The 57,671-nt window shown below is 42.3% G+C and carries 48 protein-coding genes and 3 pseudogenes (1 of these 51 only partly in view); 29 read left to right on the top strand and 22 right to left on the bottom strand.

The features are described from left to right. Nucleotides 1-79 carry the end of a hypothetical protein gene (locus C3F22_RS18540; RefSeq protein ID WP_228203527.1) on the top strand. Its footprint begins 491 nt before the window's first position, so 79 of the gene's 570 nt are visible here — the last part of the coding sequence; its start codon lies beyond the left edge, outside the window; the stop codon is at nt 77-79. Nucleotides 80-92: 13 nt separating this feature from the next. On the opposite strand, the pseudogene C3F22_RS08785 reads toward C3F22_RS18540, so the two are convergent. Then, a pseudogene (locus tag C3F22_RS08785) lies at nt 93-1,121 on the bottom strand (transposase). Nucleotides 1,122-1,634: 513 nt separating this feature from the next. On the opposite strand from C3F22_RS08785, the gene cgtA reads away from it, so the two are divergent. Continuing rightward, nucleotides 1,635-2,840 carry an Obg family GTPase CgtA gene (gene cgtA, locus C3F22_RS08780; RefSeq protein WP_104426334.1) on the top strand — a complete coding sequence of 402 codons (1,206 nt, stop codon included), beginning with the start codon at nt 1,635-1,637 and terminating at the stop codon, nt 2,838-2,840. 27 nt (nt 2,841-2,867) lie between these two features. Beyond that, nucleotides 2,868-4,001, top strand: coding sequence for a glutamate 5-kinase (proB, locus tag C3F22_RS08775; RefSeq protein ID WP_005234922.1), 1,134 nt, complete (start codon nt 2,868-2,870; stop codon nt 3,999-4,001). A gap of 56 nt (nt 4,002-4,057) precedes the next feature. Here the strand turns inward: proB and C3F22_RS08770 are convergent, their stop codons facing one another. After that, nucleotides 4,058-4,654, bottom strand: a complete 597-nt coding sequence (locus tag C3F22_RS08770; protein WP_104426333.1) for a phosphatase PAP2 family protein — start codon at nt 4,652-4,654, stop codon at nt 4,058-4,060. A 166-nt stretch (nt 4,655-4,820) separates the two neighbouring features. Next, entirely contained in the window at nt 4,821-5,525 is a 705-nt protein-coding gene (locus tag C3F22_RS08765) for an SIMPL domain-containing protein (protein ID WP_104426332.1), read from the bottom strand. Between the two features lie 475 nt (nt 5,526-6,000). Here C3F22_RS08765 and C3F22_RS08760 point away from each other — a divergent pair, with 475 nt between their 5' ends. Both C3F22_RS08760 and C3F22_RS08755 read left to right on the top strand, forming a co-directional pair. Next, a complete protein-coding gene (locus C3F22_RS08760; RefSeq protein ID WP_005234927.1) occupies nt 6,001-7,374 on the top strand; it encodes a diaminobutyrate--2-oxoglutarate transaminase in 1,374 nt (457 codons plus the stop codon). Between the two features lie 3 nt (nt 7,375-7,377). Continuing rightward, nucleotides 7,378-8,910 carry a pyridoxal phosphate-dependent decarboxylase family protein gene (locus C3F22_RS08755; protein ID WP_104426331.1) on the top strand — a complete coding sequence of 511 codons (1,533 nt, stop codon included), beginning with the start codon at nt 7,378-7,380 and terminating at the stop codon, nt 8,908-8,910. Nucleotides 8,911-8,997: 87 nt separating this feature from the next. On the opposite strand, the gene C3F22_RS08750 is transcribed toward C3F22_RS08755, so the two are convergent. Beyond that, nucleotides 8,998-10,050 carry an aromatic ring-hydroxylating oxygenase subunit alpha gene (locus C3F22_RS08750; RefSeq protein ID WP_104426330.1) on the bottom strand — a complete coding sequence of 351 codons (1,053 nt, stop codon included), beginning with the start codon at nt 10,048-10,050 and terminating at the stop codon, nt 8,998-9,000. A 302-nt stretch (nt 10,051-10,352) separates the two neighbouring features. Between C3F22_RS08750 and C3F22_RS08745 the strand changes: the two genes are divergently transcribed. Continuing rightward, a complete protein-coding gene (locus tag C3F22_RS08745) occupies nt 10,353-11,783 on the top strand; it encodes an aldehyde dehydrogenase family protein (RefSeq protein WP_104426329.1) in 1,431 nt (476 codons plus the stop codon). 53 nt (nt 11,784-11,836) lie between these two features. On the opposite strand, the gene C3F22_RS08740 is transcribed toward C3F22_RS08745, so the two are convergent. Further along, on the bottom strand, nt 11,837-12,310 hold the full coding sequence (locus tag C3F22_RS08740) for an Lrp/AsnC family transcriptional regulator (protein WP_034170074.1): 474 nt from the start codon (nt 12,308-12,310) through the stop codon (nt 11,837-11,839). A gap of 139 nt (nt 12,311-12,449) precedes the next feature. Here C3F22_RS08740 and C3F22_RS08735 point away from each other — a divergent pair, with 139 nt between their 5' ends. From C3F22_RS08735 to C3F22_RS08690, 9 genes are all read left to right on the top strand, one after another. Continuing rightward, a complete protein-coding gene (locus C3F22_RS08735) occupies nt 12,450-14,165 on the top strand; it encodes an alpha-keto acid decarboxylase family protein (protein WP_104426328.1) in 1,716 nt (571 codons plus the stop codon). A 44-nt stretch (nt 14,166-14,209) separates the two neighbouring features. Next, nucleotides 14,210-15,592, top strand: a complete 1,383-nt coding sequence (locus tag C3F22_RS08730) for an amino acid permease (RefSeq protein ID WP_104426327.1) — start codon at nt 14,210-14,212, stop codon at nt 15,590-15,592. A 194-nt stretch (nt 15,593-15,786) separates the two neighbouring features. Then, nucleotides 15,787-16,812 (top strand): substrate-binding domain-containing protein, encoded by a 1,026-nt coding sequence (locus tag C3F22_RS08725; RefSeq protein WP_104426326.1) that lies wholly within the window; start codon nt 15,787-15,789, stop codon nt 16,810-16,812. Nucleotides 16,813-16,912: 100 nt separating this feature from the next. Beyond that, complete coding sequence (gene pstC / locus C3F22_RS08720; protein ID WP_104426325.1) at nt 16,913-18,292, top strand: phosphate ABC transporter permease subunit PstC; 1,380 nt, start codon at nt 16,913-16,915, stop codon at nt 18,290-18,292. Continuing rightward, the gene (pstA, locus tag C3F22_RS08715; protein ID WP_104426324.1) at nt 18,289-19,680 is read left to right on the top strand and encodes a phosphate ABC transporter permease PstA; all 1,392 of its coding nucleotides are present in this window, start codon (nt 18,289-18,291) and stop codon (nt 19,678-19,680) included. The genes pstC and pstA overlap by 4 nt, the downstream gene beginning before the upstream one ends. A 13-nt stretch (nt 19,681-19,693) precedes the next feature. Beyond that, nucleotides 19,694-20,617 carry a phosphate ABC transporter ATP-binding protein PstB gene (pstB, locus tag C3F22_RS08710; RefSeq protein WP_104426323.1) on the top strand — a complete coding sequence of 308 codons (924 nt, stop codon included), beginning with the start codon at nt 19,694-19,696 and terminating at the stop codon, nt 20,615-20,617. 586 nt (nt 20,618-21,203) lie between these two features. Next, on the top strand, nt 21,204-22,166 hold the full coding sequence (sohB, locus tag C3F22_RS08700; RefSeq protein WP_104426322.1) for a protease SohB: 963 nt from the start codon (nt 21,204-21,206) through the stop codon (nt 22,164-22,166). A 109-nt stretch (nt 22,167-22,275) separates the two neighbouring features. Further along, a complete protein-coding gene (locus C3F22_RS08695) occupies nt 22,276-22,698 on the top strand; it encodes a hypothetical protein (RefSeq protein ID WP_104426321.1) in 423 nt (140 codons plus the stop codon). Between the two features lie 62 nt (nt 22,699-22,760). Next, nucleotides 22,761-23,000: a hypothetical protein gene (locus C3F22_RS08690; RefSeq protein WP_104426320.1), complete on the top strand. Its 240-nt coding sequence runs from the start codon at nt 22,761-22,763 to the stop codon at nt 22,998-23,000. A gap of 79 nt (nt 23,001-23,079) precedes the next feature. Here C3F22_RS08690 and C3F22_RS08685 read toward each other — a convergent pair whose 3' ends face one another. The 6 genes from C3F22_RS08685 to C3F22_RS08660 all read right to left on the bottom strand — a co-directional run bounded on the left by C3F22_RS08685 (nt 23,080) and on the right by C3F22_RS08660 (nt 29,003). After that, the gene (locus tag C3F22_RS08685) at nt 23,080-24,384 is read right to left on the bottom strand and encodes an IS4 family transposase (RefSeq protein ID WP_034705303.1); all 1,305 of its coding nucleotides are present in this window, start codon (nt 24,382-24,384) and stop codon (nt 23,080-23,082) included. Nucleotides 24,385-24,461: 77 nt separating this feature from the next. Beyond that, nucleotides 24,462-25,097 (bottom strand): DUF2238 domain-containing protein, encoded by a 636-nt coding sequence (locus C3F22_RS08680; RefSeq protein WP_104426319.1) that lies wholly within the window; start codon nt 25,095-25,097, stop codon nt 24,462-24,464. A gap of 91 nt (nt 25,098-25,188) precedes the next feature. Continuing rightward, complete coding sequence (purB, locus tag C3F22_RS08675; protein ID WP_104426318.1) at nt 25,189-26,577, bottom strand: adenylosuccinate lyase; 1,389 nt, start codon at nt 26,575-26,577, stop codon at nt 25,189-25,191. Between the two features lie 57 nt (nt 26,578-26,634). Next, nucleotides 26,635-27,366, bottom strand: a complete 732-nt coding sequence (hflD, locus tag C3F22_RS08670; protein ID WP_005234970.1) for a high frequency lysogenization protein HflD — start codon at nt 27,364-27,366, stop codon at nt 26,635-26,637. A gap of 7 nt (nt 27,367-27,373) precedes the next feature. Continuing rightward, entirely contained in the window at nt 27,374-28,513 is a 1,140-nt protein-coding gene (gene mnmA, locus C3F22_RS08665; RefSeq protein WP_104426317.1) for a tRNA 2-thiouridine(34) synthase MnmA, read from the bottom strand. Between the two features lie 4 nt (nt 28,514-28,517). Further along, complete coding sequence (locus C3F22_RS08660) at nt 28,518-29,003, bottom strand: NUDIX hydrolase (protein ID WP_005234974.1); 486 nt, start codon at nt 29,001-29,003, stop codon at nt 28,518-28,520. Between the two features lie 271 nt (nt 29,004-29,274). On the opposite strand from C3F22_RS08660, the gene C3F22_RS08655 reads away from it, so the two are divergent. Next, complete coding sequence (locus C3F22_RS08655; protein WP_104426316.1) at nt 29,275-31,209, top strand: acyltransferase family protein; 1,935 nt, start codon at nt 29,275-29,277, stop codon at nt 31,207-31,209. A 66-nt stretch (nt 31,210-31,275) separates the two neighbouring features. On the opposite strand, the pseudogene C3F22_RS08650 reads toward C3F22_RS08655, so the two are convergent. Further along, nucleotides 31,276-32,316: pseudogene (locus tag C3F22_RS08650) on the bottom strand (ATP-binding cassette domain-containing protein); the annotation flags it as partial. Between the two features lie 77 nt (nt 32,317-32,393). Between C3F22_RS08650 and C3F22_RS08640 the strand changes: the two are divergent. Next, complete coding sequence (locus C3F22_RS08640) at nt 32,394-33,140, top strand: IS5 family transposase (protein WP_104426314.1); 747 nt, start codon at nt 32,394-32,396, stop codon at nt 33,138-33,140. A gap of 42 nt (nt 33,141-33,182) precedes the next feature. Here C3F22_RS08640 and C3F22_RS08635 read toward each other — a convergent pair. After that, nucleotides 33,183-33,719 (bottom strand): annotated as a pseudogene (locus C3F22_RS08635) (ATP-binding cassette domain-containing protein); the annotation flags it as partial. 356 nt (nt 33,720-34,075) lie between these two features. Here C3F22_RS08635 and C3F22_RS08630 point away from each other — a divergent pair. Then, on the top strand, nt 34,076-34,591 hold the full coding sequence (locus tag C3F22_RS08630) for a DUF1543 domain-containing protein (RefSeq protein ID WP_104426312.1): 516 nt from the start codon (nt 34,076-34,078) through the stop codon (nt 34,589-34,591). A 39-nt stretch (nt 34,592-34,630) separates the two neighbouring features. On the opposite strand, the gene C3F22_RS08625 is transcribed toward C3F22_RS08630, so the two are convergent. From C3F22_RS08625 to C3F22_RS08610, 4 genes are all read right to left on the bottom strand, one after another. Then, nucleotides 34,631-35,161 carry a gamma carbonic anhydrase family protein gene (locus tag C3F22_RS08625; protein WP_104426311.1) on the bottom strand — a complete coding sequence of 177 codons (531 nt, stop codon included), beginning with the start codon at nt 35,159-35,161 and terminating at the stop codon, nt 34,631-34,633. Nucleotides 35,162-35,264: 103 nt separating this feature from the next. Continuing rightward, nucleotides 35,265-36,413: a D-alanyl-D-alanine carboxypeptidase PBP5/6 gene (gene dacC / locus C3F22_RS08620; RefSeq protein ID WP_004782636.1), complete on the bottom strand. Its 1,149-nt coding sequence runs from the start codon at nt 36,411-36,413 to the stop codon at nt 35,265-35,267. Between the two features lie 128 nt (nt 36,414-36,541). After that, entirely contained in the window at nt 36,542-36,922 is a 381-nt protein-coding gene (locus C3F22_RS08615; protein WP_004782633.1) for an MCR_0457 family protein, read from the bottom strand. 159 nt (nt 36,923-37,081) lie between these two features. Then, entirely contained in the window at nt 37,082-37,453 is a 372-nt protein-coding gene (locus C3F22_RS08610) for an MCR_0457 family protein (RefSeq protein ID WP_104426310.1), read from the bottom strand. A gap of 109 nt (nt 37,454-37,562) precedes the next feature. On the opposite strand from C3F22_RS08610, the gene surE reads away from it, so the two are divergent. The 3 genes from surE to C3F22_RS08595 all read left to right on the top strand — a co-directional run bounded on the left by surE (nt 37,563) and on the right by C3F22_RS08595 (nt 40,307). Next, a complete protein-coding gene (surE, locus tag C3F22_RS08605) occupies nt 37,563-38,339 on the top strand; it encodes a 5'/3'-nucleotidase SurE (RefSeq protein ID WP_104426309.1) in 777 nt (258 codons plus the stop codon). A gap of 107 nt (nt 38,340-38,446) precedes the next feature. Further along, nucleotides 38,447-39,286: a peptidoglycan DD-metalloendopeptidase family protein gene (locus tag C3F22_RS08600; RefSeq protein WP_104426308.1), complete on the top strand. Its 840-nt coding sequence runs from the start codon at nt 38,447-38,449 to the stop codon at nt 39,284-39,286. 91 nt (nt 39,287-39,377) lie between these two features. Further along, nucleotides 39,378-40,307, top strand: a complete 930-nt coding sequence (locus C3F22_RS08595; RefSeq protein WP_104426307.1) for a LysR family transcriptional regulator — start codon at nt 39,378-39,380, stop codon at nt 40,305-40,307. Between the two features lie 57 nt (nt 40,308-40,364). Here C3F22_RS08595 and C3F22_RS08590 read toward each other — a convergent pair whose 3' ends face one another. Then, entirely contained in the window at nt 40,365-41,576 is a 1,212-nt protein-coding gene (locus tag C3F22_RS08590) for an aspartate aminotransferase family protein (protein ID WP_104426306.1), read from the bottom strand. Between the two features lie 160 nt (nt 41,577-41,736). Here C3F22_RS08590 and grxD point away from each other — a divergent pair, with 160 nt between their 5' ends. Then, nucleotides 41,737-42,078, top strand: coding sequence for a Grx4 family monothiol glutaredoxin (grxD, locus tag C3F22_RS08585; protein WP_004782624.1), 342 nt, complete (start codon nt 41,737-41,739; stop codon nt 42,076-42,078). Between the two features lie 85 nt (nt 42,079-42,163). On the opposite strand, the gene C3F22_RS08580 is transcribed toward grxD, so the two are convergent. Further along, nucleotides 42,164-44,815, bottom strand: coding sequence for a Lon protease family protein (locus tag C3F22_RS08580; RefSeq protein ID WP_104426305.1), 2,652 nt, complete (start codon nt 44,813-44,815; stop codon nt 42,164-42,166). 178 nt (nt 44,816-44,993) lie between these two features. On the opposite strand from C3F22_RS08580, the gene C3F22_RS08575 reads away from it, so the two are divergent. The 4 genes from C3F22_RS08575 to rpmE all read left to right on the top strand — a co-directional run bounded on the left by C3F22_RS08575 (nt 44,994) and on the right by rpmE (nt 49,118). Continuing rightward, entirely contained in the window at nt 44,994-47,165 is a 2,172-nt protein-coding gene (locus C3F22_RS08575; protein WP_414631434.1) for an AmpG family muropeptide MFS transporter, read from the top strand. Nucleotide 47,166: 1 nt separating this feature from the next. After that, entirely contained in the window at nt 47,167-47,568 is a 402-nt protein-coding gene (gene gloA, locus C3F22_RS08570) for a lactoylglutathione lyase (protein ID WP_004782618.1), read from the top strand. Nucleotides 47,569-47,712: 144 nt separating this feature from the next. Beyond that, complete coding sequence (locus tag C3F22_RS08565) at nt 47,713-48,690, top strand: bile acid:sodium symporter family protein (RefSeq protein ID WP_104426304.1); 978 nt, start codon at nt 47,713-47,715, stop codon at nt 48,688-48,690. Nucleotides 48,691-48,893: 203 nt separating this feature from the next. Further along, the gene (gene rpmE / locus C3F22_RS08560) at nt 48,894-49,118 is read left to right on the top strand and encodes a 50S ribosomal protein L31 (protein WP_004782616.1); all 225 of its coding nucleotides are present in this window, start codon (nt 48,894-48,896) and stop codon (nt 49,116-49,118) included. Nucleotides 49,119-49,215: 97 nt separating this feature from the next. Here the strand turns inward: rpmE and C3F22_RS08555 are convergent, their stop codons facing one another. Genes C3F22_RS08555 through epmB form a run of 3 tightly spaced genes read right to left on the bottom strand, consistent with a single transcriptional unit; the run spans nt 49,216 to nt 54,140 of the window. Then, a complete protein-coding gene (locus tag C3F22_RS08555) occupies nt 49,216-51,381 on the bottom strand; it encodes an EAL domain-containing protein (RefSeq protein WP_104426303.1) in 2,166 nt (721 codons plus the stop codon). Beyond that, entirely contained in the window at nt 51,363-53,108 is a 1,746-nt protein-coding gene (locus C3F22_RS08550; protein ID WP_104426302.1) for a GTPase, read from the bottom strand. The genes C3F22_RS08555 and C3F22_RS08550 overlap by 19 nt, the downstream gene beginning before the upstream one ends. Before the next feature lie 9 nt (nt 53,109-53,117). Continuing rightward, nucleotides 53,118-54,140 carry an EF-P beta-lysylation protein EpmB gene (gene epmB / locus C3F22_RS08545; protein WP_104426301.1) on the bottom strand — a complete coding sequence of 341 codons (1,023 nt, stop codon included), beginning with the start codon at nt 54,138-54,140 and terminating at the stop codon, nt 53,118-53,120. A 378-nt stretch (nt 54,141-54,518) separates the two neighbouring features. On the opposite strand from epmB, the gene efp reads away from it, so the two are divergent. The 3 genes from efp to C3F22_RS08530 all read left to right on the top strand — a co-directional run bounded on the left by efp (nt 54,519) and on the right by C3F22_RS08530 (nt 57,671). Continuing rightward, a complete protein-coding gene (efp, locus tag C3F22_RS08540; protein WP_004782608.1) occupies nt 54,519-55,088 on the top strand; it encodes an elongation factor P in 570 nt (189 codons plus the stop codon). Between the two features lie 170 nt (nt 55,089-55,258). After that, the gene (locus tag C3F22_RS08535; RefSeq protein ID WP_005235012.1) at nt 55,259-57,358 is read left to right on the top strand and encodes a carbon starvation CstA family protein; all 2,100 of its coding nucleotides are present in this window, start codon (nt 55,259-55,261) and stop codon (nt 57,356-57,358) included. Between the two features lie 10 nt (nt 57,359-57,368). Next, nucleotides 57,369-57,671 (top strand): YbdD/YjiX family protein, encoded by a 303-nt coding sequence (locus C3F22_RS08530; protein ID WP_104426300.1) that lies wholly within the window; start codon nt 57,369-57,371, stop codon nt 57,669-57,671.

Below are 57,671 nucleotides of genomic sequence, written 5' to 3'. Positions count from 1 at the left end.
AGGTATAAAAGGGCTCTGTGATCATATTGGAACATATGGTAACGATGATACTTACTTTAAAGCTAATTATTTAAAATAGGACTTACGCACTATTATTTATAGATTCTCTGTGGCAGCAGATGATTCTTATCGAGAATAAATTCATCAATAAAGTTCTTGATAATTGGTCTAAATAATTTCTTCTGCCAACGATATACATTTTAAAAGATCCGCTCAAACTGGTTCTTTTGTATCTCAACATAGGCCATCAAGGCTGAGAAAATATGATTCAAAATCAGCTTGGATCGTCTTACTTGAAACTTTTCAATATGACAAACCTGTTTAATTACTCGATGATATTGTTCTATTTTCCAATGACTTGAATGTAATTCATAAAAACCATCAAAGGACAATAAATCATCTTCATCTTGATGCACAATATAAAATCTCTGCTGTTCTTTTAACTGAGTCTTAAATAATTGTACAAAGCCAACATCTTTGAGCCAGACCACTTGACCCTGATGAAAATTCGGCAATAAACGGAGTTGAAACCATTGTCCTTTTTCAGGGGAAACCTTACGGTTACTGTCGACACCAAACATAAATCGAATACCATGTTTTCTTATGGTTTTTAGATTTTCAGTCGATGAATACCAACTATCACCTGTAATGAATTGAATCTTTGCACCCCAATCGAGTACTTCACTTAACATCTCCATAAAGTAATCATTCTTGGTTTTACTTTCTGACTTATCATAAATTCGAAAATTAATTGGAATATTTTTGCCATGTTGATCTGTCGCATACAAGGTAATGAGATTAATACCCTTGACGGATCGGTGGTGTTTACCTGACCAAAAATAGCTAACTAAGTCCATATGTTGACTATATGGCTTATCTAAAACAGTATCATCAATACTGACTATAAGTTTATTATTATCAATGTGTTGAATTGCTTCTTGATATAGATCGCGAGCTGTGTAGTCTTCACGCTCCAAAAAGCGATTTACACTGTCATGCGAGATATTATAAGTCTCGGCAAGTTGTGTGCAGCTAATAGAGTTTGGTTCTGTCATGAGAAAGCCCATATAAATGGGTAATGTACAAGTTGCTGTAGAAGCATGTTTAGTTCGTCTGATCACAGATACGTTATAAAGTAGTTTGAGACTTTTTTAAATCCCTCAATGCGTAAGTCCTATAAAATATGAAAATGATCTTGATATGACAGTAGGTGAAGCTAATAGACCGACCCAAGAGCTTAGAAATTAGCTCATCAACCTTGTTTTTATAAAACTTAATAAGACAGTTGATAATTTTTTTTTGGATTACAAATGAGTTATTTTTCAAAATCAACTCAATCAAAGAGTAAAACACAATCAAGAAAATTAAGCTTAAAGTAGTAAATCACTTCAACTATAAGAAAAGACCTAACTCAAATCTAAGCTAAGTACAAATATTTTGTTGATCTTTATTTTGTATAAGTTCCTCACAATAATTTCTTGATAAATCGTCAATCTGTATCAGCTTTTTGCTTGAATAATATAAAATAATCTTAAATTGGGTCTTCTTCATGGAAAGCCCAATAAATATAGTCGAGAAATGCTTTAAAATATGGCAGAATAGGCGGTTTTTAAAGTTTTTAGAGGATTGGCATTATGCGCTTTGTTGATGAAGCAGTCATTACCGTAGAGGCTGGCGACGGTGGCAATGGCGTAGCCAGTTTTCGCCGTGAAAAGTTCGTACCATTTGGTGGTCCAGATGGTGGTGATGGTGGTCGTGGCGGCAGCATTTATATTCAGGCTGACGACGACACGAGTACCCTTGTAGATTATCGTTATACCCGTAAATTTCGCGCTGAACGTGGTAAAAACGGTGCTGGCGCAAACTGTGCTGGTCGTGGTGGCGAATCAGTTATTTTAAAAGTTCCTGTGGGAACAACTATCGTCGATTCTGAATCTGGCGATATTATTGGAGATCTGGTTGAAGACGGCCAGAAAGTATTAGTGGCACATGGCGGCCAAGGTGGTTTGGGTAATACCCACTTCAAATCATCAACCAACCGTTCTCCGCGTAAATGTACGCATGGTACCAAAGGCGAATTCCGTGAAATCCGTCTTGAGCTGAAAGTGCTGGCTGATGTTGGCTTGCTCGGCATGCCAAACGCAGGTAAATCAACCTTTATCCGTGCAGTTTCTGCTGCAAAACCAAAAGTGGCGGATTATCCATTCACAACCATGGTGCCTAACTTAGGTGTAGTGGATGCGGATCGTCACCGTTCATTTGTAATGGCGGATATTCCAGGTCTGATCGAAGGTGCGGCAGAAGGTGCAGGTCTCGGGATTCGCTTCCTGAAACATTTGGCACGTACCCGTATTCTGCTTCACATTGTAGATGTTCAACCGATTGACGGTTCAGATCCAGCTTACAATGCCAAAGCGATTTTGAATGAGTTGCAAAAATTCTCCCCAACGCTTTCAAAATTACCAGTGGTATTGGTTCTAAACAAGGTCGATCAGCTTGCTGTAGAAACTCGTGACGAATGGTGTAATCACATTCTGGAAGAATTGCAGTGGGAAGGTCCTGTCTTTAAAACTTCAGGCTTAACGGCTGAAGGCACTAAAGATGTGGTGTATTACCTGATGGATCAAATCGAGCAGCAACGCGAACGCGAAGTTGAAGATCCTGAATACGCAGCAGAGATGAAAGAATTCCGTGATCAGCTTGAAGCTGAAACACGTGAACAAACGATTGCTGCGAAAGAAGCTTATCGTGAAATGCGTCGCGCTCAACGTCTGGGTGGCGATGACTTTGATGATGAAGATGATGACGACAGCGACGTAGAAGTATATTACGTACGTTAATCTTTTAAAGATAAGTCTGAGGACAAGATGATAGAAGTGGTAGATGGGCAACGTCAGCTCAAGGGTTGTAAACGAATCGTTGTTAAAATCGGATCATCTTTACTCACAGCAAACGGGCAAGGTTTAGATTTAGATGCGATCTCGCATTGGGCAGGACAAATCGCGGATCTACACAATGCCGGACACGAGATTATTCTCGTTTCTTCCGGAGCTGTGGCTGAAGGTATGGTTCGAATGAAACTTGAGAATCGACCCACCGATCTACCCAGTCTTCAGGCTTGTGCTGCCATTGGTCAAATGGGTTTAATCCAGACCTGGTCAAGTGTACTGGAAAAACACAGCATTCAAACCGCTCAGGTATTATTGACTCATGATGATCTGGCAGACCGTCGTCGCTATCTCAACTCTTGTGATGCTTTGCAACACCTGATTGACTGGCATGTGATTCCAGTCATTAATGAAAATGACACGGTTTCTACTGATGAAATCCGCTTTGGTGATAACGATACACTCGCAGCGATGGTCGCAGGTCAAGTTCATGCAGATCTGCTGATTATCTTGACTGATCAGGAAGGCATGTTTGACTCGGATCCACGTTCTAATCCGGATGCCAAACTGTTTCATACCGTGCGTGCCATGGATGAAAGCCTGTTTGATATGGCAGGCGGCGGCGGAAAATTTGGTCGTGGCGGTATGCTGACCAAAGTCCGTGCTGCTCGTCTGGCTGCCAAGTCTGGTTGTCCGACATTAATTGCCAGTGGTGATAGTGACAATGTTTTATCGCGCCTGATGGCGGGTGAAATGCTGGGTACGTTATTTATCACTGATGATGATCGTATGACTGCACATCAGCAATGGTTAGCAGCGCATCTGCAAACTGCAGGTCGTCTGGTGATTGATGATGGTGCGGTTAAAGCCATCAAAGAAAATCACCGTAGCTTGTTGCCTGTCGGTGTCAAAGCGGTAGAAGGACATTTTGACCGTGGTGATGTAGTAGAATGTGTCGATCGACAAGGTCACCGTATTGCTGTAGGACGTGTCAACTTCAGTTCGCGTTCAGCAGAAATCGTCAAAGGTCTGGCCTCAGATAAAGTGCATCAGGTCTTAGGTGAAGCGCGTTCTTTAGAGATGATTCACCGCAATCATATGGCGATTTACTAAATCTTCGGTCTATAAAAAATCCCGCTTTCGAGCGGGATTTTTTTATGTTTATAAATTTATTTAATCCAGCGCATCCGAATAAAAGGTTTAAACAGGAATTGATGAATACTGAAAATAAAGCTCATGATTTTATTCTCATATTTCCACCAGAGCGGTAAGCCGGCAAGATTGACTGCTAAAGCAATCAGGAGTGCTCCCACCATATCAATCGGAAAATGTATACCCACATAAACTCGTGACCAGGCTACCAGCCAAGCAGTCCAGAGCAGGATTCGTCCCAAATCACGTTGTGCTGAGAAATAATAGGCAAAGGCAATCCCGCTGAAAATACTCATGTGGTTGCTTGGGAATGAACCTGTAGGCGCATGTTCAATCAGAGTTCGGCCAACTTCCATGACAAAAGGGCGAGGTGTGTTTAGAACTGCAGATAATACCTCGCTAATCGACAAGGTAATTGCTGTGAAGATTACAGCTTTAATAATCCCGGTTTTTACTTCATGACTACCACGCAGCCAGGCAATAGCAAAAATCAGCAGAAATACATACACCAGGTCATGTGCTATCAGACTGGCATAGTTAATCATCCAGATCGAGGCTTGGTCAGGTACATTGAGAAGATGAAACAGATACAGGTTCAATTGATCGAGTGACATGAGGAGAGAGGGTTGACACAAATGTCCGTTACTCTAAACCGATCAAAGCTCAATTCATATCTGAGTTTGTATGAATTTGTAGCATTGATTTTTCAGAGAATATTCACATGATAAAAAAACCACTCAAAAGAGTGGTTCTTAAAAGTCCGAGGAATATAATGAAGTCTTATTTAAACTGAATCGCCCCATTCGCGCTGACGGTCATTTGCGATTCACCCGCCGCAACTTCCTGCTCAGGAACCGCCATATCAGCCGATGCAGATTTCATCATGGCCATACGCGGTACTGGCTGTGGTGAATAATTGTTAGTATTCAGGTTTAAGTTCACCAGTTGATAACTCGGTTTGTTCCATGTTTGGGTGAGTGCCTGTGCGCGTTGCTGGAAGTTTTTGGTGGCTTCAATTATCAGTTCGCTTTCAACTTTTTTACGCTTTTCGTCTGATACTTTAAAGTTAATCGACTGGGTCTGGAAGTGCTGTTGTAATTCAGCAATCAGTTGAGATGTCGCTTTAAAATCTTTCGATTCCAGACGAATTTGGGCACGACCACGCCATTCTTTCAATTTACGGTTGTCATTGTCATAAATAGGGTAAGTACTTTGTGCCCCAGTCTCGATTTTCACAGTTGGATATTTGCGTGCTGTGGCGATCGCCTGATTCATCAGCTGGTTAATTTGAGTGGCCAGTTCAGCTGGTTGTTTGTTGGATTTTTCAATATAAAGCACAGCATGCATTTCATCATTTGAGATTTCACGGCTGGCCTCTGCTGAAAGATTAACAATATTATAATTCAGAGATTCAGCAGGAGCTGCGAATGTGCCTGTGGAGAGGGTGCTGGCAAGGATCAAACTGGTAAGTGCTAAGAGACGCATGAAATTGTCCTGTTTTTCTTAAAATTGGCCATCTAAGCCGTTGTTAAAATATTAAATCTCAATTGTGATCTTTTTACGAAATATTTGTCGTAAGAGTGTTAAATTTTTTTTAATTTTATCTCATTATTTAATTTATATTTATTATTAATAATTAAATACTTAATGAATAATTTTAAGATTGATTACCTGAATGCCGCCTGCGCTACAAAAAACCATAAAAGAACACGCTTTTCTTTCTGCTGTCACACTGTAAGATGATGATTTAGGGGATGGATTAGCATGATGTTTTTTTTCGATAAAGATTAGGACAAAATGTGACTGAAAGTTATTTATTTTCCTGAAAAATTCGGTATCATCCGCCTCCTAGTTATTCAAATACAAAACTGCTAGCTAGAACCTTTATAAAGCGCCGAGTCAAAGGACCAAACGTCACCAGACTTATTTCTTTCACCCATATCAGAGATGGTAATTCGATATGAGCGTTACTTCTGTAAACCCTGCCACCAATTCCACAAACGAATACTACTTGACTCGCCAAAGTCAGATGGAATCGAATGTGCGTAGTTATCCACGTAAATTACCGTTAGCGATAGCGAAAGCACAAGGTTGCTGGGTTACCGATGTTGAAGGTACTGAGTACCTTGATTGTTTAGCTGGGGCAGGGACGTTGGCTTTAGGCCATAATCATCCTGCAGTCATTCAAAGTATCCAGGATACAATTGCAAGCGGTTTACCATTGCATACCCTGGATCTTACTACTCCTTTAAAAGATGCTTTTACCGAAGCACTTCTTTCTTATCTTCCAGGTGGCCAAGAAGAGTACTGCTTGCAGTTCTGTGGTCCATCAGGTGCAGATGCAACTGAAGCCGCGATTAAACTGGCGAAAACCTTTACTGGTCGTAGCTCAGTGATCAGCTTCTCTGGCGGTTATCATGGTATGACTCACGGTGCATTGGCAATGACAGGTAACCTGTCTGCGAAAAATGCAGTGAACGGTTTGATGCCGGGTGTACAGTTCATGCCGTATCCGCATGAATACCGTTGCCCACTGGGTCTTGGCGGTGAAGCCGGTGTTGATGCCCTGACTTACTACTTTGAAAATTTCATTGAAGATGTAGAAAGCGGTGTGACCAAACCTGCAGCTGTAATCCTTGAAGCGATTCAGGGTGAAGGCGGTGTGGTAACTGCACCAGTAAAATGGTTGCAAAAAATCCGTGAAGTGACTGAAAAACACAACATCGTGTTGATTCTTGATGAAGTTCAGGCTGGTTTTGCGCGTTCAGGCAAAATGTTTGCATTCGAACACGCAGGGATTGAACCTGATGTCGTAGTGATGTCTAAAGCCGTAGGTGGTAGCTTGCCGCTTGCCGTACTTGGTATTAAACGTAAGTTTGATGCTTGGCAACCTGCTGGCCATACCGGTACTTTCCGTGGTAACCAATTGGCGATGGGTACAGGTCTTGCAACGATCAATACCATTAAAGAACAAAACCTTGCGCAAAATGCACAAGAACGTGGTGATTTCCTGCAAGCTGAACTGAAAAAACTGGCTGCTGAATTCCCATGTATCGGTAACGTTCGTGGTCGCGGTCTGATGATCGGTGTTGAAATCGTCGACGAGCGTAAACCAGCGGATCATATGGGTTCTTTCCCTGCTGATGGCCAATTGGCTGCAGCAATTCAAACCGCTTGTTTCAACAACAAACTGTTGCTGGAAAAAGGTGGGCGTAATGGTACAGTAATCCGTTTACTTTGCCCATTGATCATCACTCAGGCTGAGTGTGAAGAAGTTCTGGTTCGCTTCAAGAAAGCGGTTGCTGAAGCTCTAGTCGCAGTTCGAGGCGCGTAATTCATGGTAGATTTTGCAGAACACCGTAAAGCGTTACTCTGCAATGATGCTGCATCTATCGCTGACTATGAGTCGGCGATGGATCAGGCGACCAAAGCGGTTGCAGCATGGTTGCAAAACGACAAGATGTATACCGGCGGTAGCATCAAGGAATTGCGTAGCGCAATTGCGTTCAATCCTTCTAAAGAAGGCTTGGGCGTACAGAAATCTTTAGAGCGTATGGTTGAGCTATTCCTCAACAAGAGCTTGAAAGTACATCATCCGCATTCGCTAGCACATTTGCATTGCCCGACAATGGTCACTAGCCAGATCGCGGAAGTGCTAATCAATGCAACCAACCAGTCAATGGACTCTTGGGATCAAAGCCCAGCGGGTTCTTTGATGGAAGTTCAACTGATTGACTGGTTACGCCAAAAAGTCGGCTATGGTTCAGGTCAGGCAGGTGTGTTCACTTCTGGTGGTACCCAATCCAACCTGATGGGTGTATTACTGGCACGTGATGCCTGCATCGCGAAAAACTGGAAAAATGAAAACGGTAATTCGTGGTCGGTTCAGCGTGATGGTATCCCAGCGGATGCAATACGTAACGTCAAAGTCATCTGTTCTGAAAATGCACACTTCTCTGTGCAAAAGAACATGGCGATGATGGGCATGGGCTTCCAATCTGTCGTGACTGTTCCTGTGAATGAAAATGCTCAGATGGACGTTGATGCGCTGGAAAAAACCATGGCGCATCTTCAGTCTGAAGGCAAGATCGTGGCATGTGTAGTCGCAACAGCGGGTACGACTGATGCTGGCGCAATTGATCCATTGAAAGCAATTCGTGAAATCACCAATAAATATGGCGCGTGGATGCATATCGACGCAGCATGGGGTGGTGCGCTGATCCTGTCGAATGACTATCGTTCTATGCTGGATGGTATCGAGCTGTCTGATTCTGTGACACTGGATTTCCATAAGCATTACTTCCAGACCATTTCATGTGGTGCGTTCTTGCTGAAAGATGAAGCGAACTATCGTTTCATGCACTACGAAGCAGAATATCTGAACTCTGCTTATGATGAAGAGCACGGTGTTCCTAACCTGGTATCGAAGTCTCTACAAACGACTCGTCGTTTTGACGCGTTGAAATTGTGGATGACCGTAGAAGCGCTGGGTGAAGAGCTTTATGGTTCGATGATCGACCATGGCGTGAAATTGACACGTGAAGTGGCAGACTACATCAAGGCAACTGATGGTCTGGAACTTCTGGTTGAGCCACAGTTTGCATCAGTATTGTTCCGTGTGGTTCCAGCAGGCTATCCAGCTGAGTTTGTCGATGCCTTGAACCAGAACGTCGCAGATGAACTGTTTGCGCGTGGTGAAGCGAACATTGGCGTCACCAAAGTCGGTCAGGTTCAATCTCTGAAAATGACCACTTTGAGTCCGGTTGCAACACTTGATAATGTGAAGAACCTGTTGGCACTGGTGCTTGCAGAAGCGGATCGTATCAAGGATTCAATTGCTGATGGTACTTATACACCGCCAATCGCATAAGCTGTGATGGTGTGAAAAAGGAGATCGTTAAGATCTCCTTTTTTATTGGAATTTGGCTGATACACAGATAATGATTTTTAAATAAAATTAAGCTGCAAATAAAGGACTAAAGCCTTTTTTCCTTAACAGTTTGCGGTACATGCTGGAGCTGCGATCTGCCGGGAAATGTGCTTCCAGAGATAAGTCCAGTGGTAAAAACTCAGGCTTCTGATTTTCGACAATCAGACGATCTTCTTCAAAAATCTTCAGATTAAAATCATAGGCTTCTTCGACGGGTAAGTCTTTATCATAATTACGACAGATAGGAGCAAACAGTCGGGTCTGACGGGCGGTCATCGGTGAAGCAGCATTCATAATCACCTGTTTGGCATCATTAGGGAAATGGATGGTCAGGGTCGCGGTAAAGGGCAGACTAATTTCAAAATGTCGTAGCCATTTAAAATCTTCCTGACCACGCTGATCTAACCCAATCGGATAACGGCCAACACTGCTGATATAGTCGGCACTGAAACCATATTCAGTTTCTATTGTGGTGTAATTCGGGACTTCAACATCATTCGGATCACCAAAGGTATCCGGATGTACCCAGGCAAAATGGGCTACATCAATAAAGCCTTCTAGCTGTCTGCCAGCAAAACATTTGATGTCGACTTGTGGGCAAACCAGTTGCTGATAATCTGCATCGTTCCAATAAGGCATCATTGGAATATTCGGTTCAGCGTCTTTGTCAGCTGTCAGTGAACACCAGATCAGACCATAACGTTCAACCGCGGCATAAGCCCGTAAATGAAACCGATCTGAAATTTTATGCTGTGGATGTGCAGGGATACGGTTACATTTACCTTGTGTACCAAAACGCAAGCCATGATAAGGACAGACGACGCCTTGACCATCATTTTTTCCCAGACTTAAGGGCACACCACGATGCGGGCAGGCATCTTTGGCCACGATCAGTTCATCCTGCATCTTGTAAATAACCAGTGGCATATCTAGCAACATTGTTCCTAGCGGCTGTTCAGAGACATCACGCGCTAAGGCCACTGGATACCAATATTGAGCCAGGAGATGCCAGTCAAGTTCTTCAAATGTCATGTGAATCGGTAAATCGGGATTGAAAACTGGAATGGTTGTGCTGTTCATGGTGCTATCACTGTAATTCTTTATTTCAATATAGACCAATGTGATGTTCTACGAAATTTCAAAGATCAGGACATCCTGTTGCATAAATTCGAACAGGATGTAAGGAAGAATGAGCTATAGGCAAAAAAATTAAAGGAAGCGATATTTGAAGCGCTTAGAAGCATTCTGAAAGATGCTTATTCTATTTTTCATGCACAAAATGTGCATTCAGGACTTTATGCCTAATGTGATATGCAAGCTCCATTCAGACAAAATCAGCTAATGTCAGGGAACAACAAAAATATCTAATTCAGGATGAAGAGATGACTAATTTGCATGTATCCCAACCCGTTGGCTGTATTATTCAAGGAAAAATGATACAAGGCGCTGCCGAAAGTTTTGTAGTGATCAATCCTGCTGATGAGCAGGTATTGGCACTGTGTTCCTCTCCCTCAGAAGCACAAATTGAAGACGCCATCCGTAGTGCCGAGCAGGCTTTTCATCAATGGAAAAATACGGATGATGCCACGCGACAGTCAATCTTGCATCGTATTGCGGATCGTATTGAAGAACATCGGGAAGAGTTAGCGCGTTTGGTGGTGCAGGAGCAGGGCAAACCTTATGCGCTGGCTGAATTTGAAGTCGGTGGGGCCATTGCCTGGACCCGCTATCAGGCAGAACTCAAGATTGAAACTGAAATCTTACAGGATGATGCCAATAAACGGATCGAACTGCATCATCGGCCTTTAGGGATTGTGGCATCGGTCACTCCATGGAACTGGCCTTTAATGATTGCTGTCTGGCATATCATGCCGGCAATTCGCGCTGGCAATGTGGTCATCAATAAACCTTCAGAATTTACCCCATTGTCGACCCTTCGACTCGGTGAGCTGATTCAGCAAGAAGTTGCACCTGGAGTCGTATCTATACTTACTGGAGGCGGTGAGGTCGGTGCCAAGCTGACCAGTCACTCTGCAATTGCCAAAGTGGTATTTACCGGTTCGACTGCGACTGGACAAAGAATCATGCAGAGCGCAGCAGCGACTTTCAAGCATCTGACACTGGAACTTGGTGGCAATGATGCAGGCATTGTTTTGCCAGATACCGATATTCAGGCAATGGCAACCCGAATCTTTCATGGAGCTTTTATCAACATGGGCCAGACCTGTGCAGCGTTGAAACGGCTGTATGTACATGACAGCCAATATGATGCACTGGCACAGGAATTAGTAAAAGTCGCACAGCAACAGTCCCTGGGAGATGGTTTAGCCGAGACGACTACTTTTGGTCCGGTACAAAATATTAAGCAATACCAAAAAGTTCAGGCCATGATTCAGGAAGCCCGGGATGAAGGGGCAATAGTCATGACATCTGGTCAGAATCTACCGGAAACAGGCTATTTTATTGCACCGACGATTGTGACCAATGTAAGCCCAGATAGCCGTCTGGTGCAGGAAGAGCAGTTTGGTCCGGTATTACCTTTGATCCGTTATCACGATATTGAAGAAGTACTGACTGAAGCCAACAATACGGATTTTGGTTTAGGTGGCTCAATCTGGTCATCCGATCTGGAGCAGGCGCAGCAGTTTGCTCAACGGCTGAGTTGTGGTACGGCATGGATCAATACGCATGGTGAGATTTTCCCGCATGTACCTTTTGGTGGATGGAAGCATTCAGGTATCGGTGCCCAGTTCGGACTGAGTGGCCTGCTCGAAAATACGATTCAGCAGGTTGTTCATATCAATAAAAATTAAATCAAAAAAAGCTCAAGTTAAACTTGAGCTTTTTTCTTCTGCTTTAAGACATATTAACGTAATAAAGGGCGGGCAGCCTGAAAATCAAAATGTAATTGCTTGAATTTATCTAAGACAATATAAGATTTGATATGACCAATAAAATTACAGCTCAGCAATTTTTCAGTCACAAAATTTGCCAGCATTTCCAGATTTTTGGCCCCTACTTTTAACATGAAATCTGCATCACCACTTAAAGAAAAAGCTTCCTGAATGGCTTCTTCTTCTTCAATCAATTGTTGAAAAGCGATCTTGGCTGCTGCGTCATGTGTTTTGAGATTGACCTGAACCATAGCCAAAACTGCAATTCCCAAAGCTTCAGGATGAATGCAGGCGCTATAACCCAAAATAATTCCTTTTTGCTCCAGTAGCTGACGCCGTCTAGAACATTGAGAGGCTGACAGACCGATTAAATCCCCGATTTCCTGATTCGTCAGGCGCCCATTTTTTTGCAAAGCCTGGATGATTTTCCAGTCAAATTTATCCATTGCATCCATTGCACTGAATCCTTATCCGATACACGTTTTATGTGTTTTTGAATCATTGTGACTTGCATTATGCACGAAATCAGAAAATGAAATGCAATATTCTGTAATTGAAGCATAATAAGTGATAGGGAAAATAATAATGTTTATGGAAATTGGTCAGTACCTTAATCAGCGCCTGCAAGAACTAGGAATTCAGCATATTTTTGGTGTGCCAGGTGACTTTAATCTCTCCTATTTAGAACAGATCGAAATTGACCCAAAACTGGAATTTATCGGTAACTGTAATGAGCTAAATGCAGCCTATGCAGCAGATGGTTATGCACGTCTGCATGGTGTCGGTGCTTTGCTCACCACTTATGGTGTGGGTGACCTGAGCGCGATTAACGGCATTGCAGGTGCATATGCCGAGCAGGTTGCAATGGTGCATATTTCCGGTATTCCGCCTTTACATGCCGTAGAACAGGGTGCTTTGTTACACCATACCCTGATCGATGGTGATTATGACAATATCATGAACTGCATGCGCGAATTTACCGTGGCACAGACGCGTTTGACTCCAGCCAATGCAGTGAGTGAAATTGACCGGGTATTAAAGCAATGTATTTTGATGCGTCGACCGGTTCATATCCAGCTCCCTTCAGATATTACCCATCTCCAGATTAAAGTGCCAAAGCAGCCTCTAGATCTGAGCCGACCGCAAAGTGATCCAAAACTTCTGCAAGAAACTGCGACACGGATAGCCAAACGCATCAAACAGGCACGTCAGCCAGTCCTGCTCATTGACAATGAAGCAGAAATTTTCCAGCTTACCGATATGCTGCAAAATTGGGCTGAGCGCATGCAGATTCCCTATACCTGTCTGTCTACTGCCAAAAATATCATGAATGAAAGTCACCCCTTATATGCGGGTGTTTATGCAGGTGCAGCAAGCGCAGCATCGACTTGTCAGTTGGTAGAGCAGTCAGATTGCCTGATTGCCATTGAGCCACGTTTTACCGATGTTGCCACAGCATTTTTCTCACATCGTGTATCCGCACAAAATATGCTGTATCTGGCGGATTCCTGTCTTTGTCTGGATAGGCAGATGATTAGTGGACTGGATTTAGCTCAATTGATTCAAGCCATCTCAAAACAGACTTTAGATGATCAGCCACGTACTTTTAATCCTGCACCAAAACCACTTTTACAAACTCAGCAGCTCGAAGAAAATACTGCGCTTAGCCAAACTGCACTCTGGCAGCAGATTGCTGAGTTCTTGCAGGAAGATGATGTAATTGTGGCAGAAGTGGGCACTGCCAATGCAGGTTTATCTGGACTAACCTTGCCGGTGACCGCCAAGTATCTGGTGCAACCGATCTGGGGCTCGATTGGTTATACCTTGCCTGCCTTGCTTGGCAGTATGCTTGCTGCACCTAAGCGCCGTCATCTGCTCTTTATTGGAGATGGTTCAATTCAGCTGACCATTCAGGAGCTTTCTACCTTATTAAGAGAAGGCTTAAAACCCGTCATTTTTATTTTAAATAATGGCGGCTATACCATTGAACGTTTGATCATGGGTGAAAATGCCAAGTACAACGATATTCAGAACTGGCAATACAGCCAGTTTGCCCAAGTCTTTTCTGCAGATACCCCGCATCAGGCTCATATAGTCAAAACCCCGGCAGAATTAAAGCGTACACTCGCACAGGTTCATCAGGCTGAGGAATTATGTCTGATTGAACTGCAACTTCCACGTATGGATGCTCCACAACGCTTAAAACAGTTTGCTGAAGTCGTGGCACGCTATGACTATGGTGAATATGGTTATAAGCAGCTGGTTGAGCAGAATACACCTCCCTACAAAAAGGCAATCTAGCAAAATGTAGAAATTAAAAAAAATTGTTCACAAGGAGTGACAATATGGATGTTGAAGATCATCAATTAAAAAAACAGCTTTCCAACCGGCATATCCAGCTAATCGCCTTAGGCGGAGCGATCGGTACAGGATTATTTTTAGGTTTATCACATACGATTCAGCTGGCAGGTCCATCAGTACTTATAGGCTATGCCATTGCTGGCATCATTGCATTTCTGATCATGCGCCAATTGGGTGAGATGGTGGTGCATGAACCGGTTAGTGGTTCATTCAGTTATTTTGCCAATAAATACTGGGGCAAAAAAGCAGGCTTTATTTCAGGCTGGAACTATTGGGTGCTCTATGTATTAGTCAGTATGGCTGAGTTGAGTGCAATTGGTGCTTTCGTTCAGTTCTGGTGGCCGGAGATTCCGACCTGGCTCACGGCACTGGCATTCTTCCTGCTCATGAATGGTATTAATCTAGTCAATGTCAAATTCTTCGGTGAGAGTGAATTTATATTTTCCATGGTCAAGATTATTGCCATTTTAAGCATGATCGGATTCGGGATCTATCTGCTGTTTAGCGGTTCTGCAGGAAGTCAGGCCAGTGTGACAAATTTGTGGCAGCATGGCGGATTTTTCCCTGAGGGCTGGTCAGGTTTTATGATGGCACTTGCCGTGATTATGTTTGCATTTGGTGGGCTGGAGCTGATTGGTATTGCCGCCAGTGAAACCAAAAATCCAGAAAAGACCATTCCAAAAGCAGTGAATCAGATTGTCTACCGTGTACTGATTTTCTATATTGGTGCCATTGGCGTGTTGCTATGTCTGTATCCATGGAATCTTGTGGCGCAGGGCGGTAGTCCGTTCGTAATGATTTTCCAGTCATTGAACAGTCATGGTGTGGCGAATGTTCTTAATTTTGTAGTTCTGGTTGCTGCACTTTCGGTCTATAACAGCTGTATTTATTGTAATACCCGCATGTTGTTGGGTCTGGCTCAACAGGGTAATGCACCGGCATTTTTGAAGAAAATTAACCGCCGGGGTATTCCAGTAAATGCTGTTCTATTCTCGGCAGCAGTCTCCGGTATCTGTGTATTAATGAATTACCTCATGCCGGGTGAAGCTTTCGGTATTCTGATGCTACTGGTGGTTTCTGCTTTGGTAATTAACTGGCTGATGATTTCACTGACCCATTTGAAATTCAGAAAAGCCATGCAGGAACAGCAGCAGACGACCTCATTCCCAAGCCTGTTTGGCCGCTGGAGTAATTACCTGACAATTTCATTTATCATCATGATTTTAATGATCATGAGCTTTACCAAAGAAATGCAGATTGCCGTTGCATTGGTGCCGGTCTGGTTGCTGTTTTTGACGGTGATGTATGTGATGAAATATCGCAGGAAACCGGTACTCTTGCCTGAATCTACTGAACCCACCACTTAAATAGAAAGGCCCTGAAAAGGGTCTTTTTTCTATTATATTGTCTTGAGCAGGTAACGAATTAATTATCATAAAACCGTCATAAAGCTGTAACCCGGCTGTCATATTCTAAAATCAAAATGCGTGTATCGAAAAAGTACAAGACTTTATTAGAAAGTGGCGTACTCCAATAAATGCATCAATAAAGAGAGATGAGAATGCGCTTCAATCATATCGCAATTGCGTTGGTACTTTCAGGGGTAGCTGTTGCAACAACTGCAAATGCAGCTCGTGACACGATCCAAATTGCTGGTTCTTCTACAGTTTTGCCTTACGCAAGTATTGTTGCAGAAGAGTTTGGTAATACATTTCCACAATTTAAAGCGCCTGTTGTAGGTTCTGGTGGTACTTCGGGTGGTTTGAAACAATTCTGTAATGGCGTTGGTGATAACACTATCGATATTGCTAATGCATCTCGTAAAATTAAAGACACTGAACTTGCAGCTTGTAAAAAAGCAGGTGTAAACCAAGTTCTTGAGATTAAAGTAGGTTATGACGGTATCGTGTTTGCATCAAACGCTAAAAAAGCGGCATTCAAATTACGTCCACAACATGTATTCGCTGCTTTAGCTGCTGAATTACCATCTAACGGTAAAATGGTTGCAAACCCATATACACGTTGGAACCAAATTGATCCAACACTTCCAAATGAAGCAATCACTTTAGTGATTCCTGCATCAAACCACGGTACACGTGAAGTGTTCCAAGAAAAAATGGTTGATGCTGGCTGTGAAACTTACCAAGCATTTGCGAAGTTAGATAAAGATGCACAGAAAAAGGCATGTTCTACATTCCGTAAAGATGGCCGTGTGATTGAAATTTCTGGCGACTACACTGAAACACTGGCACGTTTAAAAACATCTCCAAATGCAGTCGGTGTTTTTGGTTTAGGTTTCTATGATCAAAACCGTGACAAATTACGTGTAGCGACAGTTAACAACGTTGCTCCATCTGAGAAAACAATTCTGAATGGTTCTTACCCTGTATCACGTCCATTGTTCTTCTACGTGAAAGGTGAACATCTTAAATCAATCAAAGGCTTGAAAGAATTTACAGAATTCTTTGTAAGCAAAAAAGTATCTGGTAAGGGTTCTAAGCTTGAAAAAGCTGGTCTGATTTCAATGTCTGACAAAGAACGTGCTGCGGTACTAGCAAACTTCAAAGCGGGTAAAGCTGTTAAATAAAAGTATGGAAATAGCCAATGGCAGGGTCGACCTGCCTTTGGTTTTTTTGCAAAGAAACCGTTTTTTCAAAGTGTGTAATTGAAGAAACAGTGGAGATTACATGAATCTGCTCCTCATTGGTGTGTTACTGGCGATTATTGCCATTGCCTATCAAGTTGGCTTAACCAAGAGCCGTAAACTTGCAGGTAAAGGGAATAACTCAGCGATGCTGCATTCTCGACCGGGTTACTATGGTGCATTGGTCGCGTTGTGGTGTGGTATCCCAGCATTTTTAATTCTGATTGTTTGGAATTTAGTTGAACCAAGTATTTTTCAACAAGTCATTTTAAATCATGTGCCTGAAAAAATTCGTGCGACGCTAGATCCGGCGAGTACAAGCGTGATGGTTGAGCGTGTACAAGCATTGGCTTCGGGTTTTGGGGTGAGCGATACACCAGCTGCTTATGAACTTGCAGCAGCAGAACAGTTAAAGAAAATTGAGAACATTGGTTCATTCGCGAAATTAGCAGTTGTTGTAAGTGCGGCATTGATTGGTTTAGTGATGGCTAAACGTCGCATTGCAGAAAAATATCGTGCACGAAATCAAGTTGAAAAAGTCTTAAATGTAGCATTGGCACTATGTTCAGGCGTGGCGATTTTGACCACTGTCGGTATTGTCATGTCGATGTTTAGTGAAGCAATGCGCTTCTTTAGTTTTGTTAATCCTCTCGACTTCTTCTTTGGTACTGAATGGAACCCAGGTTTTAGTACTTCGGGAAGTGCAGAGGGCAGTTACGGCTTATTACCTTTATTGTGGGGTACGCTCATGGTGAGTGGTATCGCATTATTGGTAGCTGTTCCTGTTGGTTTAATGATTGCGATCTATCTTGCTGAATATGCAAAACCAAGTTTTCGTTCATGGGCAAAACCTGCAATTGAAGTATTGGCAGGTATTCCAACCATTGTTTATGGTGTCTTTGCTTTAATGGTCATTGGTCCATTTGCTAAAGATTTAGGCGCAATGATTGGGCTCGACATTAATGCGACAAGTGCCTTAACCGCTGGTTTTGTCATGGGCATTATGATTATTCCATTTGTCTCTTCATTATCAGATGACATCATTACTCAAGTGCCACGAGCACTACGTGATGGTTCACTCGGATTAGGTGCGACAAAATCTGAAACGATTCGCCAAGTGGTTATTCCAGCAGCATTGCCAGGTATTATCGGTGCGTTCTTGCTTGCAGCATCACGTGCCATTGGTGAAACCATGATTGTGGTACTAGCCGCTGGTAATAGTCCGCAACTGCATGCCAATCCACTCGAAGCGGTTTCGACAGTCACAATTACCATTGTGAATCAATTAACAGGTGATACAGATTTTGCGAGCCCTCAGGCCTTGGTTGCCTTTGCATTGGGCTTAACGCTGTTTGTAATTACTTTAGGTCTGAATATTGTTGCGCTGTACATCGTGCGTAAATACCGTGAGCAATACGAATGAGTACGATTAATACATCAAATATGGATCAAACATTCGATCCGCAAGCTGCTGCTGAGCAGCGTGAAAAGCGTAAAAAAATCATCGAAAGCTCATTGGCAAAGCGTCACCGTAAAGAAAAGACGTTTCGTATGTTTGGCTTCGGTGCGGTCATTACAGGTTTATTATTTGTTGCTTTGCTATTTGGCAGTATCTTGGCAAAAGGCTTACCTGCATTTTGGCAAAGTAGCATGACTGTGCCAGTGTTTTTTGATCCAGCAATTATTCAAGTCGGTCCTAAACCGGTTCAAAAAGAAGGTGAGTCACCTGCACAGTTTGAAGAGCGTTTTATCGCTTGGCAAACTGAAATGGGCATGGTGGATTGGGATGCGCTCATTGTTAATGGTATTGTTAAAAAAGCACCTGAAATTGCAAATCAAAGTGATGAGTTGAATAGTATTTACACCAGTTCCGAAGCTTATCGCTTACGTGATATGGTGATGAAAGATCCATCACTGATTGGTAAAACGCAGGACTTCAGAATTTTAGCTGATGCGAATGTCGATGTATGGTTAGCAGGAAATATTGACCGTAGTCTGCCAGATGAACAGCAACAGCTGAGCCCTGAACTACGTCAATTGGCCGATCAGTTAAAAGCCGATGGTGTAATCACGAATAGCTTCAATACAGAAATCTTTAAAAATCCAGATTCACGTAGTTCACCAGCAACTTCTGGCTTAGCAGGCGCATTTATGGGCTCGCTATTCATGATGCTGATTGTGATTGTGTTATCTATTCCAATTGGTGTGGCATCTGCTATTTACCTTGAAGAATTTGCTCCGAAAAATTGGATTACTGACATTATTGAAGTCAACATCAATAATCTTGCAGCAGTACCATCCATCGTATTTGGTTTGTTGGGTGCAGCAATTTTTATTGGTTGGATGCATATGCCACTTTCTGCACCTGTTGTGGGCGGTTTGGTCTTAAGTTTAATGACACTACCAACCGTAATTATTACAACGCGTGCATCTTTAAAAGCCGTTCCACCTTCGATTCGCCAAGCCGCTTTAGGCTTAGGTGCCTCACGCTTACAAACAGTTTTCCACCATGTATTGCCATTGGCTTTGCCGGGTATTTTAACGGGCGGTATTATTGGTGTTGCCCAAGCTTTAGGTGAAACAGCACCACTATTACTCATTGGTATGAGCGCCTTCGTTGCAAACGTACCTGCTACGCCACTTGATCAATCGACTGCTTTACCTGTACAGATTTTCTTATGGCAGGGTAATGAATTGCGTAACTTCTTCGAAGGACGTACCGCAGCAGCGATTATTGTACTTCTTGCACTGATGATTGGCTTAAACAGCCTAGCCATTTGGTTACGTAAGAAATTTGAAGTACGCTGGTAATTGAGAGCATTATATGAATACAGTTATTACTCCAGAACAGAATTCCTTAGAACAGGATAAGTCCGTGAATCCAGAACCAACGCAATTTACCTCTGCTCAGGGCAGTCAAAAACAGCCATCGACTTCGTTTGTGTCTCAGTTCGATACACAGACAACTCAAAAGAAAGATGCCAAACCTACTGATGTAAAAATTAGCACACAAGATGTTCATGTTTACTACGGTGAGACTGAAGCCATTAAAGGAATTGACCTAAATATTTATGCAAATGAAGTGATTGCATTTATTGGTCCATCTGGCTGTGGTAAGTCAACATTCTTACGTACCTTAAACCGTATGAATGACACCATTGATAGCTGCCGTGTAACAGGTAAAGTGATGATGGATAATCAAGATATCTATGATCCAAATCTAGATGTGGTGTTACTACGTGCACAAGTTGGTATGGTTTTTCAAAAGCCAAACCCATTTCCAAAGTCAATTTTTGATAATGTCGCTTATGGTCCAAAATTGCATGGTCTGGCACGGGATAAATATGATCTGGAAGAAATCGTAGAAAACAGCTTGCGTAAAGCGGGATTATGGGATGAAGTCAAAGACCGTTTAAATCAGCCGGGTACGGGGCTGTCGGGTGGTCAGCAGCAGCGTTTATGTATTGCACGGACGATTGCCGTTTCTCCTGAAGTGATTCTGATGGATGAACCTTGTTCAGCACTCGATCCAATTGCAACAGCTAAAGTTGAAGAACTGATCTCTGAACTTTCAACCCAATACACCATTGCTATTGTGACTCACTCCATGCAGCAGGCAGCACGAGTTTCTGATCGTACCGCTTATTTCCATTTAGGTGATCTGATTGAAGTCAACTCGACCGAGAAAGTCTTTACCCAGCCAGATCATCAGCTCACTGAGGCCTATATTACCGGGCGTTTTGGTTAAGAAGTTTGATCTAATGGAAAAAGGGCTAAAAAGCTCTTTTTTTTATATCTAAAAATAATCAAAGAATAGGAGATATATCAATTGAATCAGTGAAATGTGGAAAAATAAACCGAATCCTGTTGTGCCCGAAATTCTTATAGAATATGCCGTCTTTGACATGGCAGAGCTGTCAAAAGATAGATGTTAAGAAAAGGTTGCATCCGCTATGGAAACACTCAAAACGATGTCAGTTTCTCTGATGCTGCTGATCGCATTAAGTTTAAGCATCGGTGGTCTGTGGCATCAATTACAAAGCGGCAGCATGTTTTATACACTGATTTGATTGCTGTATGGACTCAGTTTGAATTTCTATTTCAAAAAGCAGGAAAAAGCCTTATATACGAATTCTGCTGTATTGCTAGGAGTTATTGTCTGGCCAGGTTATCAACATGGTATTAATTTTCTATAGTGCGAATTATTTTTGCCTTACTAAGACCATATGGATACTGCTCCGTTTCAGCAATTAAACAACAATATTCTATTGAAAAAAATTCATTTGACCTTATCTTAAATTGAAACCTATATAAATAATTGAGACCCGATTTTTATGTTATTTCATACCCCCAAATTACCCGCTGAAATCCGTATTAGTCATTTGAATGCGCGCATTAATGAGCAACGAAAAAAAATAGCGCAAACAACTTCATCTAAACTGGAACTTTTGCAATTAAGCCAGCAATTGTCAAAAGAAGCGCGTGCGCGTAAGAAAACTAACCAGAAAATCTATGTTCTCGATTTTAAAGGTGATATGGCTGCGTCAGCAGTAGAAAGCTTGCGTGAAGAAATTACCCTGATTCTATCTACAGCGAAAGCTGGTCGTGATCGTGTCATTGTACGTTTAGAAAGTCCGGGTGGTATGGTACATGGTTATGGTCTTGCAGCTGCGCAGCTGGTGCGCTTACGTGAAGCGGGTTTTCATGTGACCATCTGTGTCGATAAAGTTGCAGCTAGTGGCGGTTATATGATGGCGTGTATTGCAAATGAAGTAATTTCTGCGCCGTTTGCGATTGTGGGTTCAATTGGGGTAGTGGCACAGGTGCCGAACTTTAACCGTCTGCTGAAAGAAAACAAGATCGATTTTGAACTTTATACTGCGGGTCAATACAAACGTACGGTGACCATGTTTGGTGAAAATACCGAAGAGGGTAAAGCCAAGTTTGAAGAAGAATTGCAACAGACACATGCCTTGTTTAAACACTTCGTAGAAAAATATCGCCCACAGTTAAATGTTGAAAAAGTGGCAACGGGTGAACACTGGTATGGTCAGGATGCCCTAGATCTGAATCTGGTAGATAAACTGCAAACTTCCGATGAATATCTGTTAGGCCTCCTACCACAACATGATGTGTATTTAATCCAGACCCGTAAAAAACCAACGCTGGGCGAAAAACTAGGTTTGCAAGCAGCACAAATTGCAGATTCTTTTATCCCTGCGGTGATGAATAAAGTAGTAGATACATTAACCAAAGCCAATTCAAATCTGGTACAGATGCGTGATCCTAAACTTTAATTGGTTATTCAGTTATGAATCTAAAAGCTCACTTCGGTGGGCTTTTTTTATGATTTAAAGTCAAAAAATTGTGCTATAAGTAACTGACTTATAGCAGTTTCTCATTTATATGCTCACGTTTCTTTTACTATTAGGCTTCTTCAGTATCATTTTCATTCCGATGCTATGTATGTTCTATTCTGAAGCGAAATTAACCACTGACGAATCGAAGAAGATGTTATTTTGGCTCAGCTTTCTTCCAGGCACTTCAATCTTTTTACTTTACGCATATTTAAAGCCAGATGCTCCACCTGTAATTCCTTCGCAGGCCTGTGGCGTGATTCAATTTTACCAATTCAATGCTCGTCGTGGTGGTTACTTTGAGCGTGTCAGCATCCGCTTTGATGGTGCTCAATATAATCGTCATCTATTTTTTGATCAGCATCTAAAGAAAATTCCTCAAGGTCAAAAGGCCTGCTTTGAATATTTAGATAAGTTCAAATATCCGCATTTGGCAGAATCTAAGCTGGTGAAATGGATTGAACCTTCATAAATATCAGCCATGACTACTGCTCATCAGCTAAAATGAAGCATATTTACATTAAGAGCAGAAAGATGACCGTAGCTGAAGCATTTTTAGCAATCCAAAATTGTTATTTCAACTATGAATTTGAAGAACTGAATTTAGCGGATGATTTCCCTGAAGAGTTGCCTGTTTCTCTACGGGGCATCATGTACAGACATGAGATTCAATATCCTGATGCCACCTATTTTATTTATTATAGTGAGATATTGACGGGTAATGAATTGCAAAAAATGAAAGATGATTGGCAGCGATATTGCCCACTTCCATAATTTAAAATAAGAAAATATAAAATCTAAGTCTTTAATTCATAGCGATTTCAAAAGCTCACTTTAGTGTAATGCCAGTCAGTTAAGAGATTGACTGGCATTTTTTTGGGTATTTCTGTGGTTTCCCTTTCACAACTCGTGGGTAGTTTCTACTTCTTTTTTTCGGTAAAACATACCTTTTAGATTTTTCCATTAAACTTTCTAGATGTTTAGGCAAATTGCCTGCGGAAGCCAAAGAATCAAACTTCAATAGGTTAAGGATAGCAATAGAGGTAATATGAAAGCTCATTCTCAAAGGACTGACTTTTGCACGTTGCGCCATATATTTCATTTGTCTTCTTAGAATATTATAGGCAATAAAGACTCCCCATAATTCTTGATAAATCAAGGCAGGTTGTTTACTCCTTAAATGCTTCCCTTCCTGTAAGTTACTCTTGATTTCTCGGTAACACATTTCTATTTCCCAACGCTGGGCATAGAGTTTTGCTAAAGCTAATAATGGATATCTCTTTGAATCTATTAGTGAAGTGATATAACGTCTAATCTTACCTGCCTGCTCAACCTCAATGAGACGTGCCTCCCAATAGTCTCCTAAGGCTGGATTAAGTTTTTTAGCTCTTGTTGATATCGGCATTCTAATATGAAAGTCATGTTGCGAATTACGCTCCACAATCTCATACCGTAAATTATCTTTTGCACGCATAAGCCAATGACTTTCTTCTGCACGTTTTTGCCACCCGATGAGAAAATCTGCAGAGAAATAGGCTCGATCAAATAGGGTAATACTGTGTGAACAAGGAGATAATTGGCTTGCCAGTGTGAGTTCACCTTGATCCATACTGCCTATTTGAGCATCTATAATTTCATGGGTCGCGGTATTTACTAAGCAGGTTGCTCTCACTTGTGGATAAGGAACATCAGCAGTTTTTCCTTTAGATGAACCAAAGTGTGCAAAATTCTCATCTGTATAAGGCATAGACCAAACAACACCATCAACAGCGCACACACTCAGACCGTGAAAGTTTGAGTATTGCTGCTGAGATTCTTCAAACCAGGCTTGGCTAAGTAAAGAAAATAGTGCATTTAAAGGTTCTGATCCTAAACGTTGTCGTGCTTGTACTACTGCGCTAGGAACACAATATTCTGTTGTACCAAATACAAGTTTTAGCTGTTCTACGACATATCCGATAGGTTGATTTCGAAATAAAGCGAGTCCAATGACAAGCCACACCACATGTTCAGCAGGTAACTTCCTTCTTCTAATTGATGCCTTACCTGTTTGATGCAGACTTTCCTCAATCCAGTTGAAATCAATAAATTCACTAAAATGGCTAAGTGAAGGTAAAGAATGTTGAAGGGTGCAATCTAAATTTTCAGATAAAGTCATAAAAAAATGAGCGTATTTACATACACTCATTTTTACTACATTTTACTAATATTTGCTTAACTGACTGGCATTACACTTTAGTGGGCTTTTTTATTTGCTGGGATTAACATCAATCCACCAGTAAACATCGCCCCAACTGTCGCTAATAATATATCTTTATGGGCATCCCACATATCACCTTGCTGGCCATTATAGCTTTCAGCCTGTTCGGGTGATAAGCCAATGGCGATCAACCATTCGATCCATTCATAAATCAGACTAGTCGCCATCACAAATTGAATGACAAAAAGAAAAATGGTGAACGGTTTTTGCAGGGGTAGCCAGACCTGAAATAGCCGGTAAAATACTGGGTAAAGTAGAAGGCCAAAAACCAGATGCACAAAACGGTCAAACATATTGCGAGACCAGCCCATGAGAGCATTTAGGTCAAAGCCAAACAGTGTCTGAATCCAGTCATTATAAGGCACATAAGAATATAGATAATGCGCTGCAACAATATGGATGAATACAAACAGAATATACAGATTAAAACTAAGAAAACTGAGTCCGATTTTATACAGGCAGAAAATCAGCATACCGATCATAAATAGGGTGCCGGTCTGATGCAGTAAATAGGATTGCATTTCCAAAGGCTGAATGCTGGCAACAATGATCGCAGCTAGCAAAATCCCCAGGCTGATAAAATGTTTGCCGCTTAATCGATGATCCATCATCTTGTTATCTGTCATTTTGTTTTAAAGTTGAAAATAATTATAAATAAAAAAAGCGAAGCCGGAGCCTCGCTTTTGGTCTTAATTGTCTAAATTAGATTTTAGAAATTAAGTCTTTAATTTGTTTTGCTTGGTCAGCAGCATTACCTGTATAAGTTGCAGGGGTCATTTCAGCCAGACGCGCACGGTCTGCAGCAGGAACAGCTTCCAGCTCATTACCATTCACGAAGCTCACCATCATGTCACGAGTCATGGCTTGACCACGAGTCAGTGCTTTTAGTTTTTCGTATGGTTTTTCAACGTTATAACGACGCATTACCGTTTGGATAGGTTCAGCCAGAACTTCTTGCGCATGGTCAAGATCTTCAAGAATACGAGCAGCATTCAGTTCAAGTTTACCGATACCTTTTAAGCATGCTTCGAATGCGATCAAGCTTTGTGCAAAACCAACACCCATGTTACGAAGAACAGTTGAGTCAGTTAAGTCACGCTGCCAGCGAGAAACAGGAAGTTTTTCACCAAGGTGTGCCAATACTGCATTTGCAATACCCAAGTTACCTTCAGAGTTTTCGAAGTCGATTGGATTCACTTTATGCGGCATGGTTGAAGAACCCACTTCGCCTTCTTTCAGTTTTTGTTTGAAGAAGCCCAGAGAGATATAACCCCAAACGTCACGGTTAAAGTCGATCAGAATCGTGTTGAAACGACGTAGTGCATCAAACAGTTCCGCCATATAGTCGTGCGGTTCGATCTGAGTGGTGTACGGGTTGAAAGTTAGACCTAAAGATTCAACGAAAGCTTGAGAATGAGCTGGCCAGTTGATTTCTGGATAAGCAGAGTAGTGTGCATTGTAGTTACCTACAGCACCGTTGATTTTGCCTAGAAGTTCAACATTTTTAAATTGTTTGATTTGACGAGCCAGACGGTAAGCCACGTTCGCCATTTCTTTACCCAAAGTGGTTGGGCTGGCAGTTTGACCATGAGTACGAGACAGCATTGGCTGTTCAGCGTGAGTCTCAGCCAAAGCCACGATTGAATCAATGATTTGTTGCATAGACTCAACCAGTACATCACGACCGCTTTTCAGCATTAATGCATGAGACAGGTTATTGATGTCTTCAGAAGTACATGCAAAGTGAATGAATTCGCCTGCATTTTTCAGTTCTTCAATGCCTGCAATTTTTTCTTTGAGGAAATATTCAACCGCTTTCACGTCGTGGTTCGTAGTACGTTCGATCTCTTTAATGCGGTTGGCATCTTCTTCAGAGAAGCTGGCAACAATCGCATCAAGTGCAGCATTGGTTTCAGATGAGAACGCTGGCACTTCAGTGATTTCAGGACGGTTGGCAAGCGCTTGTAACCAACGCACTTCAACAGTCACACGAGCATGGATCAGACCAAACTCAGAAAGAAAAGGGCGCAGCGCATCACATTTGCTAGCGTAGCGTCCATCTAATGGAGAAAGTGCAGTTAAAGCGTTCATATCGATTCCCTAAATTTTGGAATTAAACGAAAAACGGTGCGCGTACAACAACATGGTTTAGATCACCTGAAACTGTAAGCGCGCGAGATTTTGGATATCCTGTAGCAACTTGCGCTTGCCAAAAATCATGCCCCATGAACTGCCGCCAAGCTGACGCCATAAGTGCGCCATTTGCAGTCCAGTAAAGAGTGAAGCACGGATGCGGTTGGTATGACCGGAATCTTTAAAGGCTTCAGCATTGCCACGCACCATGATCCGCGGATTGATCTGGCCGGCGGTATCGACATAGGTCTGAGCGAGATTGGCAATGATGCTGGGGTGCATGTAATTGTTATCGAAGAAGGAGAGCTGTCTGAGGATTTTTTGCTGGGATTGTTCGATGATTTCAACAAACTTGGTATTGCTATAGACCTTCTTTTCTAACTGAAGAAGTGCCATGGCATAGGACATTGGAAGCTTGGTCGATGAAAGTTTTGGAAGTCTGGATTTTGGGGAAGTATTAAAAGGTTGGGTAATGCTGCTTTCCAGGGTTTTTAAACCGAGGGAAATATCGGCCAGCTGATTAAAGAAGTCTAAGGTCTGGGCATTTAACTTGCCACTTGGACGGATATTTAAACTGGCTTTAATCAACTGTTCAAAATAGAAATTACCGCTTTCCCCAATGCTTTGCTGTCCCGTCAATGCAGTCATATGCGTCAGCTGGGTGGCCTGAAAAACCCCCGCTAGCGCCAACGCACGATTTTGACGAACATTCAACGTTGTGGCTTGTTGAAACGGTAACTCCGTCATGCCGAAATCATCCTTTAATAAAATCAGGTTTAGGCGCATTGGTATGATGAATCACGCCACCACCTAAACAAACTTCACCTGAGTAGAATACAACGCTTTGACCCGGGGTCACTGCACGTTGCGACTCATCAAATTCAACACGAACACCATTTAGTGTTTCTGGATCCTTGAAAATAGTACACGCTTGGTCAGACTGACGGTAGCGGGTTTTTGCCGTACAGCGGAAACCTGTTTCAGGAATATCCTGTTCACCGGCTACCCAGTCAATCGCTTCAGACCACAATATGGTACTGTGCATCAGTGGATGTTCATGACCTTGACCCACCACCAGACGGTTACCTTCAATATCTTTATGCAGTACAAACCAGGCACCCTCTTCCGCGCCTTTCATACCGCCAATACCGATCCCGCCACGTTGACCGAGCGTATAGTACATTAAGCCGTGATGATCACCAACCTCTTTGCCATCTTCCAGCACGATTTTTCCAGGTTGCGCCGGCAAATATTGCTTTAAGAAGTCATTGAAGCGACGTTCACCAATAAAACAGATACCCGTAGAATCTTTTTTCTTCGCTGTTGCCAGACCTAATTCTTCTGCAATTTTACGGACTTGCGGTTTTTCAATTTCGCCGACAGGGAACAGGGTCTTATTAATTTCACGACCATGAACTGCATGCAGGAAGTAAGTCTGGTCTTTATTATTGTCATAACCACGCAGTAATTGGGCATATTGCTCACCGCGCGAATTGGTCATGGTTTCGCCGCGACGACAGTAGTGACCAGTCGCGATAAAGTCAGCGCCCAGATTGATCGCATGATCCAGGAAGGCCCGGAATTTGATTTCTTTATTACACAAAATATCCGGGTTTGGGGTACGGCCAGCAGCATATTCAGCCAGAAAATGCTCGAACACGCGATCCCAGTATTCCATCGCGAAGTTGGCGGTATGCAGTTTGATCCCGATCTTGTCGCAAACGGCTTGTGCATCGGCAAGATCTTCCATTGCCGTACAGTATTCTGTGCCGTCATCTTCTTCCCAGTTTTTCATGAAAAGACCTTCAACCTGATAACCCTGTTGAAGGAGGAGAGCTGCAGACACAGATGAATCTACACCACCAGACATACCGACGATGACACGTTGTTGCATAGGATTAGGCATCCAAATTTGAAATTAAGGGAGAATTTTGGTGCTCGTAAATGAGCGATAAAGGATAGTGTTTGCCAGCTTGGGCATCCTGCACGGCTTTAATCACCAATGGGCTGCGAGCACGTGCGGTTTCAACCAGTTCATCCAGCGTCATCCAGACTGCACCGACAATACCGGTATCCAGTTCAGCATTTTCATCATGGCTGACGGCTTCTGCTCTCAGGCAGAAACGGAAATAGGTACGATCCGGGAACATCGGCGGGGTATAGGTATAGATGCCGATCAGATCAGTAACATTGACCTGATAACCGGTTTCTTCCATAGTTTCACGAATGGCTGCTTCGACAATGGTTTCACCTGCCTCCACATGGCCTGCCGGTTGATTGAATACGGTATGGGTAACACCTTCAGTATGTTCTTCAACGAACAGGAATTTTCCATTTTTTTCGACGACAGTTGCGACAGTGACGTGAGCAGTCCAAGCGGTCATAGAGGAGCACCATGGAATAAAAACTGTATTCTACAAAATTTAGGCGGCGGTGGCTATGTTGATACTCGGGATTTTAATTTAGATGATTAACAATAAATGTATTTGGCGAAAAAGAAAGCGTAGAATATAATGAGTGCATAAAATACTAAAACAGCAATATTTGCATTCTATGCTTTAATATAAGAATTTGATTTAAAATAAAATTTAATAAAAATTAGCAGTATTTCATAACAATTAGAATAAATAACAGGCTTTATAGGACAGGATTCCAATGAAATTCAGAACAGACATCAATGGCCTCAGAGCAATTGCAGTGATTTCAGTCATGCTATTTCATTTTAATGCGGCCTGGATGCCTGGCGGTTTTGTTGGGGTAGATGTCTTCTTTGTGATTTCAGGCTTTTTAATGACTGGAATCATATTTAAAGATTTAGAACATGAAAAATTTTCTATTCTGAAATTTTATGTGGCTCGTGCGAATCGGATTATTCCAGCTTTGGCCGTGCTTTGTCTGGTATTAATGATTTTTGGCTGGTTTTATCTGACGCCTTTTGATTACAAGTTATTGGGTAAGCATGCCGCGAGTAGCATGACTTTTTTATCCAATATCAGTTACTGGAAGGAATCCGGTTACTTTGAGGCAGGTACTCACGAAAAGTGGTTATTACATACCTGGTCACTTTCCGTGGAATGGCAATTCTATATGATTTATCCGCTTGTTCTCATTGCCATGCGCAAGTTCATGTCTATCCAGACCATGAAATTTGTGCTGCTGGCAGGAACAATTTTAGGATTCATTCTGTCTGTGATCGCTACCTACAAATGGCCAAATCCGGCTTATTTCCTGTTACCTACCAGAGCCTGGGAAATGATGATCGGGGGAATTGCTTATCTTTACCCTTTGGCCTTGCAGGAAAATAAGAAAAGGTTGCTGGAAGGAACGGGATTGGCACTTATTCTGGGATCCTATTTCTTCATTTCAGCAGAAGATTTGTGGCCTGGTTATCTGGCAGTTTTTCCTGTTATCGGTACCTTCCTGATGATTCAGGCACATCGACATGACAGTGTTCTTACCAATAATATTGTATTTCAAAAGCTGGGGACTTGGTCTTATTCTATTTACCTATGGCACTGGCCTTTGGTTGTGCTGATCTATATCTACTCATTGCCTGAATATTATGTGTATGCCGGAATAGCACTTTCTATAGTGTTAGGTTTTCTGAGCTACAAGTATATTGAGCAGATTAAATTACCTTCATACCATCAGTGGAAAGATATTTATCGTATAAAACCGCTTTATTTTTCTCTAGTGCTCATGAGCTTAGGCGTTACTTTAAATATATTTAATGGTTTTAATACAGATCTGCGCCAAGGTGCAGCCTCAGAACAGGCAAAATTTTTAGATTATTATAATGAGAAATTCAAAAATTTAAGGGATGCATATTGGCTGAAATGTGATACTTACGTGAGCCTGACTGAGCATAATAGTTATGATCCTGATCCAATCTGTATCACGAAACAAAAGGAAGGTGGGGTGTTCTTATGGGGAGATTCTCATGCTGAGGCACTTTCTTTAGGGCTGAGGACATTACTGAAATCCAATGATATCCCTTTTTATCAGAAAACCTCCTCCATTTGCCGGGCATCGCTGACCGAGATCAACTATCATAAAGGAGCTTATAAAGAAGCCTGTGACTATTCCAATAAACTGGCACTAAAGAGCATCGCAGAACTGAAACCCAAAATTGTGCTTATCACCCAAGCCCTGAAACACGACGAAACCAATTGGGAAAATATCGGGAAAAGTTTACTTCAACTTGGCGTATCCAATATCGTCATTGTGGGGCCAATTTCACAATGGAAACCTTCACTTCCGAAAGTGATGGTGAAACCGAAAAACTGGAATAGTGCTGAAGATTTTATATTTGATGCCGGACTGGATTTAAGAGCAGTTCAAGTAGACGAGAAAATGAAAAAATTACAATATCCTCAGGGAATTACCTATATATCTCTTATTGATCATCTATGTAAAAAAGATGATGTTCAGCAGCAATACAAATGTCGGATTCGGGCAGCTCAAGGAGAAGACCTGCTCCAGGTAGATTATGGTCATTTAAGTGAATCAGGCTCTCTATTTGTGGGGAATACCATACTGTCAAAATACTTATTAAATTTATATTTTCAGGGTGTGGCTACAAAACAATAAGCTTATTTCCTATGATTGATCAGCCACCCATTGAGGTGGCTTTTACGTATATAAGTTTAATCAAAATTATTCATTCATATTGAACACTTCAGTGATCACGCAATCACGCACAAACTGTTCATCGTGTGAAACTAAAATCACAGCGCCTTTATAAGACCGAATTGCACTTGCCAACGAAGCTTTAGACTCAATATCCAGATGATTTTCTGGCTCATCCAATAATAAAAGTTTGGGGTGAGGAGAGACTTGGCTGAGACCTAGTAATACTACTTTGAGTTTTTCACCACCACTTAACTGAGGCAAAGGATAAGTACCTTTATCACCACGAATTCTAAGTTGGCCCAATAAATTACGCCATTCCACTTCCGGAATATCAGGATTCATCTGCCTTAAATTTTCAATTGCACTTAGTGCTTCATTGAGAAAACTAAAATTTTGATCCAGATAAAAACAGTTTCGTGCCAAAAAGATTTGATCCAGAGGTTGCTGCTTTTGTTGGGCGATCAGTTTCAGTAAAGTGGATTTACCACTTCCGTTTCGGCCTACAATATGGATTTTTTCACCGGCGTTTAAAGCGAGATTTACAGGATGTGGAGTACCAAAAGGAAGCTTTAACTCTTTAACCCGCAGAATTTCACCAGATTGTAGTTTAAGGTCTGGAAATTGAAATAGCTGAGGTTTTATCTTTTCAAGTTGCTGCTTTTGAACTTTTAACTCAGATTGTTCATTGGAAATTTGCCGTTGGTGCTGTGCCTGAACTTTACCTATACTTTGACCAGCTTGTTTCTTTTTAAAGTCTAAAAGCACTTTGGCTTGGGAATTCGAATCACGTAATTTGTTTCCGGCACGTTCCCGCTTTTGTGCTTTCATTAAAACGTCATGTTGCTTGTGCTTCATCTGTTTAATATCACGCTGACTCTGCTGAATTGACTGTTCGAGTGAAGCGACATTTTTCTGATATTGCTCAAAAAACTCCGCATAGTTTCCAGTAGTGTGCTGTAATCCATGCTCATTTAAATAATAAATATGATCAACCTGATCTAGTAAAGTCCGGTCATGACTAATGATCAACGCACCAGCAGGATGTAACTTTAAATACTCTATTAGGGTGTGTTGACACTTTTAGCTTAAAAAAATAGCGAAGTAGTAAAATCAAATCGCCAAACCCAATTTTACTATTCGCTATGCCTCGTACCATGCTGACAGATCAACACTGGCAAAAGTTGAAAACTATTTTGCGTAATTTATCTATTCATCACAACTCAAATTTACGTAATTTTATTGAAGCTATTCTCTATAGAATTAGAACAGGCTGTCCGTGGCGAGATATTCCTTCCTATTTCGGTCAATCAAACTCTATTTTCAAACGTTTTAATCGTTGGTCAAGCAGTGGTAAGTTGCTTAGATTATTCAAATTATTAGCATCATGCCCCGATATGGAGTGGATTTTTATTGATGGCTCTCACGTACGTGCTCATCAACATTCTGCCGGTATAGCGAATCAATCCATTTCTAAAAGTGTAGGAGGAAACTCCTCAAAAATACATTTGATTGTTGATGCAAATGGCAATCCTATTGATTTCATGATTACCGATGGAACCACACATGACGTCAAAGTTGCACCTGATTTAATATCAACATTAGACTTAAAAGAGACAAAAGTGGTCTGCGCAGATAAAGGCTATGATTCAGAACCACTGCGTGAACAGATCAGAAAAACAGGAACAAAAGCGAATATACCAAGGAGAATAAATAGCCAATCGAACAATGATCATATGGACTGGTATTTATATAAAATCAGGCATTTAGTTGAAAATATGTTTTGTAGATTAAAGCAATTTAGAGGAATAGCTACTCGATATGACAAGCTCAAAAGAAATTATCAAAGTGCTGTTGCCTTAGCCTGTATATTTTTATGGCTACCTTTATAGGTTTAATTATGAACAGTAAATGTCAACAGACCCTAACTATGTCCGTGCTTCACGATCCAGATGGTTGCTTGGCTCATCCAGCAATAAATAATGTTCAGGCTTTAAAAATAAAGTACACAAAGCAAGTTTGGTCTTTTGGCCCTCACTCAAATATTGCACGGGAAAGTCCAGATCGGTGGGCAATTGCGCTGAACTCAACAGTTGCTGCCATTCATGCGGCAAGTGCCAGTGGTCTTCAAGTAGCTCATAATCCTCAAAACTGGCTGTGCCATGTTCAACATTTTTAAAAGCACGATGTAATTGACTTACTTCGAGTGCTTCAGCAATTGTGGCTGCCTTTAACCGATGCAATTGTGGTAGATAGGCATGATGCATTTGCCAGGAAACTTGGCCTGAAAAATGTGGAGAAGAATGCTGATCCTGATGCAAAAGCTGCATGAGCAAAGACTTACCTTGTCCATTACGGCCTATTAAAGCGCTGACCTGAGCTTTAGGAAGGGTAAAATTTAAATTCTGAAATATGACTTTGGACGGGAATTCTAAAGTCAGATTGGATATTACACATGCCTGTTGAGTCATAAATAACCTCATAAATACAGGATGCACAAAATAAACAAGAGATTTTTTCTAGAAAAGATCAAGCTAGACGATCTATTTTGCACATCAATCTAAAAATAATCGTTGATGAGAAAAATAGACTTACTTCATTGGCGTGACTCACTTATAAGAGAAGGGGAATTCGGACCTTATTTTAATACAAATAATCTTGCTTAAAAATAGATCAAATTAGGATTTTTTATCCAATATATTGATGCTGATTTAAGTGAATTTCAGGATTTTAAGAATATGAGATGATTTACTTGAAGTTGAACGAGTAAGTTTCATTTACACTATGCGGCTAAAGTCTCTCTATTTTGCTTTTAAAGGATTTTTTTATGTCTGAACTTAAGCTCTACATTACTTTATTGGGCGGCAAGCATGAAAAAGCCAATGTAGAAGTACATGATGTAGTTCCGGTCATTAGTTCAGATATTAAGACAGCTTTTCCATATCTGAAGGAACAATGGTTTGGTGTGCAAAAAGGCCTGCATGTCGATGGTTGGATGACGATCAATGGTGTCAACTATCAGGATCTGAATTATCAGGTTCAGGTGACGGACATACCTGTAAAACAGGATTTAAAACTATTCCTGATCAATCTGGGTGCTTATGTGCCAGATCAGTTTGGTGAAATCCATAAATATCTGGTAGTTGCTGCTAAGAATAAGACTGAGGCTAAAGCACAAGGCAAGCTGGCCATTGAAAAGACCTGGTTTAAACCTCATACCGATGCCGTGATTGATGTAGATGATTGCTTAGAACTGAACAAGATTGACCAGAAATTTGTACATCTAGTAGAGGGAGACTTTGAAGCCAATAGTTTTAAGAACGATTATGTGGTTATTCCTTAATTAAGATAAGGCTACATAAAGTAGCCTTAGTTTGTCTATTTATTTGTAATGACCTGAGACTTTCACATAATTCTGTGCTGAATAAGGCAAGAAAGCTATTTCTTTCTCAGTCAGTGGACGCACTTTTTTGACTGGACTGCCTACATACAAGTATCCACTTTCTAATACCTTATTCGGTGGTACCAGTGAACCTGCTCCAATCATCACATCATCTTCAACAACTACATCATCCAGAATAATTGTACCGATACCCACTAAAACACGATTACCGATGGTACAGCCATGTAATTTTACATGATGACCAATTGTCACATCTTCACCAATAATCAGTGGTGAACCTTCAGGTTTATCCGCCTTTTTATGACTCACATGCAACATGGAATGATCCTGTACATTCGAATTCTTGCCAATACGAATATGATTCACATCACCACGAATTACAGCAAAAGGCCACACAGATACATTTTCGCCTAAAACAACATCACCTACGATCACCGCCATCGGATCGATATAACAGGAGTCAGCGACTTGCGGGCGAGTATCAAGATAAGGGCGAATGTTTTGGCTCATGTCAGTATCATCCTGAAAGTTTATAAGTATTATAAAATAAAAAAGCACACATTCGATGAATGTGTGCTTTCGCTTTAGTAAGATCTAATATTGATAATAAATATTAGAACAGGTTACTAAAAAATTGTTTGATATGATCCAGCATACGAGCAAAGAAACCAGCTTCTTCAACTGCTTTTAGTGCAACAAGTGGTTTCTCAGCAATCACTTTGCCGTTTAAAGTCGCCACATATTTACCTACGACTTGACCTGGTTGTAAAGGTGCAGTCAGTTTAGGCTGAACGACCAATTGAGTTTTAATGGCATTGGCCTGACCTTTAGGCATAGTCACGTTAAAGTTTTCTGCAAGACCGATCTGAACTTCATTTTCCTTACCAAACCAGACTTTAGACTTGGCTAGAACCTGTTTAGCTGGCTGAACATTTTTGGTTTCAAAGTTTGCATAACCCCAAGCCAGAAGTTCACGTGTTTGTGATGCACGTTCATTCATGGTTGGTGCACCGAAAATCACTGAAATCAGACGAGTCGGACCACGTTTTGAAGAAGTCGTTAAGCAGTAACCGGCTTCATCGGTGTGACCAGTTTTCAGACCATCTACACTTGGATCAGTATAGAGCAGGGCATTACGGTTACCTTGCTTAATCCCATTAAAAGTAAATTCTTTTTCAGAGTAAATTGGATAGTATTTTGAACTGTCCTTGATGATGTGCTGAGCCAAAGTTGCCATATCTTTCGCAGTCGAATAGTGGCCTTCAGCTGGCATACCAGTCGAGTTGATGAAGCTGGTATTGGTCATGCCGATCCGTTTCGCTTCCTGGTTCATCATATGTGCAAAGGTACCCTCGTTCCCTGCAATATGTTCAGCCATCGCTTTAGACGCATCGTTACCGGACTGGATAATAATTCCGCGCAACATTTCTAGTGCAGTCGCCGTACCGTTTAAAGGCACATACATACATGATTCTGCACTGCTACCACGGCACCATGCAGATTCATTCATGCGAACCTGTTCATCTTCAGTCAGCTCACCACTTAATAACTTCTGCTCGATGATGTAACTGGTCATCATCTTGGTCATTGAAGCAGGGGCTAATTTTTCATTTTCATTTTTTGATGCGAGAATTTGCCCTGTCTCGTAGTCCATTAGCACATAAGATTTATTATTCAATTCTGGTGGTGCAGATAAGACAGTTGCTGCAAAGCTAAAACTAGGAATTAATAATAATGCAGCAAGGGCAGTTTTTTGGGTCATTTCTAGTGGGTTCCAATATCTTGATGTAAGCACGAAGAGCCTAGCATTTTAGGACAAAGCTAGGCTGACTTCTATGGGAAACCCGGGGTTATTTCAAAAGTATTGTAAGCAATCACTCAAAAAGTGGATTATTTACTGTAGCTCACCAACTCATTGCAAATGGCCTGATTCTTTTTCTTGCCAGCCTTTTTGGCGTCGCTCTGTGCTTCGGCCAGAATGTTACGGAAATCTGACTGTTTTACCATCTGATTCAGGCGTTCAACCGGATTTTTTTGACCCGGCAAATATTCAGTCACGAGCTGGTTATAACCCTGATTGAATTTTGCTTTGTCTTTGACCATGCTTGGGCAAATTTCAGAAAGGACATAAATCGCAGCCAATTCTTGCTTGGTAATTTCCTGACTTGGGGTGACTTCAATATTTTCATTTGCTGCATAAACCGAGCTGCCCCAAAGTGTCATACCAGCAACAACAGATAAACTTAAACTTTTAATTAATGTATGTTTCATCAAAAAACTCAAAAATTACATGTAGAACAATAATTTGTTAGCTTAAAGATATTTTTAAAATTGAAAAGAGGGGAAATGTAGTGAAGCTGTAGAATTATGAAGAAATGTGTAAGAGAAAAAAGACGATGCTGGCATCGTCTCATTTCAGTGAGAAAAACCTTATTCCTGATAGGCTAAAATGTCTTCACACGCTGTTTTTTGTTCGTCTTTTGCAGTCTGTTTTGCGCCTTGACGTGCTTCTTCAAGCACAGTCTTGTATTCACTGTCTGCCTGAAGCTTTTGATATGTCATCGATTTGTCAGAGTATTCTTTTAGATAAGATTGAATCAGCTGCTGAATCGTTGTATCGAATTTTGCATTCTGCCCAATAATGCCTGGACATACTTCGATCATTACCTGTGCAGACGCAACATCTTCTTTCACGATCATGTCATTTTCTTCAGCTGTCAAATCATTGGCAATAACTGCAGGAGAAACAAAAGTTGCCAAACTTAAAGCCAAAGCACCCCAAAGAGAGAATTTTTTCATCATCTTAAGCCATATGTATTAATGGATATCGTGCTACAAATATATATAATTCCTGAACTAATACAATGAAATGTCCTAGTGAGTCATTTTTTTAGCTCAACGAGATTTTGCAGTGAATATATTAATTTCCAATGATGATGGCGTTTTTGCACCGGGTATACAGGCAATGGCGCAAGCCTTGAGACCTTTAGGACGCGTTGTGGTGGTAGCCCCAGAAAGTGAACGTAGCGGATTTTCCAGTGCACTGACTTTAGACCGACCATTAAGACCGATCCAGATTTCTCCCGATGTATGGGCGGTTAATGGCACGCCGGCTGACTGTGTCTATCTGGCCATGAACGGCTTATTTGATGTTGAATTCGATCTGGTGGTCAGCGGCATTAACAGTGGTGCCAATCTGGGAGATGATGTGCTGTACTCAGGGACGGTGGGGGCTGCATTTGAAGGCCGTCTGGCCAAACAACCTGCATTGGCAGTTTCTCTATGTGGGCAAAACGTTCGATCTTATACCTTGCCAGAAGATTATCGCATTGCAGCGCAATGGGTACATGATTTTATTGCGGCAGGTTTGCCGACTTTGCCTGATCGTCATATTTTTAATGTGAATATTCCTGATATGGCTGAGCTGAAAGGAACTAAAGTGACCTTTCAGGGACGTCGTAGCCAGTCCAAGCCGATTACCAGTCATGTAGATCCACGTGGTCGCCAGGTTTACTGGATTGGGCTATCGGGTGAAGCAGTCACAATGCCAAAACATAAAGGAACTGAAATCGAGTCAGACTTTTTTGCAATTGCCAATGGCTATGTAAGCGTGACGCCAATTCAGATGGATGCCACAAACTATGACACACTTCACACTTTGCAAGCCCAGATTCTAAATAAAATCTAATGAATGTTATAAGTTTGTGAAAAATGAAAGCTTACAAGTATATTGTAGTAAAACTTTGCTAATCTTACTGGGTTTTTGCAACCGTATAGATGTTAGAGAGGAAGATAATGTCCTTGGTGTCACCGAAATACTTCATTCATGCTTCACCATCCAGCTTCATCAAAACTCTGGTTTTGTCCACTGTGGTTGTTTCCACAATGATTATTACTGGTTGTGCCACTAAACCTCAGGTCAATAATATGACCCGCTATGCCGCAGCGCCTGACTTCTATACGGTACGCTCTGGGGATACTTTGAGTGGCATTGCTGCACGTTATGGTCTGAGCTATATCAGTGTGGCAGAGATGAATGATATTGCTCCGCCGTATCGTATTTATGTGGGTCAGTCGATTCGCCTGAAAAATAACACTACCGCTCGCCGTACTACAGCGACTCAACCTGTTACCCAAGCTTCACCGATTCAGCGTCAAACGATTGCGATTCCAGCGCCAACCACTCCCGCTCCAACAACTGTTAAGACTACGCCAAAACCTGCCACCACTACTTCCGCACCGATTACCCCAGTATCGACAGCAGCAGGATTACGTTGGGTCAAGCCATCAAATGGTCCGGTATTACAAAACTATGATCTGGCCGCAAATATCAAAGGTACCCGTTATGGCGGTAATGTCGGAGATCCGGTCTTTGCTGCAGCAGATGGGCAGGTGGTATACGCAGCAGATGGCCTGAAGGAATATGGTAATCTGGTACTAGTTAAACATATTAATGGCTATATCACCGCTTATGCGCATAACAGCAAATTAAGCGTGAAAAGTGGCCAAAATGTAACGGCTGGTCAAAAAATTGCCGAGATGGGGGCGACTGGTACAACCCGCACTATGCTTGAGTTTCAGGTTCGCTTGGACGGAAAACCGATTAATCCAACAACAGTTTTACCAAATAATTAAATAAATAATGCAAAACGTAAATTTCACCGTATAATACAATGAGTTGCTTTTATCAAAAGATGAAGCATCTCATAAGTTTAGAGGGGAATTTATGTTAGATCAACTTCGAGCAATGGGTGTCTTTGCTTGTGTTGTGGAAAAGAACTCGTTTAGCGGTGCTGCACGTGAGTTAGGGATTACAACCAGCGCCGTGAGTCAACAAATTCGCTCTTTGGAACAGGATATGGAAGTTGTACTTCTAAATCGTTCTACGAGAAAATTAAGTCTGACCGAAGCGGGACAAGCTTTTTTTCACAGCTGCCAGGAAATGTTGTCTGCTGCTGAGCGTGGAAAGGTTCGCATTAACGAGTTACGTGACGATCTTGTTGGTGAACTTCGTATTGTATCCTTACCGGAAGTGTGTGCGAATCATGTGATTCCTGCACTTTCTCACTGGATGTCCGCACACCGTGGCCTGACAGTCCACCTGGAAACAAACAATCATGAGGTTGATTTGTTGGAAGGGCGTATTGATATTGCCCTGCGATTTGACCAGAACGATGATGACCACAACCTTCAGGTTGTGCCATTAATGCAGATTGAACAGATTCTTGTTGCTGCGCCAAGCTATATTAACCAGACCGCAATTATCTCGCGTCCTGAAGACCTGAAACACCATGATGTTTTGCCTTTAACGCATATTAAAAATCATCAGAATTTCAGTTTTCAGCATGTGCATAGCACAGAAAAGGTTGAATTTGAACTAAGCTCACGCTTTAGTACCAATAACAGCTTGGTTGCAAAAGCCATGTGTCTGCAAGGCAACGGGGTTGCCAAGATTTTATATCTTGATGTTAAAAAAGATTTATTAAATGGTTCACTGATTGAAGTCTTGCCTGAATGGAAACTTCCGCCAGTCACCCTTTATGCAGTTATGCCTAATCGAGAACAGCAACCGACTAAAGTCCTGCGCTGTCTGGATGCATTGAAACAATATTTTAGCCAGATCTCTGGTGGGCGTTTGTTGCAAGTCGCATCATAAATTCCCTATAAACAAAAAAGCCGCTTTAAAGCGGCTTTTTTGTTTTTCAAGATAGACTTAAGCAAGGTAGGCCTTGATCATTTTCACTAAACGCTCGATCAGTTGATCGGCCTGTTCCTGTGTAATATTCAGGGTAGGCAACAGACGAACGACATTACCTGCAGTCACGTTGATAATGGTTTTGTATTCATCGCGTGCAATATCCACCAGCTCACCACAGTCTTTAGGCAACTCAATCCCAATCATCAGACCGAATCCGCGTACAGTCACTTGATGATCTGCAAGATGGTTACGTAACTGCTCAACAATATATGCACCTTTTTCAGCGGCATTGGCTACGATATTTTCTTTTTGCATAATATCGATGATGGTATAAACCACGCGTGAACCCAATGCAGTACCGCTATAAGTCGAACCGTGATTCCCCGCAGTTAAAACACCGACACCACGACCTTGAGTCATCACGGCACCAATTGGGAAGCCATTGCCCAGACCTTTAGCAGTCGTCAATACGTCGGGCACAATATTGGTGTGCTGATAAGCAAAATATTTACCGGTACGGCCATTACCTGTTTGTACTTCATCCAGCATCATCAACCAGTTGTGCTGATTACAGATCTGACGGATTTCTTCCAGGTAACTAAAGCCTTGCGGTGCTGTATTGACACCACCTTCACCTTGGATCGGTTCAACCAGAATAGCCACGATATCCGGATGGTTAATTGCAGCTTCTTCAATGGCTTCAATATCACCAAAAGGTACACGAATAAAGCCTTCAACCAATGGGCCAAAGCCTTGTTGAACTTTTTTGTTACCTGTTGCAGACAGGGTTGCCAGCGTACGGCCATGGAAAGACTTGTCAGCTACAATAATTTTTGGTGTTGCAATGCCTTGCATATGACCGAATTTACGCGCAATTTTGATCGCACCTTCATTGGATTCTGCACCACTGTTGGAGAAGAAAACTTCTTCCATGCCAGCGACTTCAGCCAGTTTCTGTGCAGCAGCAGTTTGCCAAGGCACTTCAAACAGGTTACTGGTATGAATCAGGGTTGCAGCCTGTTCCGCAATTGCTTCAGCAATCACTGGATGAGCATGACCCAAACCGCAAACGGCGATCCCAGTTAAGGCATCTAAATACTCTGTACCATCTTCGGTATAAAGATATGCACCTCGTCCTCGGACAAAGCTGATCGGTTGACGACCAAAGACTGGCATCAAATGTGAAGGTTGATCAGTTTGTACCGGAGCGAGGGTAATATTGTTCATGACTAACTCTTTACTGTTAGGTGGAAAGAAAAACTTATATAAGCAAAAACTTGGTCAGATTTAAAGGGTAATTGTAAATAAAAATGGATTTATTACTTTAGACGTACTGTTTTTCTCTGTTTTGGGTATAATGCGAGACAGATTAGTTGAGGATTTATCAATGACTGAACAAGCACGCGATACCGAAGCGTTAATTCGTGACCAAATTGCCAAGCACGCAGTACTTCTTTATATGAAAGGCACACCACAATTTCCACAATGTGGTTTTTCTGCACGTGCGGTAGAAGCACTCAGTCAAATTGGTCGTCCATTTGCTTATGTTAATATTCTGGAAAACCCAGATATTCGTGCAACTTTGCCACAAATTGCGAACTGGCCGACATTCCCACAACTTTGGATCAATGGTGAATTGATCGGTGGTAGTGACATCATCCTAGAAATGTTCCAAAAAGGTGAATTACAGCCTTTAGTAGAGCAATACAGTCCAGCACCTGAAGCTTAATCCTTGGATTAAACTGATAGATATGAAAAAGCGCTTCCGAAAGAAGCGCTTTTTTTATGGGTGAATAGTGAGGAGGGGGGCAGAATTAATCTTCTGCCTGATCCTCAGATTTTTCCAGTTCTTTTGATTCAGCAACCAAGGCCTCAGCTAAGGTATCTGGATCGGTCAGAACTTCCTTTATAGGCGCCTTATCTTTTTTCTTTTTCTTCTTTTTTTTCTTTTTCTTAGGTTCTTCCTCAAACTCGGCACCATCTTCAATGGCTTGCCAGTATTCGAGTTGTTCCATCACAGCAGCAAAGATCGAGTTTTTGCTATAACGGCCTTTCTTGTCCATAGTCCCGACCGGACGTGCCATCAGAATTTCCAAAGCCTGCGCGATATTATCAATGGCATGAATATGGAACTGACCTTCTTCGACTGCAGCAATAACATCTTTACGTAACATCAGATGCTGCATGTTTTGTCGTGGGATAATCACACCCTGCTTACCTGTCAGGCCTTGCAGCTTACAGGCATCGAAGAAACCTTCAATTTTTGCATTAACTCCACCAATCGGTTGTACCTGACCAAGCTGGTTCATAGAACCGGTAATCGCCCAGGACTGGTCAATCGGTAACTGACTAATCGCAGAAATCAGCGCTGAAAGTTCAGCAACTGTCGCGCTGTCACCATCCACCTGACCATAGCTTTGTTCGAAAGCTAAAGCGGCAGAGAAGTGCAGGGTCTGTTCACGACCAAAATGGGCTTTTAGAAAAGAGGCCATCAATAGCACGCCCTTAGCATGCAAAGAACCGCCAAGTTCTACACTACGTTCGATATCCAGAATATCACCGCCACCTTGATATACAGAAGCAGTTAAGCGTGAAGGTAGACCAAATTCAACATCTGCATAATGAATCACAGACAGCGCATTGATTTGGCCTAGACGATGACCGCGAGTTTCAATCAGTTGAGTGCCACGGGTCAGATCTTGCCAGAATAGCTCACGTAAATAGCCTAAGCGATATTTACGATGATCCAGTGCGGTATTGATATGCTTTTCTGACACCATCTTATCACCCGCTTCGAATGCATGATGATGTGCTTCACGAATCAGGTCGCCCAGCGTTAATGCATGTAGTGACAGGGAACTCTGATCTTCAGCCTGACGACTTGAATCGGTCAGCAGGGCAGATAATGCAGAACGGTCAAATGGTAATAATTTATCTGATTGCACATAGTCAGCAATGAGCTGCATATAGGCTTGCTCATTTTCTTCATTACGTTGCAAGGTATCGGTAAAATCAGCACGGATTTTAAAGATGCTGCCTAGTTCTGGTTCAAGTTCCAGAATTTCATAATAAATTTCTGGCTCTGCCAGCAGCACTACTTTGATATTCAGCGGAATAGAAGCTGGTTCAATGGAAATGCTACCGGTGAGAGTCAGCATATGCTCTAAAGATGAAAGCTTGAGATGCCCAGATTTCAAGGCACGTTTCAAACCTTGCCATGCATAAGGTTGTTCCAGTAACTGTTCAGCTTCAAGCATCAGGAAACCGCCATTGGCATTATGCAAGGAGCCGGGACGGATCAGCGTGAAATCTGTAGTAATGGTGCCATTTTGGGTCAGCTGTTCTACATGACCCAATAGATTGTAATGCGTCGGGAAATCTTCAAAAATAACGGGTGCAGCGCTATTTGGCTTATGGGTGACGATCACATTGGCCTGGAAGCGCGCTGGTACGCGGCTGAACTGGGCAGGGGTAAAATCGTCTTCTTCCTGTTCCAGTACAATTTCAACATTATTAATAATGTCTTCAGCATATTGCTTCAGATATTGTTCCAGACCTTTGACATGCTTGAATTTAGTCAGCATCTGCTCAACGCGTGGCATCACTACCTGTTTGGCAATATCACGATTCAGCACTTGAACACGGTCACGCGCATCATCTTCCAGATCGCCCAAATGAAGGCCCAGGCGTTCCAGTTTCTTGTCCATGTAACGCATGTTTGACGCGATTTCAGCACGATCTTTATTGCTTAAAGCATTCAAATCTTCCTGAGACATTTCCTGTACTTTGTCATCTTTCAGATGAATCGGTACAAAACAATGTTCATCATTGCGAGAAATCAATTTCAGATCGAGTTCTTCACCTTCACGGGTCAATTCGATCAGTGCGAGTTGCTGTTCATCACCCGTTTCCTGACGAATCATTTCAATCCGGTTGTGATAGCTTTCTGCAGTAAAACGGCGCTCCAGCTGTTTTAGAATGGATTGCCAGCTTTGATGCAGCATCGTCTGAAACTTGGGTCCCTGACCGGCTGGAAATTCGAGTGCGATAGGCTGACGAGGATTCTGAAAATTATTGACATAGACCCAGTCATTAGGCGTTTGCATGGTTTTGGCATGCTGTTGCAACAAACGCTTTACCATAGTGCGTTTGCCGAGTCCTGCTGTACCCACCGCAAAGATGTTATAGCCTGAATATGGCAGGGCAATACCGGCTTCAACCGAAGCACGGGCACGGTCCTGGCCTAGAAAATTATTTAAAGGCTTGATTCGCTTGGTCGATGCCGGGATTTTATCCGGATCGGCAATACGCGTCAGTTGTGCCGGTTTCAGGCATGTCTTTTCAAGGGTTGGTGTAATTTCGCTTTGTTCAAAGGCTGAGATAAGTAGGTCGGAGCTGATGTTTTGTTGAGATATAGTTGTATTACTTGAAATTGAAGAATGAATTTGATCGAGTCTCTGAGTCACTGTTGAAAGTCCAAAACGAAATATGACGTGGATAAGGTTTAAGGTATACAGATTTACTTGAAAAATTCAAGCCAACATGTCAGTTTTGCCACAAAATAAAAAATCGGGTATGCGAGAAATATATAAATTTTGTTGAAAGATACGTTATTAAAGGATTGAATAGCAGCAATTGGTTTTCGTGGAAAATAACAAAGCAATGACAACACAAACGACGGGTTGGAAATCCGCATTTACAGCATTTCTGGATCGACGTGCCCTGATCATGCTGTTTCTCGGATTTTCAGCCGGTGTCCCGATTCTTTTGATCTTTTCCAGTTTGTCTTTATGGCTCGGTGAAGCCGGAATCAGTAAAAGTGCGGTGACTTTTTTTAGCTGGGCTGCACTAGGCTATTCATTTAAGTTTGTCTGGGCGCCATTGATTGATGAATTACCTCTCCCATTTCTGACCAAAGCTTTGGGTCGCCGGCGCGCCTGGCTATTGATTGCTCAGATCCTGATTGTAACTGCGATTTCAATTATGGCTTTTTCAGATCCAGCATTGGGGCAGGCACATTTACAGCAGATGGCACTAGGTGCAGTCCTGCTGGGATTCTCGGCTGCAACGCAGGATATTGTCATTGATGCCTATCGTATTGAGCTGGCCGAAACTCAGATGCAGACCGTACTGGCATCGACCTATAATGCGGGTTACCGGATCGGGATGATTGTGGCTGGCGCTGGAGCTCTGTTTCTGGCGGCATATTTAGGCACGGCCAAAGGCAATTATATCTATGATGCCTGGAAATGGACTTATCTGGCGATGGCAGCGGTTATGCTGGTTGGGATTATTACTACACTGGTCATCCGTGAGCCTCAGGTGGATCGGATACGTAAAGATTACCAGCGCAGTGATTATTTCCGCTTGGTTGGCGTGTTTTTCGTAGCTGTCATCAGTTTTGTGCTGAGTTATGTCTATTCCGGTGACTTGGTATCGAGTATCACTGAACAGTGGGCAATTCAGGATACTTTTGCCTTGTTCTGTTTTGAGGCTTTACGCTTTATCGGGTCAGGTGCTGTTGCTTTCAGTGTGGGTACGATTCTGGTCAAAATGGGTGCTGTGAATAAGCAGATGGCATTCGAAACCTGGGTCAATCCCGTAGCAGATTTCTTTGATCGCTATGGCTTAAAGCTGGCTTTGGTGTTGTTATTGTTGATCGGTTTCTATCGGGTCTCCGATATTATTGCCGGTGTGATTTCCAATGTGTTTTATCAGGATCTAAATTTTAGCAAGGAGCAGATTGCTGAAGCTGTGAAAGTGTATGGGGTAATTTTCTCCTTGCTTGGCGGTTTTTTAGGTGGCTTGCTGGCCCAGAAAATGAACATCATGAAACTGATGTTTGTAGGCGCGATTCTGGCCTGTTCAACCAATCTGATTTTTATTGGCTTAGTGAAGTCTGGTGAAAAGCTGGGGCAGGTCGAAGTTCAGGTAGGTCAGCAAACCTTTCGGGCAGATACAGATGAAGTCGGTTATTGGAAACTGAATGTACCCAATACTGCTTTTAAAGAGGCCGAACAGATTCAGGTTCGTGCACATTATCTGAATCATCCGGCAGATGCAGTACAAGTCAACCTGCCTTATCTGCAACAGAATGATTCGAAAGCAGCACAATTACAGCTTCTGCCTGTTACCACAGATAATCTGATCAGTGCCAATGAACAGGAAAATAGCATCGTGGTTCGCGGTCAGTATCTAGGGCCGGATTTAACTGCAGAGCAAAAAATTGTATTAGAGCTGAATGGCGATAAATTCGAAGCCAAGCTGGATGAAAGACGTGTCTTTAGTGCTGCTATTCCTGCCGAAAAACTGATTGCTGCACCTGTGAAGCAAATCAATGCAAGCTTAATGCAGCAAGAGCATCCGATAGTTGCCCAGCAGCATTCATATGCTGTGGACTTGTCGCAGACCCAAGCCAATCCGATGGATATCGATGTTCAGCCAATTACAATTGGAACTGGTGAGAATGTCGAAATTCAGGGTAAAGTGATTAAACCTTATAGTTCATGGTGGCTGTATTTTGCAATTATTGTCGATAATCTGGCTGCAGGTCTCGCAGGTGCAGCCTTTATTGCTTTCCTGTCCAGTCTGACCAGTGTGTCCTTTACCGCTGTTCAGTATGCTATTTTTAGCTCACTCATGACTTTAACCCCTAAGATTTTAGGTGGATATTCAGGTACTATAGTGACCAATATCGGTTATCCGAATTTCTTCCTGATGACCACTTTAATCGGGATTCCAATCCTGATTCTGGTGGTTTGGGTGGCAAAATTACTCGGTGAACACCAACAACAATCTGTAAATAAGGATGATTAATATGCGCATGCTGCATACCATGTTACGTGTAGGCAATCTGGAACAATCACTCAAGTTCTATACTGAGGTTCTTGGTATGACTTTACTTCGTAAGCGAGATTATGAAGAAGGTCGCTTTACCTTGGCTTTTGTAGGTTATGGCGATGAAGAAAATCACACTGTGCTTGAACTGACCCATAACTGGGATACAGAAAGCTATGACCTGGGCAATGGCTACGGTCATATTGCGATTGCGGTAGATGATGCTTATAAAGCCTGTGAAGAAATCAAGGCACGTGGTGGCAATGTTGTTCGTGAAGCTGGCCCAATGAAAGGCGGTGTCACTGTGATTGCATTTGTGGAAGATCCAGACGGTTATAAAATCGAATTGATCCAGCAAGACAATAACGCACGTAATAACTAAGTGTTATAGAGCGAGATATGTGAAATGTATTCATGTATGGATGAAAATATTCCATCAATCTGAATGCATAACATGGACCCGGCATCTGTTAAGATAGCCGGGTATTTTTTATCGAATAATAAAATTTTGAGGGAAGGACATCAGATGCTTAAACTGCTGGCATTGGACCGCTTTACGATCTTGCTCTTTGTTATAGTGTTACTGGCCAGTGTATTGCCAGTGTCAGGGCAGGCAGCTGAAGTCTTTAGCTGGATCACGACAGCAGCCATTGCCATCCTGTTTTTCCTGCATGGTGCCAAGCTTTCGCGTGAAGCTGTAATTGAAGGCTTGATGCACTGGAAATTACACACTTTGGTCTTTGCCTTGACCTTTGCACTCTTTCCAATTTTAGGCTTGCTGGCAAAGCCAATCCTATTGCCAATGCTGGGGCAAGAATTATATTGGGGATTTCTGTTTATGTGCTTCTTGCCATCAACCGTACAGTCTTCCATCGCCTTTACCTCAGTGGCTCAAGGGAATATTGCCGGTGCAATCTGTAGTGCTTCATTTTCCAATATTATCGGGATGTTCATTACACCGATGCTGGTCGCATTCTTTATCCTTGGGAAATCTCAGCATGGCTTTGATCCGACAGCATCGATTCTACAGATTACGCTGCTGTTATTGGTGCCTTTTATTTTAGGTCAGTTACTGCGTCCATGGATTTTCCCAAAAATGCAGAAGATGCCCAAGATCGTTAAAGTATTCGATCAGGGCTCAATTCTGATGGTGGTTTATGGGGCATTTAGCAGTGCGGTGGTGGCTGGGCTTTGGCGTGAAGTCAGCTTAAGTACTTTGCTCTTGCTGCTGCTGGCATGTTCGGTTTTATTGACCATTGTGATGCTGTTGTCGCTATTTATTCCACGCTGGTTGGGCTTTAATCGTGCTGACCAGAAAACGGTGTTCTTCTGTGGTTCCAAAAAAACGCTTGCCAGTGGTGTACCGATGGCACAGATTCTGTTTATTGGTCAGCCACTTGGCATGATTGTTTTACCAATTATGATTTTCCATCAAATCCAGCTCATGGCCTGTGGTGTGATTGCGAATCTCTGGGCCAAACAGGCCGTACATACAGAAGAATAATTCGCTTATTGGATTTGTTTGCCGTATAATATCGCCCAACTTGTTGTGCTTAGCTCTGACGGTATCCGTCTCGGTGGGCCAAAAGAATGGTCTGTTGTGGTGTTGATCTGCCTGAATCCTGATTCTGGCCCTTCCTCAATATTTGAGAGTGATCAATTGCGATGACAGCAAAACCTTCTTTCATCTTAATGGAGTAATCGACGATGCGCGCCGATATTCACCCAAAATACGAAAAACTAGTTGCTACTTGTTCATGTGGTAACGTAATCGAAACTCGTTCAGCTGTTGGTAAAGAAACTCTTTACCTAGACGTATGTTCAGCTTGCCACCCATTCTACACTGGTAAGCAAAAGAACGTTGACACTGGCGGCCGTATCGACAAGTTCAAACAACGTTTTGCTGGTATGTCACGTTCTGTTAAACGTTAATACCCAAAATGAAAAAACGGGCTTTATGCCCGTTTTTTTGTGCCTGCAATTTAGAAAATCATTTTACGTTTCTAGATTGAAAGGCGAGTACAAGACCTTAGTGGTCTTGTACATCAATCAGATGATCCAGCTTTTTCTGGAAATAATCACCCTGAATAAAGCGTGCATTGACGTTCCAGGCATTCGCAAATAAGGTCATGTCATTCAGTTCACGGATCATGATATTCACTGGTTTGATTTCATTGTATGTGGTGATTTTTTCCTGTAACTGTTCAATTTCAGCATCATTGTTCAGCATCTTGGTCAGTTTGCTATCCAGGCTCAGACCATTGATATCGAACTCACGTAGTAGGGTTTCACTATACATTGAGTGACCAAAGTTACGAATCGCAATCCGCGCGCCATGTTCACGTAAAGTACGTAGATATTTCTGCGCATCCTGCTGGTTCATCAGGATATCTTCTTCTGAGAACTGTAAAGTTAAAGGATGTTCGACTTTACTGCGAATAATGGTAATTAGTTTGGAAATAAACTCAGGAAAAGTACGGTCTTTAAATAGCACCGCACGGTTCAGGTTCACGATTAAACGGGCATCCGGATACTGGGTAATGAAGTTGTGCAATTGCTTGCTTGATTCAACCAGAATCCAGCGATCGAGTTTAATAGATAATTCATCATCTTCATTGAGTTCCATCAAGGAAGAAATGTCCTGCCATTTATTTTCAAAGATAAAGCCACTCGTCACCTCATACATATAGAGGTTGGTATCTTCTTTATCATACAGCTGTTGATATTTCAGATGAATTTCACCACGTTCCAGACATTCACGCAGTGCTTTTAATACTGGCGATGTAGTCAGTGGTACAGCACTGACTGCTGGACTGACCGGTATGGACTCAGGCGCTGGAATAACAGGTTCTGAAACCGTGAAGTCAATGCTTGGCATTGAAATCGATTCCTGAGTCGTTGCAGGAATATCCAGAACAAACTCAGAAGTTTTTTGTGCTTGTGGTAAAGGAGTAGAGAAAGCCCGCCCGATTAATTCATTACAATGGCTTTCATCACGCAGTTCACCGTCAAGCAGGGTATAACCGATGCGCAGATTGAGCGGATAAGTTTGCTGATTCACTGTAATGAGCTGTGGTTTGGTCAATGAACCTAGTCCAACCAGTTTGGATTCCAGAATGTCTTGCGCATCTGCCTGAATGATCCCCACCAGAACATCATGTTCCAGTTTGAAGAGCGGAATACGAACCTGCTCTTTCAGGAATTTCTTAATTTCATGGAAGTAACCTATGTAGGTCGCCCAGTCACCATTTAGGACTTGCGGCTCATACGCAGCAAAGGAGAAAGTGATCAATGCATTGGCTTTGGCCGGTTCACGATTGAGTTCACGCTTAAGTGACTGTAAGGTATTTGGCTTGTTTGCAACTTTTTCAGAAGAGGCACTTGCCTGAGTAGTCGCTGTATCAATCGTAATTTGTAGTGCATCCTCTTCAGCACTAGATGCCAGAAATTCCAGTTTTAATGGATTGGCAGCAGCCACATTTGGATTCGACGAAGTAATATCAAAACGGCCTAAATCAAACTGGCCCTGAGAAATTTTTTTAAAGCGGGTTTTAAAATCATTCAAATCTTGCGGCTGTAACAGGTCTAAAAGCGGCAGACCGATAATATCATCCTCGCTTTTAAGGCCAAACAGTTTGAGGTAATCGGCATTAGCCTGAATATGGATGCCTTCCTGAATGGTTGCGACCGCACGGTTACTGTCTTCTACCAATGATTGTGCCTGGCTTTGTGCAGTTTCCAGTTCTTCCATTAAATGGCGCTGTGCTTGCATCGTACGGCTAAAGGAAAGGGCACGTACCAGATTAAGGAAGAAGCGGTCTGGGTAATCCAGATTCAGAATGTCAAAAATACCTTTACGGATATACTGGGCATATTGTTCAGCCTGATAATCTTCTGGTTTTAACAAAAGAATAGGAAGGTCAGGTTGCTGCGAAAGTTGAACCAGACTTAAGGCCTGTTCATATTTCAGATCATACGCACGACCAAAAATAATCAGGTCCCAGTTAAAGTTTAACTGTTTTTCAAAAGATTGCAGATCATCAAGCAGAACGGCGTCGACCTGATATTCATTGCTGGTTAAGAGATCACGGATTTGGTTATATCTAATTTGATTATCATCAATGATCAGTAAACGTGTTTCAGTACGTTTTAACTTTTTAGACAATAATGGATTTCTCACTTCAATGCTTCCCATAAATCGTGATTTCTAGTTTCATTCAATTGCTTATGTATAAAGTTTTCGATGATATCTTCTTCTTGATCATTTAATAATTCATAGTCAAAACGGATAAAACTTTGTGTAATGAGCTGCGCCTTGGTTAGGTAGATTCTGAGTTCTTTTTGGCCAAGACGTAAATGAATGGTCTGTTTTTCCCTAAACATTTGTGAGCCAGAGACAATAATACTGATTGAGACCTGATCAAGCTGGGTCATCTGTACCAGAATGGCTGGCTGATAATTGACACTGTGTTTGTCGGTACGGGCATAGACTGCGCAAGGGAACAGTTCCTGTGCGAGAATTTCCAGACCAATTTCCAGACTTTTATCAGCAGACTGTTTGATCCAGCGAATGACACCACCACGCCACTGGCTTTGAGATTTTTCCTGAACTAGAATAAATTCGCCAGTTTTCAGATTGGCAGGTGTAATACCTGACCATTTAATCCGGTAACCATTAACACTGATATCGAGAACTTCAGCGGTATGAATCTGTTTGGCTTCGCGATCGAGCGCCTTGATACTGCTGAATCCGCTTGGAATGGTATTATGCATTGAGCTGATAAAACTGCTTTCGCTCTGGAAACCATAATTACCTTCCAGTTCCAGCGTTTCATTAAAGTTTTTACCCTTAGACAGATAAAAATGCGCCACCGTTAAGCCAAAGCAGATATTGATCTGTGCAGAATATTCATAACGCTCATGACGGCGTTCGACATTATTCGAAAGCAGGTTATAGATATGAAAATGCAGGGCAGGCGTCAGGAACAGCTTTTCATTACGTGACAGATATTGGGCATTTTTGCTTTGAGTGCCGGTCAGGTGTTCCATCAGGTTTTGTGTCGAAATATAGAAGCTCGGCTGGAAATGCTGACCCTGATGAGAATTTAATAAAGGTGGATGATCTTTGCTGGCATCAACCACATAACGTGATAGCGTAGTTTCTTTCGGTAGAATCTGAACCAGTTTCGCCCAGTCTGCACTACATAAATATAAGCCCTGAATTTCAGCAGGACGAATCTGATGAGTATTAAAAATATCTAGTAAGATCAGTCGTGCATAGGCTTGGGTAATATTCTGGATTTCGTGCTGGGTGCCAAGAACCTGATTAATGTTGGTCTGATAGAAATTATTGTCCATCGCACATTCCAGCAACTGATGTGCTGCCAACCACTGGCCAGCGCCAGGTGTGCTATACAGCATATGCTGTTGATAGAGCAGCAGGCTTAACTGTTGCAGACCATAGTAAATGGAAACCATCCGGGCACTTTGCAGACTTTTCTTTTTGCCCAAGGAAAATAGTGAAAACTTTTGATGATTCAGCTGATGATTACAGCGTTTGGCAATATCTATATAGATTTTGGCAAAATAGCTGCGTAACAGCATGGCCAGTTCAATAATCTGGTCATTGCGATCTGTCGTGATCAGACCCTGATTGACGAAATGTTTCTCAAGACTGGCCAAAACATTTTCAAGGGTAGGGTGCAATACCTGAATCAGGTCAAAACGCAAGGTTTCCGCACATTTCAGTTCGGAAATTTCCAGTAAAGCACTGAACAGAGACTTGGATGAATTCCCCAATTGCAAGATTGAAATTCCTGCGACCCATTCCTGCAATGCTTTGGCATTTGTGGGACAAAAACTTAGCTGTTCTATGGTGAGTTCAGCCGTTGTCTGAAAAATGTCTGCAGTATGCTTACTCATCTTTATTATTTAACTCAAAAATGTTGAAACCCCAAAAAGCGGTGTCTTATTCTTCTCACCCGCTATTTCTCGAACTAGTTTAGGAACCAGATACCCCGGTAGGTTCGCTAAAACTTCTGTATAAATCTCATTGATGTGCTCAGCAGGTAAATCAAAATGATGCGCACCTCTTACTTTATCAAGTACATGTAAATAATAGGGCATCACGCCAACATCAAACAAGCGATAGCTTAAATCAATCAAAACTTGAGCAGAATCATTAACCCCTTTTAATAAAACTGCCTGATTGAGTACCGTGATCTGATGCTGAACCAGCTGATTAAGCTGCTTACAGGTCAGGTCATCCAGCTCTGATGCATGGTTCGAGTGTACCACTAGAATAATACGTAGCCTACTGTTTTTTAACATGCTTAGTAGCTCTTCGTCGATCCGGTTTGGGATTACAATAGGAACTCGTGAATGTATTCTTAAAAATTTGAGATGTGGTACCGATTCTAGTCGTTCAATCCAGGTTTTTAATTTTCGGTTAGATAAGGTCAGTGGATCACCGCCACTCAGAATTACTTCATTAATATCTGGCTGGCTTTCCAGATATTGTTTGATATTAATCCAGTCCTCATTTTTAGGCAGGTTTTCCTGATAGGGAAAATGCCGGCGGAAACAGTAACGACAGTGAACTGCACAGGCGCCGGTTAAGGTCAGTAGAAAACGTGACTTATATTTATGTAGAACACCAGGTTGCTGGTTGGCCTGTTCTTCACCCAAGGGATCGGTGACAAATCCCGGATGATCTTCCAGTTCCAGATGATGCGGTAACACTTGTAATAAAAGTGGATCTAAAGGATTGCCTAGCTGCATTCTGGAAACAAAAGCTCGTGGCACACGTAATTTAAAGGCTTGAGAGGCCAGAAGAGCACCAGATAACAGCTGATCTGGGGAAAGCTGTAAAATCTGTAGTAGTTCCTGTGGATCGGTGATCAGGTCGCTCAGTTGCGATTGCCAATTTGCTTCTTGATATAAATACTGTGTCATGCCGGAAGATCAAAAAAAGATGAAGACGATAGCCAGAAGTGAGCAGTTTAGCAGTTTGTCTAGAGATGGGAATGTGAAAGCTGGCTAAAATTTCTCTAAACACGATCAGTTTGCTATGGTATGCAAAAGCATAGAGACTTTTATATGCTTGGAAGACTGGTTGTGCACCAGTATTGGAATAGCTGATGCTAAGTTAAGCAGTGTCAGCAAGTTAAAACCGATTTTTTCGTTGCGACTTGGTGTATTGCTCATTTAGAATACGCAACATTAAATGAATGTGCATGTGGCAACTCATGTTCGTGTCAGACTTGCTAAATGACATTGCAACAGCCCATAGCATCAATAGCTTAAAGTTAGTAAGTTTGGAGTGAGCCAATCATGGCCTATTATTCTACGAACGATTTCAAGTCTGGCCTGAAGGTTATGCTTGATGGTAACCCATGTTCAATCATGGAAAACGAATACGTTAAACCAGGTAAAGGCCAGGCGTTCAACCGCGTTAAATTACGTAACCTTCGCAGTGGTAAAGTTTTGGAAAAAACTTTTAAATCTGGTGATTCTCTAGAAGCTGCAGACATCGTAGAAGTAGAAATGGAATACTTGTACAACGATGGCGAAATGTGGAACTTCATGGATCCTGTAACTTTCGAACAGATCGCTGCTGATAAAACAGCAATGGGCGATGCTGCAAAATGGTTAAAAGACGATTCAAATGAAAAATGTACTATCATGTTGTGGAATGGCGTACCTTTAACAGTAAGCCCACCAAACTTTGTAGTATTAAAAATTGTTGAAACTGATCCGGGTGTTCGTGGCGATACTTCTGGCGGTGGCGGTAAACCAGCGAAACTTGAAACAGGTGCAGTAGTACGTGTTCCATTATTCGTTCAGCAAGAAGAAAGCGTTCGCGTAGACACCCGTACTGGTGACTATTTAGAACGTGCATAATGGTCGGAAAATAGACTATTATCAAAGGGGATGACTAAAATCGTCCCTTTTTTTATGCCAAAGTCTTAGAGGAATTCGAAAGGAACAAGCGTAAAGTCGCAAGGGAAAACAGCAGTACCTCGAATAAAAAAATCACGCTGATTTATATGCTTCACAAAATGAGGGATTGAATGGAAACTTTACAACAGAAGTCAACCATGACTTCGAAAATCATCTGGCTCCTGGTAGCCATAGTCGGGGCAGTCTCCTTCGGGATACTTGCACTCAGTCGTGGTGAGCATGTGAATGCAGTCTGGCTGGTACTGGCCGCAGCCTGTGTGTATAGCATCGCTTACCGTTTCTACAGTTTATTTATTGCCAATAAAGTTTTTGAACTGAACGCACGCCGTTTAACGCCTGCCCATCGTCTGGGTGATGGTCTGGATTATGTGCCGACCAATAAAAGTGTGTTATTCGGTCACCATTTTGCCGCGATTGCCGGTGCGGGTCCTTTAGTCGGTCCAATCCTTGCAGCACAGATGGGTTACTTGCCGGGCACGATCTGGCTACTGGTCGGTGTGGTACTGGCAGGTGCGGTACAGGACTTCCTGGTATTGTTTATTTCTACTCGTCGTGACGGCCGTTCACTGGGTGAAATGGCGAAACAGGAACTGGGTACCTTTGCCGGTATTATCGTGATGCTCGGTGCGCTGGGTGTGATGATCATCATCCTAGCAGTATTGGCGCTAGTCGTTGTTAAAGCACTGACCAACAGTCCATGGGGCGTATTCAGTATTGCCGCTACGATTCCGATCGCCATCTTCATGGGTATCTACATGCGATTTATCCGTCCGGGTAAAATTGCAGAAGTTTCGATCATTGGTTTCGTATTGATGATGCTTGGCATTATCTATGGTGAAAACGTTGCACAGCATCCCTACTGGGGACAGTTGTTCACTTTAACTGGTACTGAACTGACTTGGGCTTTGATCATTTATGGTTTTATTGCATCGGTATTGCCCGTCTGGTTATTACTTGCACCGCGTGACTATTTATCTACCTTCCTGAAAATTGGTGTGATTGCCGGTCTGGCGATTGGCATTCTGTTCGCGATGCCGGAAATGAAGTTGCCAGCGATTACCAAATTTGTCGATGGTACAGGCCCAGTATTTGCGGGTTCAATGTTCCCATTTCTGTTTATTACCATTGCTTGCGGTGCGATTTCTGGTTTCCACGCACTGGTTTCTTCAGGGACAACACCGAAACTGGTCAACAACGAACGCGATATCCGGATAATCGGCTATGGCGGTATGCTGATGGAATCCTTTGTAGCGATCATGGCTTTGATCTGTGCCGCGATTCTTGATCCAGGTGTGTACTTCGCGATTAACTCACCAGCAGCACTACTAGGTACAACCGTAGATACTGCGGCTGAAGCAGTACGTAATCTTGGTTTTGTGGTAACACCTGAAGCACTGACATTGCTGGCACAGGAAGTAGGTGAAAATTCGATTCTGTCACGTACGGGTGGTGCACCAACTTTCGCGATTGGTATGGCGCATATCATTACCGAAATCTTTAACAGTCGTGAAATGATGGCCTTCTGGTATCACTTTGCAATTCTGTTTGAAGCTTTATTCATTCTGACCGCAGTAGATGCGGGTACTCGTGCTTGTCGCTTCATGGTTCAGGACACAGTTGGTATCGTGATTCCTGCGGTAAAACAATCTCATAACTTCTTCGGTAATATGCTGGGTACAGCCGTTGCTGTTGCGGGTTGGGGCTTCTTCGTTTATCAAGGTGTCGTTGATCCATTAGGCGGTATTAACAGCTTATGGCCACTGTTCGGTATTGGTAACCAGATTCTGGCTGCAATGGCATTGATTCTGGGTACAGTCATCCTGTTCAAGATGAAGAAAGAGAAATATGTGTGGGTAACCATTGTTCCAACCGTATTCCTGTTTATTACTTCAATGACGGCCGGCTGGCAGAAGATTTTCCATGAAAATCCGAAAATCGGTTTCTTGGCACAGGCAGAGCGTTTCAATACGGCAATTGCGAATAATGAAATTCTGGCACCAGCGAAAACCCTGGCTGAAATGCAGACTGTTGCAATGTCGAACCAGATCAACGCAGCACTTTGTGGCTTCTTTATGATTGTGGCGTTTGTAATGCTATTTGCTGCAATTGGCGTAATCCGTCGAGCCCTGGCGAGCCCGGTACCAACCGTAAATGAAGCAGAAGCAGTATATGGCGATCCTGAAGAAATTCAGCCTGCAAAAGGACATTAAGGAGCAGCGCATGAACTTGAAGTTTGCTAAAGGTGGAAAAGCGGTTATCTATAAAATCATCAAGATGACCGTGATGTCACAAAAAGACCTGATCCTGAACCCGAAAAACTGGTCACGGATTGCGACGTTGTGGCAGCGTTTACAGCAGAGTTTCCGCCTGATGGTGGGTGTGCCTGATTATCAGACCTATCTGGCGCATATGAAAAAGCACCATCCTGATCTGGAAGCGATGGACCCTAAAACATTTTATCGTCACTGTGTAGATTCGCGTTATCCATCTGCCGGTGGAGAGATGAAGAAGTGTCCATGCTAA

This window comes from Acinetobacter sp. ACNIH1, from assembly GCF_002934695.1.
GTDB lineage: Bacteria > Pseudomonadota > Gammaproteobacteria > Pseudomonadales > Moraxellaceae > Acinetobacter > Acinetobacter variabilis.
This window is presented reverse-complemented; position numbering and strand designations above follow the sequence as displayed.

Excerpts from the sequence above, each read along its gene's own strand:
- C3F22_RS08685 (WP_034705303.1), bottom strand. The coding sequence starts at position 24,384 with ATGACTTTATCTGAAAATTTAGATTGCACCCTTCAACATTCTTTACCT.
- C3F22_RS08745 (WP_104426329.1), top strand. The coding sequence starts at position 10,353 with ATGACTAATTTGCATGTATCCCAACCCGTTGGCTGTATTATTCAAGGA.
- C3F22_RS08550 (WP_104426302.1), bottom strand. The coding sequence starts at position 53,108 with ATGAGTAAGCATACTGCAGACATTTTTCAGACAACGGCTGAACTCACC.
- C3F22_RS08660 (WP_005234974.1), bottom strand. The coding sequence starts at position 29,003 with ATGACCGCTTGGACTGCTCACGTCACTGTCGCAACTGTCGTCGAAAAA.
- cgtA (WP_104426334.1), top strand. The coding sequence starts at position 1,635 with ATGCGCTTTGTTGATGAAGCAGTCATTACCGTAGAGGCTGGCGACGGT.
- purB (WP_104426318.1), bottom strand. The coding sequence starts at position 26,577 with ATGAACGCTTTAACTGCACTTTCTCCATTAGATGGACGCTACGCTAGC.
- C3F22_RS08655 (WP_104426316.1), top strand. The coding sequence starts at position 29,275 with ATGAAATTCAGAACAGACATCAATGGCCTCAGAGCAATTGCAGTGATT.
- pstA (WP_104426324.1), top strand. The coding sequence starts at position 18,289 with ATGAGTACGATTAATACATCAAATATGGATCAAACATTCGATCCGCAA.
- C3F22_RS08615 (WP_004782633.1), bottom strand. The coding sequence starts at position 36,922 with ATGAAACATACATTAATTAAAAGTTTAAGTTTATCTGTTGTTGCTGGT.
- C3F22_RS08590 (WP_104426306.1), bottom strand. The coding sequence starts at position 41,576 with ATGAACAATATTACCCTCGCTCCGGTACAAACTGATCAACCTTCACAT.
- C3F22_RS08735 (WP_104426328.1), top strand. The coding sequence starts at position 12,450 with ATGTTTATGGAAATTGGTCAGTACCTTAATCAGCGCCTGCAAGAACTA.
- C3F22_RS08555 (WP_104426303.1), bottom strand. The coding sequence starts at position 51,381 with ATGGGAAGCATTGAAGTGAGAAATCCATTATTGTCTAAAAAGTTAAAA.
- mnmA (WP_104426317.1), bottom strand. The coding sequence starts at position 28,513 with ATGCAACAACGTGTCATCGTCGGTATGTCTGGTGGTGTAGATTCATCT.
- sohB (WP_104426322.1), top strand. The coding sequence starts at position 21,204 with ATGTTATTTCATACCCCCAAATTACCCGCTGAAATCCGTATTAGTCAT.
- C3F22_RS08725 (WP_104426326.1), top strand. The coding sequence starts at position 15,787 with ATGCGCTTCAATCATATCGCAATTGCGTTGGTACTTTCAGGGGTAGCT.
- C3F22_RS08760 (WP_005234927.1), top strand. The coding sequence starts at position 6,001 with ATGAGCGTTACTTCTGTAAACCCTGCCACCAATTCCACAAACGAATAC.
- C3F22_RS08765 (WP_104426332.1), bottom strand. The coding sequence starts at position 5,525 with ATGCGTCTCTTAGCACTTACCAGTTTGATCCTTGCCAGCACCCTCTCC.
- C3F22_RS08730 (WP_104426327.1), top strand. The coding sequence starts at position 14,210 with ATGGATGTTGAAGATCATCAATTAAAAAAACAGCTTTCCAACCGGCAT.
- rpmE (WP_004782616.1), top strand. The coding sequence starts at position 48,894 with ATGCGCGCCGATATTCACCCAAAATACGAAAAACTAGTTGCTACTTGT.
- C3F22_RS08535 (WP_005235012.1), top strand. The coding sequence starts at position 55,259 with ATGGAAACTTTACAACAGAAGTCAACCATGACTTCGAAAATCATCTGG.
- C3F22_RS08750 (WP_104426330.1), bottom strand. The coding sequence starts at position 10,050 with ATGAACAGCACAACCATTCCAGTTTTCAATCCCGATTTACCGATTCAC.
- C3F22_RS08600 (WP_104426308.1), top strand. The coding sequence starts at position 38,447 with ATGTCCTTGGTGTCACCGAAATACTTCATTCATGCTTCACCATCCAGC.
- C3F22_RS08740 (WP_034170074.1), bottom strand. The coding sequence starts at position 12,310 with ATGGATAAATTTGACTGGAAAATCATCCAGGCTTTGCAAAAAAATGGG.
- C3F22_RS08625 (WP_104426311.1), bottom strand. The coding sequence starts at position 35,161 with ATGAGCCAAAACATTCGCCCTTATCTTGATACTCGCCCGCAAGTCGCT.
- C3F22_RS08755 (WP_104426331.1), top strand. The coding sequence starts at position 7,378 with ATGGTAGATTTTGCAGAACACCGTAAAGCGTTACTCTGCAATGATGCT.
- C3F22_RS08640 (WP_104426314.1), top strand. The coding sequence starts at position 32,394 with ATGCCTCGTACCATGCTGACAGATCAACACTGGCAAAAGTTGAAAACT.
- C3F22_RS08530 (WP_104426300.1), top strand. The coding sequence starts at position 57,369 with ATGAACTTGAAGTTTGCTAAAGGTGGAAAAGCGGTTATCTATAAAATC.
- gloA (WP_004782618.1), top strand. The coding sequence starts at position 47,167 with ATGCGCATGCTGCATACCATGTTACGTGTAGGCAATCTGGAACAATCA.
- efp (WP_004782608.1), top strand. The coding sequence starts at position 54,519 with ATGGCCTATTATTCTACGAACGATTTCAAGTCTGGCCTGAAGGTTATG.
- epmB (WP_104426301.1), bottom strand. The coding sequence starts at position 54,140 with ATGACACAGTATTTATATCAAGAAGCAAATTGGCAATCGCAACTGAGC.
- dacC (WP_004782636.1), bottom strand. The coding sequence starts at position 36,413 with ATGACCCAAAAAACTGCCCTTGCTGCATTATTATTAATTCCTAGTTTT.
- C3F22_RS08630 (WP_104426312.1), top strand. The coding sequence starts at position 34,076 with ATGTCTGAACTTAAGCTCTACATTACTTTATTGGGCGGCAAGCATGAA.
- C3F22_RS08690 (WP_104426320.1), top strand. The coding sequence starts at position 22,761 with ATGACCGTAGCTGAAGCATTTTTAGCAATCCAAAATTGTTATTTCAAC.
- C3F22_RS08680 (WP_104426319.1), bottom strand. The coding sequence starts at position 25,097 with ATGATGGATCATCGATTAAGCGGCAAACATTTTATCAGCCTGGGGATT.
- C3F22_RS08770 (WP_104426333.1), bottom strand. The coding sequence starts at position 4,654 with ATGTCACTCGATCAATTGAACCTGTATCTGTTTCATCTTCTCAATGTA.
- C3F22_RS08695 (WP_104426321.1), top strand. The coding sequence starts at position 22,276 with ATGCTCACGTTTCTTTTACTATTAGGCTTCTTCAGTATCATTTTCATT.
- C3F22_RS08595 (WP_104426307.1), top strand. The coding sequence starts at position 39,378 with ATGTTAGATCAACTTCGAGCAATGGGTGTCTTTGCTTGTGTTGTGGAA.
- proB (WP_005234922.1), top strand. The coding sequence starts at position 2,868 with ATGATAGAAGTGGTAGATGGGCAACGTCAGCTCAAGGGTTGTAAACGA.
- C3F22_RS08610 (WP_104426310.1), bottom strand. The coding sequence starts at position 37,453 with ATGATGAAAAAATTCTCTCTTTGGGGTGCTTTGGCTTTAAGTTTGGCA.
- C3F22_RS08565 (WP_104426304.1), top strand. The coding sequence starts at position 47,713 with ATGCTTAAACTGCTGGCATTGGACCGCTTTACGATCTTGCTCTTTGTT.
- grxD (WP_004782624.1), top strand. The coding sequence starts at position 41,737 with ATGACTGAACAAGCACGCGATACCGAAGCGTTAATTCGTGACCAAATT.
- pstB (WP_104426323.1), top strand. The coding sequence starts at position 19,694 with ATGAATACAGTTATTACTCCAGAACAGAATTCCTTAGAACAGGATAAG.
- hflD (WP_005234970.1), bottom strand. The coding sequence starts at position 27,366 with ATGACGGAGTTACCGTTTCAACAAGCCACAACGTTGAATGTTCGTCAA.
- pstC (WP_104426325.1), top strand. The coding sequence starts at position 16,913 with ATGAATCTGCTCCTCATTGGTGTGTTACTGGCGATTATTGCCATTGCC.